At 59.8% G+C, this 51991-nt stretch carries 73 protein-coding genes, 1 other RNA gene and 1 pseudogene (1 of these 75 cut by a window edge); 54 read left to right on the forward strand and 21 right to left on the reverse strand.

Translation table 11 applies throughout. The features are described from left to right. From tuf to MWU54_RS17510, 5 genes and pseudogenes are all read left to right on the forward strand, one after another. A pseudogene (gene tuf / locus MWU54_RS17490) lies at positions 1-273 on the forward strand (elongation factor Tu); the annotation flags it as partial. A 119-nt stretch (positions 274-392) separates the two neighbouring features. Then, on the forward strand, positions 393-701 hold the full coding sequence (gene rpsJ, locus MWU54_RS17495) for a 30S ribosomal protein S10 (protein ID WP_085628845.1): 309 nt from the start codon (positions 393-395) through the stop codon (positions 699-701). Positions 702-713: 12 nt separating this feature from the next. After that, complete coding sequence (gene rplC, locus MWU54_RS17500) at positions 714-1556, forward strand: 50S ribosomal protein L3 (RefSeq protein ID WP_247086340.1); 843 nt, start codon at positions 714-716, stop codon at positions 1554-1556. After that, positions 1553-2170, forward strand: a complete 618-nt coding sequence (gene rplD / locus MWU54_RS17505; protein WP_247086342.1) for a 50S ribosomal protein L4 — start codon at positions 1553-1555, stop codon at positions 2168-2170. Before rplC ends, rplD begins: the two co-directional genes overlap by 4 nt. Continuing rightward, positions 2167-2463: a 50S ribosomal protein L23 gene (locus tag MWU54_RS17510; RefSeq protein WP_085628848.1), complete on the forward strand. Its 297-nt coding sequence runs from the start codon at positions 2167-2169 to the stop codon at positions 2461-2463. Before rplD ends, MWU54_RS17510 begins: the two co-directional genes overlap by 4 nt. Positions 2464-2728: 265 nt before the next feature. Here MWU54_RS17510 and MWU54_RS17515 read toward each other — a convergent pair whose 3' ends face one another. Both MWU54_RS17515 and MWU54_RS17520 read right to left on the reverse strand, forming a co-directional pair. Then, positions 2729-2938, reverse strand: coding sequence for a hypothetical protein (locus tag MWU54_RS17515; protein WP_247086344.1), 210 nt, complete (start codon positions 2936-2938; stop codon positions 2729-2731). Positions 2939-2951: 13 nt separating this feature from the next. Continuing rightward, the gene (locus MWU54_RS17520; protein ID WP_247086346.1) at positions 2952-3245 is read right to left on the reverse strand and encodes a BrnT family toxin; all 294 of its coding nucleotides are present in this window, start codon (positions 3243-3245) and stop codon (positions 2952-2954) included. Positions 3246-3553: 308 nt separating this feature from the next. Between MWU54_RS17520 and rplB the strand changes: the two genes are divergently transcribed. The 5 genes from rplB to rplP are packed head-to-tail and all read left to right on the forward strand — an operon-like array spanning position 3554 to position 6191. Beyond that, entirely contained in the window at positions 3554-4396 is an 843-nt protein-coding gene (gene rplB, locus MWU54_RS17525; protein ID WP_247086348.1) for a 50S ribosomal protein L2, read from the forward strand. Between the two features lie 3 nt (positions 4397-4399). Beyond that, positions 4400-4678 carry a 30S ribosomal protein S19 gene (gene rpsS / locus MWU54_RS17530; protein ID WP_085641663.1) on the forward strand — a complete coding sequence of 93 codons (279 nt, stop codon included), beginning with the start codon at positions 4400-4402 and terminating at the stop codon, positions 4676-4678. Positions 4679-4681: 3 nt separating this feature from the next. Then, complete coding sequence (rplV, locus tag MWU54_RS17535; RefSeq protein ID WP_247086350.1) at positions 4682-5062, forward strand: 50S ribosomal protein L22; 381 nt, start codon at positions 4682-4684, stop codon at positions 5060-5062. Beyond that, complete coding sequence (gene rpsC / locus MWU54_RS17540) at positions 5062-5775, forward strand: 30S ribosomal protein S3 (RefSeq protein WP_247086352.1); 714 nt, start codon at positions 5062-5064, stop codon at positions 5773-5775. Before rplV ends, rpsC begins: the two co-directional genes overlap by 1 nt. 2 nt (positions 5776-5777) lie before the next feature. Continuing rightward, a complete protein-coding gene (gene rplP, locus MWU54_RS17545) occupies positions 5778-6191 on the forward strand; it encodes a 50S ribosomal protein L16 (protein WP_247086354.1) in 414 nt (137 codons plus the stop codon). 72 nt (positions 6192-6263) lie between these two features. Here rplP and MWU54_RS17550 read toward each other — a convergent pair whose 3' ends face one another. Then, on the reverse strand, positions 6264-6443 hold the full coding sequence (locus tag MWU54_RS17550) for a hypothetical protein (RefSeq protein ID WP_247086356.1): 180 nt from the start codon (positions 6441-6443) through the stop codon (positions 6264-6266). Positions 6444-6447: 4 nt separating this feature from the next. Continuing rightward, positions 6448-7068, reverse strand: a complete 621-nt coding sequence (locus MWU54_RS17555) for a 2OG-Fe(II) oxygenase family protein (RefSeq protein ID WP_247086358.1) — start codon at positions 7066-7068, stop codon at positions 6448-6450. Positions 7069-7411: 343 nt separating this feature from the next. On the opposite strand from MWU54_RS17555, the gene rpmC reads away from it, so the two are divergent. The 18 genes from rpmC to rplQ all read left to right on the forward strand — a co-directional run bounded on the left by rpmC (position 7412) and on the right by rplQ (position 17239). Continuing rightward, a complete protein-coding gene (gene rpmC, locus MWU54_RS17560; RefSeq protein WP_247086360.1) occupies positions 7412-7618 on the forward strand; it encodes a 50S ribosomal protein L29 in 207 nt (68 codons plus the stop codon). 14 nt (positions 7619-7632) lie between these two features. Next, on the forward strand, positions 7633-7863 hold the full coding sequence (gene rpsQ / locus MWU54_RS17565; protein ID WP_247086362.1) for a 30S ribosomal protein S17: 231 nt from the start codon (positions 7633-7635) through the stop codon (positions 7861-7863). A 77-nt stretch (positions 7864-7940) separates the two neighbouring features. Continuing rightward, positions 7941-8309, forward strand: coding sequence for a 50S ribosomal protein L14 (gene rplN, locus MWU54_RS17570; protein WP_007427594.1), 369 nt, complete (start codon positions 7941-7943; stop codon positions 8307-8309). Next, positions 8309-8620, forward strand: a complete 312-nt coding sequence (rplX, locus tag MWU54_RS17575) for a 50S ribosomal protein L24 (protein ID WP_247086364.1) — start codon at positions 8309-8311, stop codon at positions 8618-8620. Before rplN ends, rplX begins: the two co-directional genes overlap by 1 nt. Then, the gene (gene rplE / locus MWU54_RS17580; RefSeq protein ID WP_247086366.1) at positions 8613-9173 is read left to right on the forward strand and encodes a 50S ribosomal protein L5; all 561 of its coding nucleotides are present in this window, start codon (positions 8613-8615) and stop codon (positions 9171-9173) included. The genes rplX and rplE overlap by 8 nt, the downstream gene beginning before the upstream one ends. A gap of 14 nt (positions 9174-9187) precedes the next feature. Further along, the gene (gene rpsN / locus MWU54_RS17585) at positions 9188-9493 is read left to right on the forward strand and encodes a 30S ribosomal protein S14 (RefSeq protein ID WP_072780033.1); all 306 of its coding nucleotides are present in this window, start codon (positions 9188-9190) and stop codon (positions 9491-9493) included. 12 nt (positions 9494-9505) lie between these two features. After that, complete coding sequence (gene rpsH / locus MWU54_RS17590; protein WP_247086368.1) at positions 9506-9898, forward strand: 30S ribosomal protein S8; 393 nt, start codon at positions 9506-9508, stop codon at positions 9896-9898. Between the two features lie 10 nt (positions 9899-9908). After that, positions 9909-10442, forward strand: coding sequence for a 50S ribosomal protein L6 (gene rplF, locus MWU54_RS17595; RefSeq protein WP_247086370.1), 534 nt, complete (start codon positions 9909-9911; stop codon positions 10440-10442). Positions 10443-10454: 12 nt separating this feature from the next. Beyond that, positions 10455-10808, forward strand: coding sequence for a 50S ribosomal protein L18 (gene rplR, locus MWU54_RS17600; protein WP_247086372.1), 354 nt, complete (start codon positions 10455-10457; stop codon positions 10806-10808). A gap of 175 nt (positions 10809-10983) precedes the next feature. Further along, complete coding sequence (gene rpsE / locus MWU54_RS17605) at positions 10984-11568, forward strand: 30S ribosomal protein S5 (RefSeq protein WP_247086374.1); 585 nt, start codon at positions 10984-10986, stop codon at positions 11566-11568. 5 nt (positions 11569-11573) lie between these two features. Next, positions 11574-11762 (forward strand): 50S ribosomal protein L30, encoded by a 189-nt coding sequence (gene rpmD, locus MWU54_RS17610; protein WP_247086376.1) that lies wholly within the window; start codon positions 11574-11576, stop codon positions 11760-11762. Positions 11763-11875: 113 nt separating this feature from the next. Continuing rightward, entirely contained in the window at positions 11876-12349 is a 474-nt protein-coding gene (rplO, locus tag MWU54_RS17615) for a 50S ribosomal protein L15 (protein ID WP_247086378.1), read from the forward strand. A 103-nt stretch (positions 12350-12452) separates the two neighbouring features. Further along, positions 12453-13817: a preprotein translocase subunit SecY gene (secY, locus tag MWU54_RS17620; RefSeq protein ID WP_247086380.1), complete on the forward strand. Its 1365-nt coding sequence runs from the start codon at positions 12453-12455 to the stop codon at positions 13815-13817. Then, entirely contained in the window at positions 13814-14455 is a 642-nt protein-coding gene (locus MWU54_RS17625) for an adenylate kinase (RefSeq protein ID WP_247086382.1), read from the forward strand. The genes secY and MWU54_RS17625 overlap by 4 nt, the downstream gene beginning before the upstream one ends. Before the next feature lie 290 nt (positions 14456-14745). Next, complete coding sequence (rpsM, locus tag MWU54_RS17630; RefSeq protein ID WP_247086384.1) at positions 14746-15114, forward strand: 30S ribosomal protein S13; 369 nt, start codon at positions 14746-14748, stop codon at positions 15112-15114. Between the two features lie 15 nt (positions 15115-15129). After that, positions 15130-15522: a 30S ribosomal protein S11 gene (rpsK, locus tag MWU54_RS17635; protein WP_076696689.1), complete on the forward strand. Its 393-nt coding sequence runs from the start codon at positions 15130-15132 to the stop codon at positions 15520-15522. Positions 15523-15637: 115 nt separating this feature from the next. After that, on the forward strand, positions 15638-16654 hold the full coding sequence (locus MWU54_RS17640; RefSeq protein ID WP_247086386.1) for a DNA-directed RNA polymerase subunit alpha: 1017 nt from the start codon (positions 15638-15640) through the stop codon (positions 16652-16654). A gap of 162 nt (positions 16655-16816) precedes the next feature. Then, a complete protein-coding gene (gene rplQ, locus MWU54_RS17645; protein WP_247086388.1) occupies positions 16817-17239 on the forward strand; it encodes a 50S ribosomal protein L17 in 423 nt (140 codons plus the stop codon). A 658-nt stretch (positions 17240-17897) separates the two neighbouring features. Here the strand turns inward: rplQ and MWU54_RS17650 are convergent. From MWU54_RS17650 to MWU54_RS17670, 5 genes are all read right to left on the reverse strand, one after another. Next, the gene (locus MWU54_RS17650) at positions 17898-18530 is read right to left on the reverse strand and encodes a hypothetical protein (RefSeq protein WP_247086390.1); all 633 of its coding nucleotides are present in this window, start codon (positions 18528-18530) and stop codon (positions 17898-17900) included. Continuing rightward, positions 18527-18937, reverse strand: coding sequence for a RusA family crossover junction endodeoxyribonuclease (locus MWU54_RS17655; protein WP_247086392.1), 411 nt, complete (start codon positions 18935-18937; stop codon positions 18527-18529). The genes MWU54_RS17650 and MWU54_RS17655 overlap by 4 nt, the downstream gene beginning before the upstream one ends. Continuing rightward, positions 18934-20892 (reverse strand): DNA topoisomerase IV subunit B, encoded by a 1959-nt coding sequence (parE, locus tag MWU54_RS17660; RefSeq protein ID WP_247086394.1) that lies wholly within the window; start codon positions 20890-20892, stop codon positions 18934-18936. The genes MWU54_RS17655 and parE overlap by 4 nt, the downstream gene beginning before the upstream one ends. A 64-nt stretch (positions 20893-20956) precedes the next feature. Then, the gene (locus tag MWU54_RS17665; RefSeq protein WP_247086396.1) at positions 20957-21367 is read right to left on the reverse strand and encodes a hypothetical protein; all 411 of its coding nucleotides are present in this window, start codon (positions 21365-21367) and stop codon (positions 20957-20959) included. A gap of 3 nt (positions 21368-21370) precedes the next feature. Further along, positions 21371-22573 carry a pyridoxal phosphate-dependent aminotransferase gene (locus MWU54_RS17670; protein ID WP_247086398.1) on the reverse strand — a complete coding sequence of 401 codons (1203 nt, stop codon included), beginning with the start codon at positions 22571-22573 and terminating at the stop codon, positions 21371-21373. Positions 22574-22657: 84 nt separating this feature from the next. Between MWU54_RS17670 and MWU54_RS17675 the strand changes: the two genes are divergently transcribed. The 3 genes from MWU54_RS17675 to MWU54_RS17685 all read left to right on the forward strand — a co-directional run bounded on the left by MWU54_RS17675 (position 22658) and on the right by MWU54_RS17685 (position 23886). Beyond that, positions 22658-23050, forward strand: coding sequence for a helix-turn-helix transcriptional regulator (locus MWU54_RS17675; protein WP_247086400.1), 393 nt, complete (start codon positions 22658-22660; stop codon positions 23048-23050). Beyond that, positions 23047-23313: a succinate dehydrogenase assembly factor 2 gene (locus MWU54_RS17680; RefSeq protein WP_247086402.1), complete on the forward strand. Its 267-nt coding sequence runs from the start codon at positions 23047-23049 to the stop codon at positions 23311-23313. Before MWU54_RS17675 ends, MWU54_RS17680 begins: the two co-directional genes overlap by 4 nt. 75 nt (positions 23314-23388) lie before the next feature. Beyond that, a complete protein-coding gene (locus MWU54_RS17685) occupies positions 23389-23886 on the forward strand; it encodes a winged helix DNA-binding protein (protein WP_247086404.1) in 498 nt (165 codons plus the stop codon). Positions 23887-23889: 3 nt separating this feature from the next. Here the strand turns inward: MWU54_RS17685 and MWU54_RS17690 are convergent, their stop codons facing one another. The 4 genes from MWU54_RS17690 to MWU54_RS17705 all read right to left on the reverse strand — a co-directional run bounded on the left by MWU54_RS17690 (position 23890) and on the right by MWU54_RS17705 (position 27633). After that, complete coding sequence (locus MWU54_RS17690; protein WP_247086406.1) at positions 23890-24600, reverse strand: DUF1194 domain-containing protein; 711 nt, start codon at positions 24598-24600, stop codon at positions 23890-23892. 4 nt (positions 24601-24604) lie between these two features. Then, a complete protein-coding gene (locus tag MWU54_RS17695) occupies positions 24605-25033 on the reverse strand; it encodes a VOC family protein (protein ID WP_247086408.1) in 429 nt (142 codons plus the stop codon). A 69-nt stretch (positions 25034-25102) separates the two neighbouring features. Further along, positions 25103-26467, reverse strand: coding sequence for a hypothetical protein (locus MWU54_RS17700; protein ID WP_247086410.1), 1365 nt, complete (start codon positions 26465-26467; stop codon positions 25103-25105). Further along, positions 26467-27633: a hypothetical protein gene (locus MWU54_RS17705; RefSeq protein ID WP_247086412.1), complete on the reverse strand. Its 1167-nt coding sequence runs from the start codon at positions 27631-27633 to the stop codon at positions 26467-26469. The genes MWU54_RS17700 and MWU54_RS17705 overlap by 1 nt, the downstream gene beginning before the upstream one ends. Positions 27634-27851: 218 nt before the next feature. On the opposite strand from MWU54_RS17705, the gene thyX reads away from it, so the two are divergent. Further along, positions 27852-28757, forward strand: a complete 906-nt coding sequence (gene thyX / locus MWU54_RS17710; protein ID WP_247086414.1) for an FAD-dependent thymidylate synthase — start codon at positions 27852-27854, stop codon at positions 28755-28757. A 57-nt stretch (positions 28758-28814) separates the two neighbouring features. On the opposite strand, the gene MWU54_RS17715 is transcribed toward thyX, so the two are convergent. Then, complete coding sequence (locus tag MWU54_RS17715; RefSeq protein WP_247086416.1) at positions 28815-29264, reverse strand: YHS domain-containing (seleno)protein; 450 nt, start codon at positions 29262-29264, stop codon at positions 28815-28817. A gap of 178 nt (positions 29265-29442) precedes the next feature. Between MWU54_RS17715 and MWU54_RS17720 the strand changes: the two genes are divergently transcribed. The 3 genes from MWU54_RS17720 to MWU54_RS17730 all read left to right on the forward strand — a co-directional run bounded on the left by MWU54_RS17720 (position 29443) and on the right by MWU54_RS17730 (position 31654). Then, complete coding sequence (locus tag MWU54_RS17720; RefSeq protein ID WP_247086475.1) at positions 29443-30234, forward strand: inositol monophosphatase family protein; 792 nt, start codon at positions 29443-29445, stop codon at positions 30232-30234. Positions 30235-30300: 66 nt separating this feature from the next. Beyond that, a complete protein-coding gene (locus MWU54_RS17725) occupies positions 30301-31134 on the forward strand; it encodes a neutral zinc metallopeptidase (protein ID WP_247086418.1) in 834 nt (277 codons plus the stop codon). Next, positions 31118-31654, forward strand: a complete 537-nt coding sequence (locus MWU54_RS17730; protein WP_348647677.1) for a protein-tyrosine phosphatase family protein — start codon at positions 31118-31120, stop codon at positions 31652-31654. The genes MWU54_RS17725 and MWU54_RS17730 overlap by 17 nt, the downstream gene beginning before the upstream one ends. Before the next feature lie 122 nt (positions 31655-31776). Here the strand turns inward: MWU54_RS17730 and ffs are convergent. After that, positions 31777-31875: signal recognition particle sRNA small type (gene ffs / locus MWU54_RS17735), an RNA gene on the reverse strand. Positions 31876-31996: 121 nt separating this feature from the next. Here ffs and nudC point away from each other — a divergent pair. From nudC to MWU54_RS17750, 3 genes are read left to right on the forward strand one after another with little or no spacing between them, the layout of a single operon-like run. Further along, positions 31997-32965 (forward strand): NAD(+) diphosphatase, encoded by a 969-nt coding sequence (gene nudC, locus MWU54_RS17740; protein ID WP_247086420.1) that lies wholly within the window; start codon positions 31997-31999, stop codon positions 32963-32965. 38 nt (positions 32966-33003) lie between these two features. Next, positions 33004-33471, forward strand: coding sequence for an SRPBCC family protein (locus tag MWU54_RS17745; protein ID WP_247086422.1), 468 nt, complete (start codon positions 33004-33006; stop codon positions 33469-33471). Continuing rightward, positions 33468-34274, forward strand: a complete 807-nt coding sequence (locus tag MWU54_RS17750) for a DUF4198 domain-containing protein (RefSeq protein ID WP_247086424.1) — start codon at positions 33468-33470, stop codon at positions 34272-34274. Before MWU54_RS17745 ends, MWU54_RS17750 begins: the two co-directional genes overlap by 4 nt. A 64-nt stretch (positions 34275-34338) precedes the next feature. On the opposite strand, the gene hemC is transcribed toward MWU54_RS17750, so the two are convergent. Beyond that, positions 34339-35301 carry a hydroxymethylbilane synthase gene (gene hemC, locus MWU54_RS17755; protein ID WP_247086426.1) on the reverse strand — a complete coding sequence of 321 codons (963 nt, stop codon included), beginning with the start codon at positions 35299-35301 and terminating at the stop codon, positions 34339-34341. A gap of 101 nt (positions 35302-35402) precedes the next feature. On the opposite strand from hemC, the gene hemE reads away from it, so the two are divergent. Further along, entirely contained in the window at positions 35403-36437 is a 1035-nt protein-coding gene (gene hemE / locus MWU54_RS17760) for a uroporphyrinogen decarboxylase (RefSeq protein ID WP_247086428.1), read from the forward strand. 18 nt (positions 36438-36455) lie between these two features. Here hemE and MWU54_RS17765 read toward each other — a convergent pair whose 3' ends face one another. Then, a complete protein-coding gene (locus MWU54_RS17765; RefSeq protein ID WP_247086430.1) occupies positions 36456-37433 on the reverse strand; it encodes a DMT family transporter in 978 nt (325 codons plus the stop codon). Between the two features lie 143 nt (positions 37434-37576). On the opposite strand from MWU54_RS17765, the gene MWU54_RS17770 reads away from it, so the two are divergent. Then, complete coding sequence (locus tag MWU54_RS17770) at positions 37577-38512, forward strand: ABC transporter ATP-binding protein (RefSeq protein ID WP_247086432.1); 936 nt, start codon at positions 37577-37579, stop codon at positions 38510-38512. Next, positions 38509-39270: an ABC transporter permease gene (locus MWU54_RS17775; RefSeq protein ID WP_247086434.1), complete on the forward strand. Its 762-nt coding sequence runs from the start codon at positions 38509-38511 to the stop codon at positions 39268-39270. Before MWU54_RS17770 ends, MWU54_RS17775 begins: the two co-directional genes overlap by 4 nt. A 52-nt stretch (positions 39271-39322) precedes the next feature. Here MWU54_RS17775 and MWU54_RS17780 read toward each other — a convergent pair whose 3' ends face one another. Together MWU54_RS17780 and MWU54_RS17785 are read right to left on the reverse strand one after the other, a co-directional pair. Continuing rightward, entirely contained in the window at positions 39323-39652 is a 330-nt protein-coding gene (locus MWU54_RS17780; RefSeq protein WP_247086436.1) for a 5-aminolevulinate synthase, read from the reverse strand. A 133-nt stretch (positions 39653-39785) separates the two neighbouring features. Continuing rightward, the gene (locus tag MWU54_RS17785) at positions 39786-40847 is read right to left on the reverse strand and encodes a YeeE/YedE family protein (protein WP_247086437.1); all 1062 of its coding nucleotides are present in this window, start codon (positions 40845-40847) and stop codon (positions 39786-39788) included. Positions 40848-41047: 200 nt separating this feature from the next. Here MWU54_RS17785 and MWU54_RS17790 point away from each other — a divergent pair, with 200 nt between their 5' ends. Further along, positions 41048-42280 carry an MFS transporter gene (locus MWU54_RS17790; RefSeq protein ID WP_247086439.1) on the forward strand — a complete coding sequence of 411 codons (1233 nt, stop codon included), beginning with the start codon at positions 41048-41050 and terminating at the stop codon, positions 42278-42280. 3 nt (positions 42281-42283) lie between these two features. Here MWU54_RS17790 and MWU54_RS17795 read toward each other — a convergent pair whose 3' ends face one another. Then, positions 42284-42661, reverse strand: coding sequence for a hypothetical protein (locus tag MWU54_RS17795; RefSeq protein ID WP_247086441.1), 378 nt, complete (start codon positions 42659-42661; stop codon positions 42284-42286). A gap of 135 nt (positions 42662-42796) precedes the next feature. Between MWU54_RS17795 and MWU54_RS17800 the strand changes: the two genes are divergently transcribed. Next, positions 42797-43681 carry a 50S ribosomal protein L11 methyltransferase gene (locus tag MWU54_RS17800; protein WP_247086443.1) on the forward strand — a complete coding sequence of 295 codons (885 nt, stop codon included), beginning with the start codon at positions 42797-42799 and terminating at the stop codon, positions 43679-43681. A 123-nt stretch (positions 43682-43804) separates the two neighbouring features. Then, positions 43805-44152 (forward strand): hypothetical protein, encoded by a 348-nt coding sequence (locus MWU54_RS17805; protein WP_247086445.1) that lies wholly within the window; start codon positions 43805-43807, stop codon positions 44150-44152. 83 nt (positions 44153-44235) lie between these two features. Here MWU54_RS17805 and MWU54_RS17810 read toward each other — a convergent pair whose 3' ends face one another. Continuing rightward, on the reverse strand, positions 44236-44427 hold the full coding sequence (locus MWU54_RS17810; RefSeq protein ID WP_247086447.1) for a DUF1127 domain-containing protein: 192 nt from the start codon (positions 44425-44427) through the stop codon (positions 44236-44238). Positions 44428-44743: 316 nt separating this feature from the next. On the opposite strand from MWU54_RS17810, the gene ruvC reads away from it, so the two are divergent. The 10 genes from ruvC to pal form a co-directional block, all read left to right on the forward strand. Continuing rightward, the gene (ruvC, locus tag MWU54_RS17815; RefSeq protein WP_247086479.1) at positions 44744-45232 is read left to right on the forward strand and encodes a crossover junction endodeoxyribonuclease RuvC; all 489 of its coding nucleotides are present in this window, start codon (positions 44744-44746) and stop codon (positions 45230-45232) included. Next, on the forward strand, positions 45229-45897 hold the full coding sequence (gene ruvA, locus MWU54_RS17820) for a Holliday junction branch migration protein RuvA (RefSeq protein WP_247086449.1): 669 nt from the start codon (positions 45229-45231) through the stop codon (positions 45895-45897). Before ruvC ends, ruvA begins: the two co-directional genes overlap by 4 nt. A gap of 7 nt (positions 45898-45904) precedes the next feature. Next, complete coding sequence (ruvB, locus tag MWU54_RS17825) at positions 45905-46930, forward strand: Holliday junction branch migration DNA helicase RuvB (protein WP_247086451.1); 1026 nt, start codon at positions 45905-45907, stop codon at positions 46928-46930. A gap of 71 nt (positions 46931-47001) precedes the next feature. Continuing rightward, positions 47002-47637, forward strand: a complete 636-nt coding sequence (locus MWU54_RS17830; protein WP_247086453.1) for a hypothetical protein — start codon at positions 47002-47004, stop codon at positions 47635-47637. Between the two features lie 2 nt (positions 47638-47639). After that, complete coding sequence (gene ybgC / locus MWU54_RS17835) at positions 47640-48029, forward strand: tol-pal system-associated acyl-CoA thioesterase (RefSeq protein WP_247086455.1); 390 nt, start codon at positions 47640-47642, stop codon at positions 48027-48029. Between the two features lie 116 nt (positions 48030-48145). After that, positions 48146-48841, forward strand: coding sequence for a protein TolQ (tolQ, locus tag MWU54_RS17840; protein ID WP_247086457.1), 696 nt, complete (start codon positions 48146-48148; stop codon positions 48839-48841). 3 nt (positions 48842-48844) lie between these two features. After that, positions 48845-49321: a protein TolR gene (tolR, locus tag MWU54_RS17845; RefSeq protein ID WP_247086459.1), complete on the forward strand. Its 477-nt coding sequence runs from the start codon at positions 48845-48847 to the stop codon at positions 49319-49321. Positions 49322-49329: 8 nt separating this feature from the next. After that, positions 49330-50442, forward strand: coding sequence for a cell envelope biogenesis protein TolA (locus MWU54_RS17850; protein WP_247086461.1), 1113 nt, complete (start codon positions 49330-49332; stop codon positions 50440-50442). Further along, complete coding sequence (gene tolB / locus MWU54_RS17855) at positions 50439-51764, forward strand: Tol-Pal system beta propeller repeat protein TolB (protein ID WP_247086463.1); 1326 nt, start codon at positions 50439-50441, stop codon at positions 51762-51764. The genes MWU54_RS17850 and tolB overlap by 4 nt, the downstream gene beginning before the upstream one ends. A 136-nt stretch (positions 51765-51900) precedes the next feature. Beyond that, a protein-coding gene (gene pal / locus MWU54_RS17860) for a peptidoglycan-associated lipoprotein Pal (protein WP_247086465.1) crosses the window boundary here: on the forward strand, positions 51901-51991 show its 5' end (the start). It continues 428 nt past the right edge of the window; 91 of the gene's 519 nt are visible here — the first part of the coding sequence; the start codon lies at positions 51901-51903; the stop codon falls past the right edge of the window.

The raw sequence follows: 51991 nt of genomic DNA on the forward strand, positions 1-51991 counted from the left end.
TTCGAAGCCGAGGTCTACATCCTGACCAAGGAAGAAGGTGGCCGTCACACGCCGTTCTTCGCGAACTACCGTCCGCAGTTCTACTTCCGGACCACAGACGTGACCGGCACCGTGACCCTGCCCGAGGGCACCGAAATGGTGATGCCAGGCGACAACCTGAAGTTCGACGTTGAACTGATCGCACCCATCGCCATGGAAGACGGCCTCCGCTTCGCGATCCGCGAAGGCGGCCGCACCGTCGGCTCCGGCGTCGTGTCCAAGATCGTCGCGTAAGCACGGTTGAAATGAAATTGCGCGGGGCGGCGTTAGGCCGTCCCGTATTCGGTTCGATGAAGGGGCAGGGTGGTCCTGCCTCCTCCTCTCAACCGCAACGCCAATAAAGGCTAAGACCAATGCAAAGCCAGACTATTCGCATTCGGCTCAAGGCGTTTGACTATCGTGTGCTCGACGCGTCGACACAGGAAATCGTCAACACCGCCAAGCGGACCGGCGCGCAAGTGCGCGGCCCGATCCCGCTGCCGAACAAGATTGAGAAATTCACCGTTCTGCGCGGCCCGCACGTCAACAAGAAATCCCGCGACCAGTGGGAAATCCGCACACACAAGCGGATGCTCGACATTGTTGACCCGACCCCACAGACCGTTGACGCTCTGATGAAACTCGACCTCGCCGCCGGCGTGGATGTCGAGATCAAGGTATAAGGGAGTATCGACATGATGCGCTCTGGTATCATCGCTAAGAAAGTCGGCATGACCCGGCTTTTCATGGAAGACGGAAAGCAGATTCCTGTGACCGTTCTCCAACTCGACAAGCTGCAGGTTGTTGCACAGCGCACAGCTGACCAACATGGCTATTCGGCTGTTCAGCTGGGCACCGGTTCAATCAAGGCAAAGCGCGTCTCAAAGGCGATGCGCGGTCACTTTGCTGCGGCGAATGTGGAACCCAAGCGGAAGGTCGCGGAATTCCGCGTGGCCCCTGAAAACCTGATCAATGTGGGTGAAGAGATCACCGCTGACCATTACTTCGAAGGTCAGTATGTGGATGTCTCCGGCACCTCGATTGGTAAAGGGTTCGCCGGTGCCATGAAGCGTCACAACTTTGGTGGTTTGCGCGCGTCGCATGGTGTTTCGATTTCGCACCGTTCGCACGGCTCCACCGGTCAGTGTCAGGATCCGGGCAAGGTCTTCAAAGGCAAGAAGATGGCCGGTCACATGGGCGCTGTGAAGGTGACAACGCAGAACCTTCAGGTTGTGAAGACAGACGCGGAACGCGGCATCATCATGATCAAAGGCGCTGTTCCTGGCTCCAAAGGTGGCTGGGTGACTGTCAAGGACGCCATGAAGAAGCCGACGCCGGAAAACGTCATTCTGCCAGCCGCCCTGCGGTCGGCTGCTGACGAAGCCAAGCGTCTGGCCGAAGAAGCCGCTGCACAAGCCGCAGCTGAAGAAGCCGCCGCAGCAGAAGCTGCAGCCGCAGAAGCAGCAGCAGCCGAAGAGGCGGCCCTGAAAGAAGCGGAAGCTGAAATTCAGGCTGAGAAGAAGGAAGGCGACGAATGAAACTCGACGTGATCAAACTGGACGGCGGCAAAGCCGGGTCGGTCGAGCTGACGGACGAGATCTTCGATCTCGACCCGCGCGCCGACATCCTGCACCGTGTGGTGCGCTGGCAGCGCAACAAAGCGCAGCAGGGCACGCACAAGGTGAAAACCCGCTCCGAGGTCAGCTACTCCAAGAAGAAGATCTATCGCCAGAAGGGCACCGGCGGCGCACGCCACGGCTCCCGCAACGCGCCGATCTTCCGCAAGGGTGGTATCTACAAGGGCCCAACCCCCCGCAGCCACGCGCATGATCTTCCCAAGAAGGTCCGTGCTCTTGGTCTCAAGCACGCTCTGTCGGCCAAGGCCAAAGAGGGTTCGCTGGTGATCATCGACGCATTGTCGACAGATGGGAAAACGGGCGCTCTGGCCAAGCAGGTCAAGGACCTGGGCTGGAAGCGCGCGCTGATCATCGACGGTGCGGACGTGAACGAAGGGTTCGCTCAGGCAGCAGCCAATATCGAAGGTCTCGATATTCTGCCGTCCATGGGTGCAAACGTTTATGACATCCTCAAGCGCGACACCCTGGTGTTGACGAAGGCGGGTGTCGAAGCACTGGAGGCTCGGTTGAAATGAGCGCGAAAGCAGAACATTACGACGTGATCCGCAAGCCGATCATCACCGAGAAAACCACCATGGCGTCCGAGAACGGCGCGGTTGTTTTCGAAGTGGCGATCGACGCCAACAAACCACAGATCAAGGCCGCTGTTGAGGCGCTCTTTGGTGTGTCGGTCAAGGCGGTCAACACGACAATCACGAAGGGCAAAACCAAGCGCTTCCGCGGCACCATGGGCCGCCGGAAAGACGTGAAGAAAGCCTACGTGACACTGGCCGAAGGCAACACAATCGACGTGACCACCGGTCTTTGAGTGTGTTGCCGGGCTGAAGCCCGGCCTACGGAAAATGAGAAAGCCCCTCGCCAGTTTTGGCGGGGGGTTTTTTCTATGTGGACTCGGGCCCGAATAGCGCCGAAGGCGCTGGGCCATCGCCAGACCGCCCCCCGGGCTGGCGATTTGGTGGGGCTAGCGCTTCGCTCAGATCATCTTCGGACTTGGCTGGAATTAAGTGCTACTGAACATCGGATGGAACGCCATCCCGCGGTCTGGCGACGGCCCAGCATCGGCACGAAGATTCCTACTTGTGGGCGTCGGCATAGGCTTTCAGAACGGCGGCCATGCGCTTGGTGTAGCCCTTTGGGTCCTCACCTTGAAAAAAGGCAATCACATCATCCGGCAGGCGCAAGCTCACAACGGGTTTCGCGCGCGGGGGCGTGACCTTGGCGTTTTCCCAGAAATCCTGCCCCAATTCTGCGATGTCTGAATAATCAATCTCGCTATCCGGCATGTTTGCCAGTTCTTCAGGCGTCAGGGCTCTCTTGTATCGCTTGCTCATAGCGCGCGCGTTCCTGTTTGTTGGCCTTGCGTGCCGAGATGATCCAGCATGTGCCATACCGGTCGGTATGAACAACCACCAGAACCGCAACGTTATCAATACAGCCGATGCTTATCAGACGGGTTTCACCGTATGCGAAGCGGGTGTCTTCAACATCGACGGTCGGGCTTTCGAAGATGCGGCAGGCCGTTTCAAAGTCGATACCGTGTTTTTCGATGTTTGCCCGATTCTTCTGGTCGTTCCATTCGTAAGTTTTCATGTTGTGTATCACACATTGTATTACGTTTCCATGCTTGCCTGTACGTGGCCAATCCTCTGCTATTTTTGTTTACGACGCCTTAAGCTCGTTTTCGGACGCCGCGCGATGACCTGAAAACCTTTGCGAAACGCCTTGACCCGGCAGCCCCACTTTCATAGACACCCTCAACCGCGCAGCCCCGGATTCGTCCGGGGCTTCGTTGTTGCGCTAATCGGGCACCTACGGGGGCCTATACCAATGGCGGGCCAAGCCCCGTCCAAACATAGCGGGTCGTCAAAGACCTGCACTGCTAACGGAAGACAGAAAGCATGGCACTCAAGTCGTATAAGCCGACGACGCCGGGCCAGCGCGGGCTGGTGCTGATCGACCGTTCGGAGCTGTGGAAAGGCCGTCCGGTCAAAGCCCTTACTGAGGGTTTGACCAAATCGGGTGGCCGGAACAACACCGGACGTATCACATCACGTCGTCGCGGTGGTGGGGCGAAACGCCTTTACCGGATCGTAGATTTCAAACGCAACAAGATGGATGTGGGCGCAACCGTCGCGCGCATCGAGTATGACCCCAACCGGACCGCGTTCATCGCGCTGGTGCAGTATGATGACGGCGAACAGGCCTACATCCTCGCACCGCAGCGTCTCGCGATTGGTGACCGGGTCGTGGCAAGCGCCAAGGCCGACGTGAAGCCGGGCAACGCGATGCCGTTCTCGGGCATGCCCATCGGGACAATCGTTCACAACATCGAACTGAAGCCCGGCAAAGGTGGTCAGATCGCACGTGCCGCCGGCACCTACGCCCAGTTCGTGGGTCGTGATGGTGGCTACGCGCAGATCCGTCTGTCTTCGGGCGAACTGCGCATGGTGCGTCAGGAATGCATGGCCACCGTTGGTGCCGTGTCGAACCCTGACAATTCCAACCAGAACTTCGGTAAAGCGGGCCGCATGCGCCACAAGGGTATCCGCCCAAGCGTTCGTGGTGTCGTCATGAACCCGATCGACCACCCGCACGGTGGTGGTGAAGGCCGGACATCGGGTGGTCGCCACCCTGTGACCCCATGGGGCAAGCCGACCAAAGGCAAGCGCACCCGCAACAAGAACAAAGCGTCGCAGAAGCTGATCATCCGCTCGCGTCACGCCAAGAAGAAGGGGCGTTAATCAATGTCTCGTTCCGTATGGAAAGGCCCCTTTGTGGACGCATATGTCCTCAAGAAGGCCGAAGCGACCCGCGAAAGTGGTCGCAACGAAGTTATCAAGATCTGGTCGCGCCGCTCGACGATCCTGCCCCAGTTCGTGGGTCTGACGTTTGGCGTTTACAACGGTCAGAAGCATGTTCCTGTTAACGTCACCGAAGACATGATCGGTCAGAAGTTCGGCGAGTACTCGCCCACTCGGACCTACTATGGTCACGCGGCTGACAAAAAAGCGAAGCGGAAGTAAGTCATGGGCAAGGATAAGAACCCCCGCCGCGTGGCAGACAACGAAGCAATGGCAAAACTGCGCATGCTTCGCACAAGCCCGCAAAAGCTGAACCTTGTTGCCGGTCTCATCCGTGGCAAGAAGGTGGACAAGGCGCTGAACGATCTGACCTTCTCAAAGAAGCGGATCGCGGTTGACGTGAAGAAGTGCCTTCAGTCCGCCATCGCCAACGCCGAGAACAACCACGGTCTGGACGTCGACGAGCTGATCGTTGCTGAAGCCTATGTGGGCAAGAACCTCGTGATGAAGCGCGGGCGTCCTCGGGCACGTGGCCGGTTTGGCAAGATCATGAAGCCGTTCTCGGAAATCACCATCAAGGTGCGTCAAGTTGAGGAGCAAGCCTAATGGGTAACAAAACAAACCCGATCGGTATGCGCCTGCAGGTGAACCGCACCTGGGACAGCCGCTGGTACGCCGACACCAAGGATTACGGTGATCTTCTGCTCGAAGACATCGCGATCCGTGACTTCATCGAAAAAGAGTGCAAGCAGGCCGGTGTGGCGCGCGTGATCATTGAACGCCCCCACAAGAAGTGCCGCGTGACCATTCACACAGCCCGCCCCGGCGTCATCATCGGCAAGAAAGGCGCGGACATCGAAACGCTCCGCAAGAAGCTGGCCGCGATGACCGACTCCGAGCTGCACCTCAACATCGTTGAAGTGCGCAAGCCGGAGCTGGACGCGCAACTGGTTGGTGAGAGCATTTCTCAGCAGCTGGAACGTCGCGTGTCTTTCCGTCGTGCCATGAAGCGCGCCGTGCAGAACGCGATGCGTATGGGTGCCCTGGGCATCCGTGTGAATGTTGCGGGTCGTCTTGGCGGTGCCGAGATTGCGCGGACCGAATGGTATCGTGAAGGGCGCGTGCCGCTTCACACGCTGCGGGCCGACATCGACTATGCCAATGTTGAAGCGGAAACCGCTTACGGCATCATCGGCATCAAGGTCTGGATCTTCAAAGGCGAGATCATGGAACATGATCCGTCCGCACGGGATCGCAAGGCGCAAGAACTTCAGGACGGTCCCGCACCCCGTGGTGCTGGCGGCGGTCGGAGGAACTAATCATGCTTCAACCAAAGCGTACAAAATTCCGTAAAATGCACAAGGGCCGGATCAAGGGCCTTGCAAAGGGCGGATCCGACCTGAACTTCGGGACATACGGCCTCAAGGCTCTGGAACCTGAGCGTGTCACCGCGCGTCAGATCGAAGCCGCCCGTCGTGCCATGACGCGTCACATGAAGCGTCAGGGCCGCGTCTGGATCCGCATCTTCCCGGACACGCCGGTCACTGCCAAGCCTATCGAAGTGCGTATGGGTAAAGGTAAAGGCTCTGTTGACCGCTGGGTCTGCAAGGTTAAGCCGGGCCGCGTGATGTTCGAGATCGACGGCGTCAACGAAGACATCGCCCGCGAGGCCCTGCGTCTTGCCGCGATGAAGCTGCCGGTCAAGACACGGGTTATGGTCCGCGAGGACTGGTAAACGGTTCGGTGCGTGAGATCACGCACCCTACGAGATTTGAGGCCCCCGGTGCGAAAGCGCCGGGGGTTCTCGTTATTCGCGCCAAGTCTCGGCCGCTGGACTGACCATGATGTCTACGAGCGGATGACCGTGCGTCCTATGCCATTCGGACTGCGCTTTGAATGCCGCGGCGTTTTCTTCCAACCACTTCTGGTATTCCGCAGAGGTGGTCGATCTGTTCTTGTCGTTGTCCGCAGGTGTATTCTCGGGCATATCGTTATTCCCACTTGTAGTTAAAACTCACCGACACCCGTTCATCCTCGGCTTGGTTCATCACCACTTCATGACGTAGCCAGCTTTCCCAGAGCAGGACGTCGCTGACTGCAGGTGAGACGTAGATGAAGTTCCGCATCTCTTCACGAGCATCTTTGATGCGGGGTGGGGCGGCCATCATCATGGCGTGGCGAGGGTCTTCGAGTTTCAGGGCCGACGCGCCTTCGGGCATGGACACGTAAGTGGTGCCGGAAATCACGGAATGCGGGTGGATGTGGGCCGAATGAAAGCCGCCTTCGGGCAGAATGTTGATCCACAGATCTTCGAGCACCAAAGCGCGACCGTCGAGGTCAAACTCCAGATCCTTGGCAAACGCCGCGACATGGGCATCGAGTGATTTGACCAGATCGGCAAAGATCGGGAAGCGCCAGGGCAGGTCGGTCAGGGAGGCGTAAGAGGTGTAGCCGGGATAGCCTTGGTCTTCGCACCAGTCCTGGCCGGCTTCATCGTCCTGGGCGATGGAGAAACAGGAGGCTTCCATCTCGTCCGGGTCAATTTTTGGGCCGTGTTCCGACAATGGGGCTTGGTAGAGGCGGGTGACAAAAAGAGATTTTATAGTGCTCATCGTGCGTCCAATGCGAGGCAGTGTTACTCCCTTTGGTGGACCAGCGACCCGGCGCGGAGTCAAGGCGAAGCCGCCGCGCCATGGCCAGACCGCCCGCACGGGCTGGCCATTGGTTGATGTAAGCGAGACGTTCAGGCAGAGCGATGATGCGGCCACCATAAATTGCGTCGTTCCGCGGTTATTTGGCCATCCCGCGGTCTGTCCACAGCGCTCGGACACAAAGGGGTTGCGCGACCCTGATATCCCGCCTATACGCGCCACTTCATCCACCTCCACCGGGAATCAGGGTGACCTGCGCCAATGACGGGGCTCTCCGGTGATGTTGACAGAAAGGAATGGCGACATGAACGCCAAGGAACTCGGTGATAAGACACCGGATCAGCTTCGTGATGAGCTGGTTACTCTGAAAAAAGAGGCTTTCAACCTGCGTTTCCAGCAGGCCACAGGCCAGCTTGAGAACACCGCGCGCATTCGTGAAGTGCGCCGCAACGTGGCACGGATCAACACCGTGCTGAACCAAAAGGCTGCTGCTGCAGCCGCTGACGCGTAAGGGAGGCCAGAGAGATGCCCAAACGTATCCTGTCCGGCACCGTTACATCGACAGCCAACGCACAAACCGTGACTGTCTCTGTCGAGCGTCGCTTCAAGCACCCGGTTCTTCAAAAGACGATCCGGAAGTCCAAGAAATATCGCGCCCATGATGAGGCCGAGAAATTCGCCGTCGGTGACATTGTCCGCATTCAGGAATGTGCGCCGAAGTCGAAGACCAAACGTTGGGAGGTTATCGCTGAGTAAGCGATAGCCTTTCGGCTTTTACGAAACCCCCGGGCCAATGTCCTTGCAAGGCGGTCCGGGACGTCGGGAGAAACACTATGATCCAGATGCAGACCAATCTGGATGTTGCTGACAACAGCGGCGCACGCCGTGTTCAGTGCATCAAGGTTCTGGGTGGGTCCAAGCGGAAATACGCATCGGTGGGTGACATCATCGTTGTGTCCGTGAAGGAAGCCATCCCACGCGGTCGCGTGAAAAAAGGGGACGTCCGCAAGGCCGTCGTCGTACGCACCGCCAAAGAAGTCCGTCGCGAAGACGGCACAGCTATCCGTTTTGACCGCAACGCGGCCGTGATCCTGAACAACGCAGGTGAACCGGTTGGCACGCGTATCTTCGGACCGGTTGTGCGTGAACTGCGCGCCAAGAACTTCATGAAGATTATCTCGCTTGCGCCGGAGGTGCTGTAATGGCTGCGAAACTCCGTAAAGGTGACAAGGTTGTCGTGCTTGCCGGTAAAGACAAAGGCAAGTCGGGCACCATCGCCTCTGTTGACCCCAAGGCCGGCAAGGCCGTGGTTGACGGCGTGAACATGGCGATCCGCCACACACGTCAGACACAGACATCCCAGGGCGGTCGTTTGCCCAAGGCGATGCCGATCGATCTGTCGAACCTGGCGATTGTTGATGCAAACGGCAAACCGACCCGCGTTGGCTTCAAGATCGAAGGCGACAAGAAGGTGCGTTTTGCCAAGACAACAGGGGATGTGATCGATGCTTGATGCTGCAAACTACACCCCGCGTCTGAAGGTTGCCTTTCAGGACAACATCAAGGCGGCTCTGAAAGAAGAGTTCGGCTACAAGAACGAGATGATGATCCCTCGTCTGGACAAGATCGTTCTGAACATCGGCTGCGGCGCGGAAGCTGTCAAAGACAGCAAGAAAGCCAAGGCTGCTGTGGAAGATCTGACAGCGATTGCTGGTCAGAAAGCGGTTCAGACCAAGGCCAAGAAATCCATCGCGGGTTTCCGGGTGCGTGAAGAGATGCCGCTGGGCGCGAAAGTGACCCTGCGCGGTGATCGCATGTACGACTTCCTTGATCGTCTGATCACCATCGCGATGCCACGTATTCGTGACTTCCGCGGCGTGAAGCCGTCCTTTGATGGTCGTGGCAACTTTGCCATGGGCATGAAAGAGCACATCGTCTTCCCCGAAATCGACTTTGATAAAGTCGACGAGGTCTGGGGCATGGACATCATCATCACCACGACCGCTCAGACCGACGCGGAAGCAAAGGCGCTGTTGAAGCATTTCAACATGCCCTTCAACGCCTAAGGAGAGTGTGACCCATGGCGAAGAAAGCAATGATTGAACGCGAAAAGAAGCGTCAGAAGCTGGTGGAAAAATACGCCGCCAAGCGTGCTGAGCTGAAAGAAATCGCGAACGACGAAAGCAAGCCGATGGAAGAGCGTTTCAAAGCGCGCCTGAAGCTGGCGAAACTGCCGCGGAACTCTGCACCCACCCGGTTGCACAACCGCTGCCAACTCACCGGGCGTCCGCACGCCTATTACCGCAAACTCAAGGTCAGCCGTATCGCGCTTCGCGAACTTGCCAGCAATGGCAAGGCCCCCGGCATGGTCAAGTCGAGCTGGTAAGGAGGGCATAGTATGAACGATCCTATCGGCGATATGCTCACCCGTATCCGCAACGCTCAGATGCGCGGTAAGTCCACAACGATGACACCTGCGTCCAAGGCGCGGATGCGTGTTCTCGAAGTGATGGCGGACGAAGGCTACATCCGTGGTTTCGAAGAAACCAAGGATGAGCGCGGCCACCCCGCTTTTGAAATCAGCCTCAAGTACTATGATGGCACCCCAGTGATCCGCGAACTCAAGCGCGTGTCCAAGCCGGGCCGTCGTGTGTATCTGGGTGTGGACGATATCCCACAGGTCCGTCAGGGTCTGGGTGTATCGATCGTTTCCACATCCAAAGGCGTCATGACCGATGCAAGTGCCCGCAGCCAGAACGTTGGCGGCGAAGTGCTTTGCACCGTGTTCTAAGGAGGTCTGAATGTCTCGTATTGGTAAACAACCGGTCGAGCTGCCCTCGGGAGTGACAGCTTCCCTGTCCGGCCAGACCATCGAAGTGAAAGGTCCGAAAGGCACCAAGAGCTTCACCGCAACCGACGACGTCACGATTTCGGTCGAAGACAACGTCATCAAGGTCGATCCGCGCGGCAAGTCCAAGCGCGCCCGTCAGCAGTGGGGCATGTCCCGCACGATGGTCGCCAACCTGGTGCATGGCGTAACAAACACCTTCAAGAAAGAACTTGAAATCCAGGGTGTTGGTTACCGTGCTCAGCTTCAGGGCAATACCCTGAAACTGAACCTTGGTTTGTCGCATGACGTCGATTTTCAAATTCCGGACGGTGTAACTGTGACCGTGCCCAAGCAGACTGAAATCATCGTGGAAGGTCACGATGCCCAGCTGGTTGGACAGGTGGCAGCGAACATTCGCGACTGGCGTCGGCCCGAGCCCTATAAGGGCAAAGGCATTCGCTACAAGGGCGAATACATCTTCCAGAAAGAAGGCAAGAAGAAGTAAGGACCGAAGGCAATGGCAAACAGTAATCGACAGCTGTTCCAGAAACGCCGCCTGCGCGTTCGGAACAAACTTCGCAAGGTCAATGCAGGGCGCGTGCGCCTGAGCGTGCACCGTTCGAACAAGAATATCAGCGTTCAGCTGATTGACGATGTTCAGGGCGTGACACTCGCATCGGCCTCGACCATGGAAAAAGATCTCGCCGGGAACAACACCGTCGAGACAGCCCAAAAGGTAGGCGCGGCAATTGCCGAGCGTGCCAAGAAGGCTGGCGTCGAAGAAGCGTATTTCGACCGCGGTGGTTTCCTGTTCCACGGCCGCGTCAAGGCATTGGCCGACGCAGCCCGCGAAGGTGGTCTGAAGATTTGATGGGGACGGTGCGTGCAAGCACGCACCCTACATCAAAGCGAATACCGTAGGGTGCGTGATGTCACGCGCCTTACATTTGCGGAAGGCACACCCTTCCCGATGATCCGGGAGCGCCAAAAGCTCACCTGGATTGGACAACGGGCCAAGCGCCCACCAAGACAAAGGATGCCGTTACATGGCAGAACGTGACAACAATCGTCGGGGCAACCGCCGCGACCGTGAAGAGCAGGCGCCCGAGTTCGCGGATCGTCTGGTCGCAATCAACCGGGTTTCCAAGACCGTCAAAGGTGGTAAGCGCTTTGGTTTCGCCGCCCTTGTCGTCGTTGGCGACCAGAAAGGCCGCGTCGGCTTTGGCAAAGGTAAGGCCAAGGAGGTCCCCGAGGCCATCCGCAAGGCAACCGAACAAGCCAAGCGCAAGATGATCCGCGTGCCGCTGCGCGAAGGCCGCACGCTGCACCACGACATCGAAGGCCGTCATGGCGCGGGTAAAGTCGTGATGCGCACAGCGCCGACCGGGACCGGGATCATCGCCGGTGGTCCGATGCGTGCCGTGTTCGAAATGCTGGGTGTTCAGGACGTTGTTGCGAAGTCAATCGGCTCGCAGAACCCCTACAACATGATCCGCGCCACGCTGGACGGTCTGGGCAAAGAAGCCAGCCCGCGCTCTGTTGCGCAGCGTCGTGGTAAGAAAGTGGCTGACATCCTGCCCAAGCGTGAAGACGCGACACAGGAAAACAACCCTGTTGCTGAGGAGGCCTGATCACCATGGCTAAAACTATCGTTGTAAAGCAGATCGGGTCCCCGATCCGCCGCCCCGCCAAGCAGCGCCAGACGCTGATCGGCCTGGGCCTGAACAAGATGCACAAGACCCGTGAACTCGAAGACACCCCCGCCGTGCGCGGCATGGTGGCGAAAGTTTCGCACATGGTCGAAATCATCGAAGAGCGCGGCTAAGCTGCGACTTGCGATTGTGTCGCTCCCGTGTTGGGGGCGACCAACCAATCAAATAAGAAACGCCGTGTTCACCCATTCCGCTTCGGGGGTGCTTCCGGCAAAGGAGAAGCGATATGAAACTGCATGAACTGCGCGACAATCCCGGCGCAACCAAGCGCAAGAAGCGCATCGGCCGTGGCCCAGGCTCCGGCATGGGTAAAATGGGTGGCCGTGGTATCAAGGGTCAGAAGTCCCGTTCTGGTGTGGCCATTGCCGGCTACGAAGGCGGCCAGATGCCGCTCTACCAGCGTCTGCCGAAGCGTGGCTTCAACAAGCCGAACCGCAAGGCATTTGCCGTTGTGAACCTTGGCCTGATCCAGAAATTCGTCGACGCGGGCAAGCTTGATGCGAAATCCGCCATTGACGAAGACGCGCTGGTCGCATCCGGCCTTGTGCGCCGCAAGAAAGACGGGATCCGTGTTCTTGCCAAAGGCGACGTGTCCGCGAAGCTGAACCTTACCGTGACCGGCGCTTCCAAATCTGCCATCGAGGCGGTTGAGAAGGCTGGCGGGTCACTGACGGTCACAACCGCGCAGGCCGCTGAATAAGAGGTTGTGAGCGGCACCTTCGCCGCTTACATACTTCCAGAGCTTTCCAAACGCCGCCTGAGCCGGACCGCTCATGGCGGCGTTCATCATAAAAGAGACCCGCATGGTATCAGCAGCAGAACAAATGGCCGCGAACACAAGCTGGTCTGCGCTCGGTAAAGCCACCGATCTGCGCAACCGCATCCTGTTCACGCTTGGCCTTCTGATCGTTTACCGCATCGGCACCTTCATCCCCGTTCCGGGGATCGACGGCATTGCCCTGCGCGACTTCATGGAGCAGGCCCAACAAGGCATCGGCGGCATTCTGACGATGTTCACCGGTGGTGCTTTGGGGCGGATGGGCATCTTTGCCCTTGGGATTATGCCCTATATTTCGGCCTCGATCATCGTTCAGCTTCTGACCTCGATGGTGCCCTCGCTTGAGCAGCTCAAGAAAGAAGGCGAGGCGGGTCGCAAGAAAATCAGCCAATACACGCGCTACGGCACGGTCTTGCTGGCCACTTTCCAGGCCTATGGGCTTGCCGTGAGCCTTGAAGCGGGGGATCTTGTCACCGATCCGGGCTGGTTCTTCCGCGCTTCCTGCGTGATCACCCTTGTGGGCGGCACCATGTTCCTGATGTGGCTGGGTGAGCAGATCACTGCACGCGGCGTTGGCAACGGGATCTCGCTCATCATCTTCGTCGGCATCATCGCCGAAGTGCCTGCCGCTCTGGCCCAGTTCTTTGCGTCCGGCCGCTCGGGTGCGATCAGCCCTGCCGTGATCGTGGGGGTGATCCTCATGGTGATTGCGGTGATCATGTTCGTAGTGTTCATGGAGCGATCTCTGCGAAAGATCACGATCCAGTATCCCCGTCGCCAGATGGGCATGAAGATCGCCGAAGCGCAGAACAGCCACCTTCCGGTCAAGGTCAACCCATCGGGCGTGATCCCGGCGATCTTTGCGTCATCTCTGTTGTTGTTGCCGACCACGATCAGCACGTTCAGTGGCCAGCAAACCGGCCCGATCATGTCGACGATCCTGGCCTATTTCGGCCCGGGTCAGCCGCTCTACCTGTTGTTCTTCGGGGCAATGATCATCTTCTTCGCGTATTTCTATACGTTCAACGTGTCGTTCAAAGTGGACGACGTGGCCGACAACCTGAAGAACCAGAACGGCTTTGTTCCCGGCATTCGTCCAGGCAAGAAAACGGCCGAGTATCTGGAATACGTGGTCAATCGCGTGCTTGTTCTGGGGTCCGCCTACCTCACGGCGGTGTGTCTGCTGCCCGAGATCCTGCGCGGCCAGTTCGCCATCCCGTTCTATTTCGGCGGGACATCGGTTCTGATTGTCGTGTCGGTGACGATGGACACGATCCAACAGGTGCAAAGCCATTTGCTGGCGCATCAATACGAAGGTCTCATTCAAAAGTCGCAACTGCGCGGTAAAGGGAAGGGACGCAAGAAACGGGGAGCACCGGCGCGCCGATGAATATTATCCTACTGGGCCCGCCGGGTGCGGGCAAAGGAACGCAGGCGCGTTTCCTCTGTGACGAGCGCGATATGATCCAGTTGTCGACCGGCGATATGCTGCGCGAGGCCAAGGACAGCGGCACAGAGATGGGCAAGGTTGTTGCCGATGTCATGGCGCGCGGGGAATTGGTGACGGACGAGATCGTCATCGGCCTGATCCGCGAAAAACTGCAGGGCGACAAAAAGGGCGGTTTCATCTTTGATGGCTTCCCGCGCACGCTGCCACAGGCCGATGCGCTGGCGGCGTTGCTGGACGATACCGGTGAAACGCTCGACGCCGTTGTCGAAATGCAGGTGGATGACAATGCTCTGGTGGCGCGCATCACGGCCCGTTCGACCTGCGGCGATTGCGGGGAGGTCTATAACGACCACACCAAACCGATCCCGGCAGACGGCAAATGCACCAACTGCGGTGGCACCGAGTTCAAGCGCCGCGCAGACGACAATGAGGAAAGCCTCAAGCAGCGTCTGATGGAGTACTACAAGAAAACATCTCCGTTGATCGGCTACTACTACGCCAAGGGCCAGCTGTCCTCTGTGGATGGATTGGGCGAAATGGCGGATGTGAAAGCGGCGATCGCCAAGGTTCTGGGCTAGGGGCCAAGGGCTTTCGAAAGCCCTTGTGGACGCGGTTTCGAAACCGCGTGCGTGCCGCTCTTGAACCGATCATGGCGTTGCCGCCGATGTGGGGCTGTCAAAGGGTTGACGCCCCTGTCAAACACTCCTAAACACCGCCATCTCTAACCAGAGAATCACCGTCGCAGATCGGGTCGCCCCCGCCTGCGGATCACCTGATCAGCTGAAGGCCCCAAGGGTAAAACCGACGGGCCTTATGTTGTGAAAAAAGGGTCTGGCGTTACGGACCCGCAACGAAAAGGAAGTCCTACGTGGCACGTATTGCTGGCGTGAACATTCCCACAGGGAAGCGTGTTCCAATCGCCCTCACCTACATCACCGGTATTGGCCATACCTCCGCAAAAGAGATTTGCGAAGCGGTCAAGATCGACCCGACCCGTCGTGTGAACGAACTGTCTGACGCCGAAGTGCTCGCCGTGCGCGAACACATTGACGCCAACTACACTGTCGAAGGCGACCTGCGCCGCGAAGTGCAGATGAACGTCAAGCGCCTGATGGACCTCGGCTGCTACCGTGGCCTGCGTCACCGTCGCAACCTGCCTGTCCGCGGTCAGCGGACCCACACCAACGCACGTACCCGCAAAGGCCCCGCAAAGGCCATTGCCGGTAAGAAGAAGTAAGGGAGGGTCTGACAGATGGCACGTGATACCCGTCGCGGAGGCAAGAAAAAGGTCTCCAAGAACATCGCTGCTGGCGTTGCACATGTGAACTCCAGCTTCAACAACACCAAGATCCTGATCTCTGACGTGCAGGGCAACGCCATTTCGTGGTCGTCCGCCGGCACCATGGGCTTCAAAGGCTCGCGGAAATCCACACCTTACGCGGCTCAGCTGGCTGCAGAAGATGCGGGTAAGAAAGCGCAGGAACACGGTGTGAAGACACTGGAAGTCGAAGTGCAGGGCCCCGGTTCGGGTCGTGAATCCGCACTCCGCGCGCTTGCGGCTGTTGGCTTCAACATCACGTCGATCCGCGACGTGACCCCGATCGCCCACAACGGCTGCCGCCCACCAAAGCGCCGCCGCGTCTAAGCGACACTGTTTTATCGGCATGGCCTCGCCCTCGGGTGGGGCCGTGCTTTCGTCATTTTAACCTCGGGCGTCTTTGCCTTTTGGACATGGGGCAGGGACTAGTATGGAGGGACGCATGATCCACAAAAACTGGGCAGAATTGATCAAGCCGACGCAGCTTGAAGTCAAGCCGGGCGCAGACCCGTCGCGCGTGGCAACCGTTGTCGCCGAACCGCTGGAACGCGGCTTTGGTCTGACCCTCGGCAATGCGCTGCGCCGCGTGCTGCTGTCGTCGCTTCAGGGCGCCGCCATCACATCGGTACAGATCGACAACGTTCTGCATGAATTTTCCAGCGTTGCTGGTGTGCGTGAAGACGTCACCGACATCGTGCTGAACCTCAAGGGCGTGTCACTGCGCATGGAAGTCGAAGGCCCCAAGCGGGTGTCGATCAATGCCAAGGGGCCGGGCGTCGTCAAAGCTGGCGATATCTCGGAAACCAACGGCATCGAAGTGCTGAACCGCGACCACGTGATCTGCCACCTCGACGAAGGCGCGGACCTCTACATGGAACTGACGGTCAACACCGGCAAAGGCTACGTGTCCGCCGACAAGAACAAGCCGGAAGACGCGCCCATCGGCCTGATGCCGATCGACGCGATCTACTCGCCGGTCAAGAAAGTGTCCTACGACGTGCAGCCGACCCGCGAAGGTCAGGTGCTCGACTATGACAAGCTGACCATGAAGGTCGAAACAGACGGCTCCGTCACCCCCGAAGACGCCGTGGCCTTCGCCGCGCGCATCCTTCAGGACCAGCTGTCCGTCTTCGTGAACTTCGATGAACCCGAAAGCGCGCGTCCGCAGGACGATGATGACGGTCTGGAATTCAACCCTCTGCTGCTCAAGAAAGTGGACGAGTTGGAACTGTCGGTCCGCTCCGCGAACTGCCTCAAGAACGACAACATCGTCTATATCGGCGATCTCATCCAGAAAACCGAAGCCGAGATGCTCCGCACCCCGAACTTCGGCCGCAAGTCGCTGAACGAGATCAAGGAAGTGCTGTCCGGCATGGGCCTGCACCTTGGTATGGACGTCGAAGACTGGCCGCCAGACAACATCGAAGACCTGGCGAAAAAGCTGGAAGACAATTTCTGATCGGATGCCGGGCGGACGCTCGGCCGACGGTCAACCGGGGTAGGCCGGGCAATCGCCCGGCACATCCCAAACCCGGGCACCCGCCCCAAGGAGAGCCGCTGACACGCATCGGTGGCCGGACAAAGCAAAATCGCCCGTAGAGGGCACATTAGGAGAAGACACATGCGTCACGCACGAGGCTACCGCCGCCTGAACCGCACACACGAGCACCGCAAGGCGCTCTTTGCCAACATGGCTGGCTCGCTCATCGAACATGAGCAAATCAAGACAACCCTGCCCAAGGCCAAGGAACTGCGCCCGATCGTTGAAAAACTGATCACGCTGGGCAAGCGCGGCGACCTGCACGCGCGCCGTCAGGCTGCGGCACAGCTCAAGGAAGACAAGGACGTCGCCAAGCTGTTCGAGGTCCTCGGCCCTCGCTATGCAGAGCGCTCCGGCGGCTACATCCGCATCCTCAAGGCGGGTTTCCGCTATGGTGACATGGCGCCGATGGCGATCATCGAATTCGTCGACCGCGATGTTGACGCCAAAGGTGCTGCCGACAAAGCGCGCCTGGAAGAGCTGGAAGCAGCAGACGAAGAATAAGACCGATTCCGTTAAGGAACGGTGAAGCCCCGTCAGGTCTCTGGCGGGGCTTTTTCGTTTTTCGGCAAACGCGTGGCATCGGACCGTAGGCCGGGCTTCAGCCCGGCACGCGCATCCACCGAACGGCACGTTCCGACATGCTTAACCTTTCCCCACGATACCCCTCGCCATTGGATCCGATACCCGCTCCGTCTTTTGACAGAGCACCCAAAGCGACCACCCTCTCTCTACGGACGCACTGCGTTCAGACCATGAGAGACGCGTCTCACAAGGCCCTCCGGGGCACAGGTTCGGAGCCTTCCGGGGCTCTGCAAGGGGGAGAGGACGTCCACCCAACTCAGGTGAAGTCACCTCTTTTACAAGATGTAGGGTGCGTGATCTCACGCACCATTGATGACCCAAACGGTGCGTGAAAGCACACAACCTACGACCACCGCACCCGGTGCGGAACAGCACCGAAGGCGCCCGCACCATCGGTCACGCCGGAGGCGCGCTTTCAGCACGACCCGCCCCCCGGGCTGGCGATTTGTTGCCGTATGCGTGCCGCTCTTATGTCGCCCAGACATTGTTACCATAAGCGCGTAGCTCGGCACGAGGATGAACCCCGCGGTCTAGCTATGTCGCTACCTGAGTTATGTGCGAGGCAAACATGCTACGCTTACGTTGCAACGAGATAGTCAACAGTCTTCACCACGGTATTTACATCGCTGCGCGAAACTGGAAGCGCTAAGTCTCCATGGATGAGACCATTTCTTTTTGATACCAATGGCCTCAGTTGGTTAGCGGTGTCATAATCAATCATGCCGCGCTCCGCCAAAACAGTTACAATTCGTCCTGGGCTCTGTGTCCGCTCAAAAATCTTTGGATGAATGAACCTCACTGTGGATTCCAGTGTGCCCCATGCCAGCAAGAAAGCTGCTTTTTGGTTCCCTTTTTCAGAAACGCTTCGAACTTCTTCCAATGCGCTTCTTATGAGACTCAAACTACTTACCGCTGGACGATTGGTTTTTCGTATTTCGTCGGCATAAATGATTTCGAACTTCCAGTTCGGATTCATCTCGATCTTCGCTTTGAGCTCTTCGAGTTTCTTGTGAATAGATGGATTTCGCTTAGCTTTTACTTCATAGGCAATGTACGAATCACCCTTAGTAGCAAGAAAATCAGGCCGATAGCCTTGGAGGTTGAAAGGTACCTCTCCGCGTCCTGGCTGCTCAACAATAGAGTAGCCCTGCTTTTCCAGATCGGGGCGCAAGTGCTCCAAAACTTCACGTTCAGCTTCTGACGCGATCATAGCGCTTCACTCCAGGGTTCTGTCGACACTCTAATATATACAAAAGGCGGGTCATTAACTAGAGCCTCCGCCACAAGGTCTGGTAGAACCTCCTGATATTCATAGTCAGAGGGGAGAAAGCGTTGAGCCACTACCCGCGATACTTGTTTGTCATCAATGTACACCACTTCGTTCAAAGCATCTTGAATTCGCTTGATGATGTTGTCGACATCCCCCTGCGGTGGATCTGCCGGAAAATCGTAGATCGTTAGCGAGAGCTCTTTTTCACTTGGTTGCCAGTTTTTTGGAAGCGCTAGACTTGCTTCTCTCGCCACAGCATCCATCCATGGTTTTTTGCTTTTCGTTGCCTTCAGGCCTACGGGAGTACCTTTGACAGCGAACTTGAGTGGAAAAACCGAGCCATTCAAACATCCAACTCCTCAACAAACCGGGCGTTCTCCTGAATATACTGGAATCGCAATTCCGGCTTTTTCCCCATCAGCCGCTCTACCAGATCGCCGGTCTCACCCGGTTCGTCCTCGTCAATCGTCACGCGGATGAGTTTCCGCGAGCTAGGGTCCATCGTGGTCTCTTTCAAATCCTTCGCGTCCATCTCGCCCAGACCTTTAAAGCGCTGGACGTCGATTTTGCCTTTGCCGCCAAGGCCCTTTTCCATCATCTCGTCTTTCTCGGCATCGTCCGCCACGTAAAGCCGCTTGGCCCCCTGCGTGAGTCGGTAGAGCGGTGGACAGGCCAGATACAAGTGCCCCGCGTCGATCATCGGGCGCATTTGAGTAAAGAAAAATGTCATCAAAAGCGACGCGATATGCGCGCCGTCCACGTCGGCATCCGTCATGATGATAATCTTATCGTAACGAAGATCGTCCACGTTGAATTTCGTGCCCAGCCCGACACCCAGCGCCTGAGTGAGGTCATTGATCTCGTTGTTCGACCCCAGTTTAGAGGAGGCAGCGCCCAACACGTTCAGGATCTTCCCCCGCAGTGGCAACAGCGCCTGCGTCTTGCGATCCCGCGCCATCTTGGCCGATCCGCCCGCGCTGTCGCCCTCGACGATGAACAACTCCGTCCCGTCGCGCGTGTTCGACGAACAATCGACAAGCTTGCCGGGCAGCCGCAGCTTTTTCGTCGCTGTCTTGCGCGCGGTCTCTTTCTCCTGTCGCCTGCGCAACCGCTCCTCGGCCCGCAGCACAAGGAAGTCCAGGATGGCTCCAGCCGATTTCGTATCCGCCGCCAGCCAGTTGTCAAAATGGTCCCGCACGGAGCCTTCCACCAGACGCTGCGCCTCGGTTGTTGCGAGGCGATCTTTGGTCTGGCCCACAAATTCCGGTTCGCGGATAAAGCAGGACACCAGCGCGCACCCGCCGGTGATCAGGTCATCCCGCGTGATCTGCGTGGCTTTCTTGTTGTTCGACAATTCCCCATAGGCGCGGATGCCCTTGAGAATCGCCGCCCAGAACCCGGCCTCATGCGTGCCGCCTTCGGGCGTTGGCACGGTGTTACAGTAGGACTGGATGAACCCGTCGCGCGACGGCGTCCAGTTGATCGCCCATTCCACCTTGCCCGCAGCGCCGAACTTTTCCCTGAAATCAACCACCCCGGCAAAGGGCTTATCGGCATAAGTCGACGCAGATCCAAGCGTCTCGGTCAGGTAATCCGCCAGCCCGCCGGGGAAGTGAAAGGTTGCTTCCGTCGGCGTCTCGCCATCGTCGATCGCAGACTTCCAGCGGATCTCCACCCCCGAGAAAAGATACGCCTTGGAGCGCACCATCTTGAGCAACCGTGCCGGTTTGAACCGGTGTTTGCCGAAGATCTGTTCATCCGCATGAAACGTCACCCGCGTGCCGCGCCAGTTCGACGCCGCGCCGGTTTTTTCAACCTTGGTCAAGGGGATGCCGCGTGAAAAGCGCTGTTCATAAACCGCCTTGTTGCGCGCCACCTGAACCACCATCGAGTCGCTCAAAGCGTTCACAACCGACGCGCCAACCCCATGCAAACCGCCCGAGGTCTCATAAGCCTTGCCCGAAAATTTGCCGCCCGCGTGAAGCGTGCAGAGGATCACCTCAAGCGCGGATTTGTCCGGAAACTTTGGATGCGGATCAATCGGAATGCCGCGCCCGTTGTCGCGGATCGTGACGGCGAAATCCTCGTGCAGTTCCACCTCGATCCGGTTCGCGTGACCCGCGACCGCCTCGTCCATGGAGTTATCTAGGACCTCGGCCACCAGATGGTGCAAGGCGCGTTCATCCGTGCCGCCGATATACATGCCGGGACGTTTGCGGACGGGTTCCAATCCCTCCAGCACCTCGATCGAGGACGCATCATAGTCGGTCGGTTCGTGTCCCGAGAGGAGATCTTCGGCCATGGCAGCTGCTCTGTCTTTTGTTGGTTTTCGCCACTATGCCAGAGCGCGCGGGACGGGGGAAGCGTTAGCGTTTGTCGTCCTTCATCAACCTGTCGGCTTTGCGCCGCACCAGTACGCTGCGCAGGTCGTGCATGGCCAGCAAAAGCGCATCCGTCACGGTGTCCAGCTGGTCGTCCGTTGCCCGTGACTGCGCCCATTGGGTGGTCAGGTTCAGGTGATCCACGGCGCGCAGGATGTCATCCACATCCCGCTCCGCAAGCACCTCATGCCGGTCGGTCATCCAGTCGCGGATGACGGCGATGTCATCCTCGCTCAAGGTCCGGTCGCCATGGGGTTTAATCTCGCCATTGCGGATGTTCAAGACCGCGATCTGGTCCATCTCGATCCGCCGCTGGCGGTTCTCGGTATCGACGCGAAACACCAGGGCGCCGTTCTCCCTGACCCGGAAGTAATAGTCTGGCAGGTCGGCCCCCATCGCTTAACGCAATCCCGCGCAGAAGGTCTGGATGCGGCGGCAGGCCTCTTCAAGCACCGCATCCGCGGTGGCATAGCTGACGCGGAAATAAGGGCTAAGTCCGAAGGCAGCGCCAAAGACAACCGCGACCCCCTGTTCCTCCAGAAGCGCGTTTGCGAAATCTTCATCCGAATCGATTTTGGTACCTTCAGCGCTGGTTTTGCCGATACAGCCAGCGATGGACGGATAGACATAAAACGCGCCTTCCGGCACGGCGCAGGTGATGCCCTCTGCCGCGTTCAGTCCGGCCACCACCAGATCACGCCGTGTGCGGAAGGCGTCACAACGGGTTTGCAGGTAATCCTGCGGTCCGGTCAGGGCTTCCACCGTGGCCCATTGGCTGATCGAGCAGGGGTTCGACGTTGATTGCGACTGCAGTTTCCGCATCGCCTTGATCAGTGGCTCGGGGCCAGCGGCATAGCCGATGCGCCAGCCGGTCATGGCATATGCCTTGGACACACCGTTGACCGTCAGGGTGCGGTCATACAGCCCGGGCTCGACCTGCGCGGGCGTGCAGAACTGGAACCCGTCAAAGGCGAGGTGTTCGTACATATCATCGGTCATCACCCAGACATGGGGGTGCCGCAACAGAACATCGGTGAGCGCCTTCAACTGGTTGTGCCCGTATCCGGCCCCGGTCGGGTTCGATGGCGAGTTGAAGATGAACCACTTGGTGTTCGGGGTGATCGCCGCGTCCAGCGCTTCGGGTGTCAGGCGGAACCCGTTTTCGATCGTCGTTTCCACGATGACCGGTGTGCCGCCCGCAAGCTTGACCATATCGGGATAGCTGACCCAATAGGGGGCGGGAATGATCACCTCGTCGCCCGGGTTCAGCGTCGCCATCAGCGCATTGAACAACACCTGTTTGCCGCCCGTCGATACCGAAACCTGCGACGGGCTGTAGTCCAGCCCGTTGTCACGTTTGAACTTGTCACAGATCGCTTGCTTGACCTCCGGAATGCCATCCACGGCGGTGTATTTCGTTTTTCCCGCCTCAATCGCCGCAATTGCAGCGGCCTTGATGTTGTCGGGTGTGTCAAAGTCCGGTTCACCCGCACCAAGACCAATCACGTCTTTGCCGGCAGCCTTCAGATCCATCGCCTTTTGGGTCACGGCAATGGTGGGCGAGGGGCTTACACGGTCAAGCGCGTCGGACAGAAAGGGCATGGTGGCCTCTGTTTGTGATTGCGGTGTGACTGTCTTAGGGTGCGCCCGAATGGCGATCAAGCGGCGATCGCGAAAGGAGATTTGATGACCGAAAGCGACCAGGACTGGTACGCCCCTGAAATTGCCACCTTTGGTGACCGCCTGACGGCCGCCCGCGAGGCCACAGGCATGAGCCAGGAGGCGTTGGCAAAACGGTTGGGCGTCAAGAAATCAACGATGCGCAACTGGGAGGACGATTTGTCTGAACCGCGTGCGAATCGGCTGTCGATTCTGGCGGGTTTGCTGAACGTTTCGATCATGTGGTTGATCAATGGCGAAGGCGAAGGCGTTGAAAACCCGGATGCCGAAACCTTGCCCGGCGACATCACCGACATTATTCTTGAAATCCGGGAGATGAAAGCCGATCTGCATGCCAAGGCCGAACAGCTCGCGCGGCTGGAAAAGCGCCTGCGCCGGATGCTGAGTGTCGAGCCATGACCGAACAGCCCGAACATCGCCTCAAGCGGCTTCAGATGCGGTCCATGCGCCGTGGGATCAAGGAGATGGACATCATCCTGTCACGCTACGCCGACCTGCGGTTGGCAGGGTTCGATGCGGCGCAGCTGGATCACTACGAAGCATTGTTGTCGGAAAATGACCAGGATCTGTACCAATGGGTCAGCGGTCAGACATCGCCGCCGGACCGGTTCCGCGACATGATCGCCGATATCTCGACCGTCGCGTTTCAGCGGGGCGGATAGAGAAATTTGACGACTTAACCGATTCTTCGGGATTTTGCTGAATGCTCCGTCTCAACAGATAAGGCGGAGACAATAATGAGCATTCATGCATCTGTTGAGCAGAGCCGATCCAACGGGGTGTTGGACGGGTATTTGGAAGCACTGGCCTTGGTGGAACGGCTTCACCGATTGCTTCTGGATGTGATCAAGGACGAATTTGAACGGGTCGGCGTGATCGAAATCAACGCCGTGCAGGCGTTGCTGTTGTTCAACATCGGCGACAACGAGGTGACCGCGGGTGAACTGAAGACGCGCGGCTATTACCAGGGCAGCAATGTCAGCTACAACCTGAAAAAACTGGTTGATATGGGCTACATGCACCACCAGCGCTGTGAAATTGACCGACGCTCTGTGCGGGTTAAACTGACGGTGCGGGGGCGTGAAATCCGTGATCTGATCTCGGCGCTTTTCGCCCGGCATGCAGATGGCTTGATCGAGAAAAGGGTGATCGACAACACCACCCTGATCGAGATGGGCGAAACGCTGCGCCGGATGGAGCGGTACTGGACCGATCAGATCCGCTATATCTATTGATCGTTACCCGGGGCGCGGCACCTCGACCGGCCGCGCGCTCAGGATTCTGTCATTGATCTCCCGAAACAGTTTTCGGGTCATGGCTTGTCGGTAGCCTTCATATCCTTCGGAGGTTTCGACAAAAGCGCCAAAGCCAAAGCGCACTTCGCGCTGGAAATAGGCCAGCACATCCGGTGCGCTGCCCAGCACGGCCAACCCGTTCACCGTGACATTGGCAAAGGGAAAATTCTTGTAAGCCAGATGCGGCGGAAACCCGTCATTGTTTTGCCCGTCGCCCGAAAGATCGATCACCCGTCGATCGCATTGTGGGCCCCGCGATAACACTGTGGCCCCGAATCCCAAAGCGTACCCCATCGCCGTGGGAAACCGGGTTTGGCTTCGAGGGGCGGATTTCAAGGCGCGGATCAATTCATCGATGGCCGCATTGTCGGTGAGCATGATCCAGTCGCTGACCATCGCGCTTTGACGCCGACCGCTCCATTCGAAGATTGCCATCGACACATGGCCGGACCCTTGCAAAAGGGCTGCCCGAATGTCCGGATTGTCCAGCGCGGCAGCCAGACCGTCGCGTTGCAATATGTATTCCTCGGCATCCACCGACGACGACACATCCAGCGCCAGCAGCAGGGCAAGGCGACAGTGATCCTGCGCAAAGGCTGGACCAGAGGCTCCGGCCCAAAGCGCAATGATCCACCCTGCCAACCAACCCCGCATCACATTACCAGTGCCCGGTGTTTTCCATGCTGGACCACGGTTCTTGCGGTGGAAGGTTGTCGCCCGCCTGAAGCAATTCGATCGAGATATTGTCCGGCGAGCGCACAAACGCCATATGCCCGTCGTGTGGTGGGCGATTGATCGTCACACCGTTGTCCATGAGATGCTGGCACAACGCGTAAATATCATCGACGCGGTAGGCCAGATGCCCGAAATGGCGGCTGTCGGATGGCAAACCATCGTCCCCGTCCCAGTTGTACGTCAGCTCAATCGGGCACTCCTCCTGACCTTCAGGTGCCAGGAAAATAAGCGTAAATCGACCTTTTTCATTCTCGATCCGGCGGGTCTCTTTCAAACCCAGCAGGTTGTAGAACCGAAGGGATGCATCAAGATCTTTAACACGGACCATGGTGTGGAGATAGCGAAGGGGCATACTCACCTCGTTGTTAGCGCTTTGGGCAGGTTAGGCCGGAATGACGCAATGTCGAGGGCGATTTCACCGTCAAAAGGCGGAACGGATGCCCATTTGAATGCCGAAATTCTCGGTCTCGTAGATGTCGATATTCGCCTCGGTCCGCTCGGCCCGCAAGGTGATCGTTGGCATAAAGCCATAGTAATCAAGGTCCGGCAGTGCGGCGGTGACCGACGCTTCCACCGATCGTTCTTTGCGCCCGTCAGACGAAAATCCGGATTTTTCATGGGTTTTGTCGCCCAATGTCACCCCGAATTGCAGCAACATCGGCCCGACTGGTTTTGCCAGGCTGTACTGCATCGCGATCTTGCGTTCGGTGTAGTCAAGGTAGTCGGCGTCGCTTTGCGATGCGCTATAGAATGCAGACAGTGACAGGCGATTGCCATTCTCAAAGGAATGGCCGTAGCCAACCCGCCCCGACCAGATCGCGGAATCGTCGCGCCCGTTCTGGCCGTTTTGAATTTCGCGGCTCAGAGACAGGCTGGCCAAACCGCGATCCCCGACAACATGCTGGTAGGTTGTGCCGATGCGCGCGTATTGCAGAAGGTCTTCGCCCGCATACCAGCTTGCACCAAGACGCATGTTCCAGCCCCAACGTGCCTTGATGTTCGGCAGACGGTACGATTCGTTCAGGCCGACATAGGCGGATGTCGTGGCGAAATCTGCACCATCGGCATCCGGGGCGATCTCTTTCGCATCGTCTGATAGGACATAAGTGCGATGACGTGCGCCGAATCGCAGATCGGTGCGCTTTCGCTGGGTTTCAACAAGCCTGTAACGCGTGTCGATCTGCGCCGAAATTTCCACACCAGACAGCGCGCGAGCTTGGCCTTCTAGCTGAAATTCAAACGGCAAATCAAAGAGTTCGGATGTTTCATTGCGGCTGCCATTGTTGATGTTGGAGCTGGGGGCAATGGAAAAGCTGAGCGAGGTCGACCAGGGATTCTGTCGACGCACATAGCGAAAATCCTGGGCCGCGCGCGCCTTCAGCCTGTCATTTGGCGCAAGCTGCACCGCGCGCCGCAACCAAAGCTGGGCGGCAGTCCGGCGTCCGGCGGATGACAGCGCCTGTGCATTGGCCAGGGCTGCCGCGTATTTTGCCTCGGGCGCATCTGCCAGAGCCCATGCCGCGCGCGCATGCGTCAGCGCATCTTCATTGCGCCCCAGATCCCGCGCCGCGCGGGATTTGATAAGATGCGCGTTAAGATCGACGGCATCCCGGCCAATCAGCGCGTGGGCCAGATCATACGCCAGGCGCGGTTGTCCTTGTGAGACGGCCTGACCGGCAAGTTCGCGCATCTGCGACGGGCTGAGCGTGACGTCTGCGCTTGCGCTGTCCACATACCCGAAGGTTGCGAGCGCAAGTGCCCCAATTGTTCGCCGCAGATGACCCATCACTGACGGTATACGACGAATCCGCCTGTTTCCTGCACCTTGGTGCCGCTGACACGCGGGTCGTCACTTTCCATCACCAGCACGCCCACGACTTCGCCAGCATCCTCACCGGACACGATGGCAAAGTAGGTGCCTTCGCCGGTGGCTTGCGTGCTGCCGTCACTGAAGTCCGCCAGCGCGCGCAATTCGCCCGAAATCTCGCCATTGGCATCGGCATCGTCCGGAGAAATCACGGGACGGATCCGCGGCAAAACAGGGTTTCCATCATCATCCGTCTGGACAACCACTGTCGCACCGGACCCACCATCCTCGCCATCCAGATCGCCGAGATCGCCGAACAGACCGCCCCCGCCAGCGCCTGCCGTGCTCAGCGCGTCCAGGTATTGCTGAGTGATGTCGTTGCCTTCGCTGTCGAACAGGCGACGGTTGTCGACAAACAGGGCGACACCGCGCTGACCATTGTTGAAGTCTTTGAAATCGATGCGCAATTCAGCTTCGCCCTGGGTGAACTCAATACCGCTCCGGCCGCTGAACACGCGAATACCGGCATAGTCGCCACGGTAGCTTGCATCGCCTTCATTCGGCAAAACAAGGCGCACCGGGTTGCCGTCATTGTCGACGCCGTTCCGCTGGTAAACAAAGCCGCCGAAGCCGTAGTCGACATAGGATCCGGACCGCACGATAGCGAATTCCGTTTCACCTGTCACACTACGGCCGTAAATTGCGCGGTAGGTGAATGTGTTCAGACTGGCCCCGGTGACCGGGTCGTTGGTTTCTTCCTTGCCCTCGTAGACCGCGTACGTCCCCAACTGGGCGATGCCGGTTACAGGATCGCCGCGCGTGTAGATGTTATCGCCGTCGAATGCGATGTTATCGACCACGAATTCGTCCTGGCCCTGATCATTGCGGTATTCGATGTTTCGGGCGAATCCCCCGCCTGTTTCGTTGTCGAGCGCTTCGCGCCGCACGATTGAGGTGTCGGGGCTTGGGTTGGACGTGCCGGGTGGCAGTTCCGGAGTGCGGCCATCACTGTCGATCGGTGTTTCCCCATCGCCGCCGCCCGTGTCAGGATCGGTTTCTTCCGGCGTGACCAGAACGTCGCCGCCGCCGCTTTCGCAAGCGGCCACGAAACCAAGACACAGGAGCAAGAGTAAAATGCGCGTCATTTAAAGAACTGCCTCAGGTTGGGTGGTCCGGTGGTCGTCTGTGTGACCTCGCGACGAAAATCTGGCAGGGTTCATGGAAAGTCAACGCCAAGCAGGCAAAAGTCACCGAAAAAGCAGGGCAGTGCGGCGCAGATACATGGCGCTACTCTTGGTGGTTCCTGCGGGGTGAACCACGATATATAGTCAGTCACGACTCATTCTTGTGGAAAGGAATCGCGATGCCCCTGTCGTCGGAACACCAGGCCGAAATCGAAGCGCAACGCGCGGCACCGCAGCAGACATTGCGCGCGGTCAGCACCGGTATGGAAGGGCATCTTTATACCGCCTATCCGGTTCTGGATCATGGGTTTATTCGTGTGGTCGACTATATGGGCGACGATTCCGCAATTTGTCAGGCGGCGCGCGTATCGTACGGCAAGGGCACGAAATCCGTACAGAATGACGAAGGGCTGATCCGGTATCTGATGCGTCATTGGCATTCGACGCCGTTCGAGATGTGCGAGATTAAACTTCACGTCAAGCTGCCGGTTTTTGTTGCGCGGCAATGGATTCGGCACCGCACCGCGAACGTCAACGAGTACTCGGCCCGGTATTCGATCCTTGATCGCGAATTTTATATTCCCGCGCCCGAACATCTTGCGGCGCAGTCCGTCATCAACAACCAGGGCCGGGGTGCGGCGCTTGAGGGTGAAGAGGCGGATCGCGTGTTGCGGTATCTGCGCGATGACGCGATGCGCTGTTATGATCATTATGAAGAGATGATCAGCGATGAGGGTCAGCAAGGCCTGGCCCGGGAACTGGCCCGCATGAACCTGCCCGCGAATATCTACACGCAATGGTATTGGAAGGTCGATCTGCACAACCTGCTCCATTTCCTCCGACTCAGGGCAGATTCGCATGCGCAGTATGAAATAAGGGTTTACGCCGACGAAATTTGCAAAGTCGTCGCCGACTGGGTCCCCTTCGCTTACCGGGCCTTCGAAGATTACCGCATGGGCGGCGCGACCTTGTCATCCACCGCGCTGGAGTGCGTGCGGCGGATGCTGAAAGGCGAAACCGTCACGCAAGAAAACTCCGGAATGTCTAAGGGAGAATGGCGCGAGTTTGAAGCGACTTTGACATAAAATTCGATGGGGCTCCTTGAATTTGCGCCAAGTTGCAGTGGGGATGTGCCGACGGGTTTATCCAAGGATTCCCGGCCAGTTCGCCTCACCCTTGGCGATGTTGCCGGGGATGTCCTCGAGCCACAACTCGCGGGCGCGGAGGTTGGCGTTGAGGTAGAGTTTGTCCTCGTAGATTGTCCAGGCCTCGGGGGTTGTCGGCGCGAGGTAGCCGCGGGAGGCGGCGAAGGCGCAGTAGCCTCCGAAGGCGGGCGCGAAGGCGGTTGGGTTGGCCTGAAATGCGTCGGCAGAACTTTGATCGGCAAAACGCCACGTCGCGCCTTTATACTGAACGCTTCGGTCAGGGCTGCCGGCAACCGGGCCGTTTTGGGTGAAATATCCCACGGGGTCTGACCCGTCGATCGCGATGCCGGCCTCTTGGTAGATCTCGGGTTCGGCGGCGAATGCCGGTCGCGCGAGCAAAAGGGCCGGGGTGGCGAGGGTGAGTTTGACAAAGCTGCGGCGGTGCATCGGCGTTGGTCCTTTTTTAACACTTGTAAGCGATAGATGGGGAAGCCGGAGCCCAAAAGAAGGAAACTGATACAATCATCCCGCAGCTGTGAAACGCTGTCATCGTCATCGCCCCCTTGGCATTGCGCTATGTCCCGCTTATAGGCACGGTCTGATCCCGAACAGCCGGAGGCCCATGATGCAGGGCAGTGCCAATCTCAACATCATGATCAAAGCTGCGCGAAAGGCGGGCAGGTCATTGAACAAGGATTTTCGCGAAGTCGAAAACCTGCAGACCTCGGCTGCCAATGCAGAGAAATTTGTGGACCGCGCGCAGGCTGCGGCGTCTGACATCCTTCGTGAGGAGCTCACCTCTGCGCGTGGCACATATGGGTATCTTGAGCCGCGTGGTGAAACCGAAGGCGAGGATCCGACGCGCCGCTGGATCGTGAATGCGCTGGAGGGAGCGGGCAACTTTCTTCATGGTCAGCCTCATTTCGCGGTGACCATTGCGCTGGAACACAAGGGGCAGATCGTTTCTGCGGTGGTGTTCGATTCGGCCAAGGACGAAATGTTCTATGCCGAAAAAGGCCAGGGGGCCTGGCTGAATGACAACAAACGTGTGCGCGTTTCAAGCCGGGATCGTCTGGTTGACGCGATTGTCGCGCACGCGGTGCCACATGGTGTGAAGCGGACCTTGCCTGCGACGCTCAAGGATCTGGCGCGGGTGATGCCGGAATGCTCCGGACTGCGCGCCTCGGGATCGACGGCGCTGGATCTTGCCTATGTCGCGGCGGGTCGGTTTGACGGGTTCTGGCGGCGCGAGGCCTCGCGTCTGGAGCTTGCGGCGGGCCTGCTTATTGCCTCCGAAGCGGGTGCGCTGACGGAAGGGGTGCGTGCCGGGCAGAAGCCTTTGGAAGACGGCGCTGTGCTCTGCACCAACAACCAGCTGTTTTCCGCGCTTGCCAAGGTGATCCGGGCCACCGACTGAACCAAGGCTGTTCCCCTTTTGCCGTGATGTGTATCATCGACGGACAATATCAGGGGGAGTGTGCAGATGCGTCTCAGAGGTGTGCGGGGCAGCCGGAACATTGAAGATCGTCGGCGCAGCGGTCGCGGTGGCAAAGCCGGGATCGGTGGCGTGGGTCTTTTGGTGGTCTTGGCCATCGGGTATTTCGCCGGGATCGACGTCACGCCTTTGCTTCAGCAGACGTCGCAACAATCGCAGGCGCCGCGCGAACTGAGCGCGGAAGAAGAGCGTGCCGCTGAATTCACGTCTCGGGTATTGGCGACAACAGAAGAGGTCTGGGGCGAGATTTTCCCGGCGCAGGTGGGCCGGGCCTACAACGCCCCGGTGCTTGTTCTGTTTTCCGGCGCAACCGCGTCGCCCTGCGGGAATGCCAGCGGCGCAACCGGACCGTTTTATTGCCCTGCGGACCGCAAAGCGTATCTGGATACCGAGTTTTTTGCGACCTTGTCGCGCCAGTTGGGGGCCCGGGGGGATTTTGCCGCCGCCTATGTGATCGCGCATGAAGTGGCGCACCATGTGCAAAACGAACTGGGGATCCTTGGGCAGGTCAATGAGCGCCGACAGGTTGTTGGCGAAACCCAGGCAAACGCGCTGACCGTTCGGCTGGAGCTGCAAGCCGATTGCCTGTCCGGTGTCTGGGCGCGGTCGGTTGATGGGTTGCTGGAGCCCGGCGACCTTGAAGAGGCGTTGAACGCGGCGCGCATGATCGGGGACGATCATTTGCAGAGACGCGCCGGTCGCGTGCCGCAGCCACACACGTTCACGCATGGCACCTCGGAACAGCGGTCGCGCTGGTTTGCCACCGGGTATCAGACCGGTGATCTGCGCAGTTGCGACACGTTTGGTGCCCAAAGGCTCTGACATGGTGATCTACGCGGTTCCGGTCGGGCAGGGCATTCTTGGGATTTCGCCAATCCCGGGGGGCACGGGCGACTATGCCGGAGACGTGCGGCATCTGACCGAATGGAAACCTGCAATCGTGATGTCCCTGGTGACCGAGGTCGAACTGGTGGCGGCCGGGGCGGCAGGGTTGTGGCGCGATCTTGTCGATGGGGGCACGCGCTGGGAACATCTTCCGATCACCGATTTCGGGGTGCCGGATGACGCGTTTGTGGAGGCTTGGCCGGATGTCAGCGCGCATGCGCGGCGCGCGCTGAGGGGGGGCGGGCGGATCCTGATCCATTGTCGGGGCGGGTGCGGACGGTCCGGCATGGTGGCGCTGCGATTGATGATCGAGACAGGTGACGCGCCGGACGATGCGTTGCGGCGGTTGCGGGCGGTGCGGTCCTGCGCTGTTGAAACCGACGCGCAACTGAACTGGGCGCTTGAGGCGCGACGGGAACCGGCTGTGTTCCTGCGCCATGCGGACGATTTGGACTGACCTTCGCCCAGACGCCATGATTGCGTGGATGTGGGCGGTTACGCACATGCGCTGGAGTTGCGCGGGCGGATACGGTTGCCCGGCCATCGCTGTACAATGCAGAGCTCTCGTGCAGTGGGGAAAAGTGAGAGGCTGGACAACGACCCAAGCGGGGCTCGTTACGGCTGCTTCCTTCCGGATCTGACCGGGTTGGCGAGGCGCTCGCCCGCGCCAACCTCTCGGGGGTGAGATAAGCCTCCGGTCCGCGAATTGCAAGAGCCCCTTTGGTGTGCCCTCCGGGCGTGTGCATTGCCCTTTTCAGTCTGCCGTGGCATCGCGGAGACCCACAGAGTCGGAGCAGATATGCGCAATGCGGAACAGGTGACATTCGGAGGGTCGGCGCTCGACCGGGCGGCAGAGCTGCGGGGAAATATTCCGGCGCTGGCCGCGGCGCTGCAGGATGCCGCAACCCGGACAATCCTTTTGTGGCGCGGCAAACCGCTTGTCACCGGCACGGCTGGAACGCGAACGCTGGTTCGGCTTCCGTTGGATCATCCGGTGCTGCGCCATGCCGAGGTGCCGCCGATCCTGCTGGGACGCGAAGAGGGCGCGGTGCGATTCGCGCATGACATTTCGTCCTGGGTGCCCGAGCAGGATATCAGCGAGGTTGGCGCGTTCATTGACACAAGTGAACAGCGCCATCCGCTTTTGCCCGACGATCACGGCTTTGCAGAGCTGCGCAGCGTGATGACGGCGCTGACGCCGCGGGATGCGGAGTTGGCGGCGACGGCCAAGGCGATTCTGGGATGGCATGAGACGCACGGGTTTTGCGCGCGTTGCGGTGCGCCCAGTGATGTCACACAGGCCGGATGGCAGCGGGTGTGCCAGGCCTGTGGCGGCAGTCATTTCCCGCGCACCGATCCGGTGGTGATCATGCTGATTACCCGTGGCAACCGGGTGCTGCTGGGGCGTTCGCCGGGCTGGCCCGAGGGCATGTATTCCTGCCTTGCGGGGTTCGTGGAACCCGGTGAGACGATCGAGGCCGCGGTGCGGCGCGAAGTCTGGGAGGAGGCAGGGGTGCGCGTGGGCGCGGTGCGCTACCTGTCCAGCCAGCCCTGGCCCTTTCCGGCGTCGCTGATGTTTGGCTGTCATGGCGACGCGCTGACCGAGGAGATCACGATTGATCCGGTCGAGATTGAAGACGCGATTTGGGTCAGCCGCGAAGAGATCATGGATGCCTTTGCCGGGCGGCGTGACGGGCTGTTGCCCGCCCGAAAAGGGGCCATCGCACATTTTTTACTGCGCAATTGGGTTGCCGACACGTTGGATTGACGCAACTCTGGTAGGAGCGAACGAAAAGGGACGGCCCCATGCAAGTGACGGCAACGGAAGATGTTGCAGCCCCGATTGAGCACGTGTTTGCAGAGTTGACGGCGTTTGATGCGCTGGAGCGGCAGGCGTTGCGGCGCGGGATCGATGTGCGCCGCACGTTTCGTGGCGCGCTGCCGAATATCGACGAGGGCTGGGAGGCGAAGTTTCGGTTTCGCGGCAAAGACCGGACCGCGCAGGTGACCCTTCAAAGCCATGAGGCCCCGCAATTCCTGCGCTTTGGCGGCGTGTCCGGTGGGCTTGAGACCGACACGCAAATCGAGCTGGTGCCGATGTCGCCGAACCGCACGCGGGTGACTGTCGTGCTCAAGATGAAGCCAAACACGCTGTCGGCGCGTCTGTTGGTTCAGTCCTTCAAACTGGCACGGTCCAGTATCAACAAAAGGTTCAAGAAACGTATGTCGCATTACGCAAAAGAGATCGAAGCCAAGCTGGCGAAAACGGCATGAGCCTGCGTCGCGGCCTGTTCGCCGCCTGTCTCGCAATGCTGCCCGCCATGGTTGGGGCGCATGAGTTCTGGATCGAACCGGACGCCTACCAGGTGGCTCCGGGCGACACGATGACTGCGCAGTTGCGGGTTGGTGAGACATTTGGCGGATCGGTTCAGTCCTACCTGCCGCGCAATTTTCAACGCTTCGATCTGCGCTGCAACGGTGCGACCTCCAAGGTGACGGGGCGCGCGGGGGACCGTCCGGCCTTGTCGGTCACGGCGCCCGGCGACGGGTTGTGCGTGGTGATCCACCAGACACGGTATTTCGCGTTGACCTACGAGACGTGGCAGAAATTTGTGAATTTCGTCGAGCACAAGGATTTCCGGTCGGCGATTGCCGATCACCGGGCACGGGGCTTGCCGGAAAAAGACTTCACCGAACAATACAGCCGCTATGCCAAGAGCCTGATTGCCGTGGGCAGCGGACGCGGCGCGGACGGGCCGGTTGGGCTTACGACCGAGATCGTGGCCGAGGCAAACCCGTATACGGACAATCTGTCCGGGGGCATGCCGGTACAGGTGTTGTTCAAGGGGCGTCCCCGGGCCGATGCGCAGGTGGAGTTGTTTGCCAAATCGCCAGGTGGCCGCGTCACGGTGAGTTTGCATCGGACTGATGGTCAGGGACGGGCGCGATTGCCGGTCAAACCCGGCCATTCCTACCTTGTCGATGCCGTGGTGCTGCGCCCGGTCACACCGCGTCAGGACGGTGATCCGGTCTGGGAAACGCTTTGGGCGTCGCTGACGTTTTCGGTGCCCGGCTAGGGGGGCGGATGCGAGGACGCATCCGCGTGTTTGCGTGGACGCAAACACCGTCCCGAGACGGTGTTTAGCTGTCGTGCCAATCAAAAAAGCCAGGGCCCGCGCGTTCCAGCAAGGTCTGGGCCAAGGCTTGGCCAAGGCTGACCCCGTCTGAGATGGGGCCACGCACCTCGTCGGTGTGCGACACCGATCCGTCCGGCCGCAGCACTTCGCCCCGCAGGTGCAATGTGTCGCCGTGCAATTCTGCGAGCCCGGCAATCGGGGTTTCACAGGACCCGTCGAGCGCCGCAAGAAAGGCGCGTTCTGCGGCCAATCGCTGACCGGTTTCGGTGTTGTGAATCGCCGCAAGCATGTCCTTGGCCCTGTCGTCATCCGCTCGGCGTTCGATACCGATGGCCCCTTGCGCGATAGCGGGCAGCATGTCGGTTGTCTCGATCGGGGTTTTTGGCACGTCGTCCATCTTCAGGCGGTTGAGACCTGCCATCGCCAGAAAGGTGCAGGACGCCACTCCTTCGTCGAGCTTCTTCAGCCGTGTCTGCAGGTTTCCGCGAAACTCTACCACGTTCAGATCGGGACGGCGGTTCATCAGTTGTGCGCGGCGGCGCAGCGAAGACGTGCCGACGATGGCGCCCTCGGGCAGGTCGGCGATGCGGGTCTGGTTTGGCGAAACAAACGCATCCCGCACGTCTTCGCGGGGCAGGTAGGTGTCGAGCAGCAACCCGTCCGGCTGGACCACGGGCATGTCCTTCATCGAGTGCACGGCAATGTCGATGCGGCCATCGATCATCGCCTCTTCGATTTCCTTGGTGAAAAGCCCCTTGTTCCCGATTTCCTTCAGCGGGCGGTCGGCATCAATCAGGGCGCGGTTGTCGCCGGTCGTTTTGATCGGGACGATGTTAAACGCCTCAAAAGGCAAGTTAAATGCCGCCGCAAGGCGCGCGCGCGTTTCATAGGCCTGGGCCAGAGCCAAAGGCGATCCACGGGTGCCGATGTTCAGCGGTTGGTCGGGGGAGGGCAGGTTTATCGTCATAAAACGATCTTTAGATGTGTAAACTTGTCCTGACAACCATGCTTATCTTGACATATCGTTTCCAAGGGGTGATCCGAGGTGGACGAAGACAAGGAATGATCATGGCCGAGACGAAAACCATCCTGCGCGCGCTTGCAGGAGAGACCCTCCCGACACCTCCGATCTGGATGATGCGTCAGGCCGGGCGATACCTTCCCGAATACCGCGCCACGCGGGCACAGGCGGGGGATTTCCTGTCGCTGTGTTACAATTCTGAGCTGGCTGCCGAAGTGACATTGCAGCCGATCCGTCGCTACGGATTTGATGCGGCGATCCTGTTTGCCGATATTTTGCTGCTGCCGCAGGCGCTGGGCGCGGATCTGTGGTTTGTCACCGGCGAAGGCCCGCGTCTGTCGACGATCACGACCCAGGCAGAGTTCGACAAGCTGGGATCGGGCGAAATGATCCACGACACGCTGAACCCGATTTACGAGACCGTGCGTATCCTGCGCCGCGAATTGCCGGAAGAGACGACCTTGATCGGCTTTGCCGGGGCGCCGTGGACCGTGGCGACCTACATGATCGCCGGGCGCGGCACACCGGATCAGGGGCCCGCGCACGCGCTCAAAGAAGAAAACCGTGCCTTGTTCGAGGCGATTCTTGAGCGGCTGACCGAAAGCACCATTGACTACCTGTCCAAGCAGATCGAGGCGGGTGCGGAAGTCGTGAAAATTTTCGACAGCTGGGCTGGGTCGCTCAAGGGCGAGGATTTCCAGCGCTATGCGCTTTACCCGGCCAAGGTGATCACCGAGGAAATCAAGAAACGCCATCCCGGCATCCCGGTCATCGCGTTCCCGCGTCAGGCGGGGGACAATTACATCGGCTTCCACGCCGCAACCGGTGCGGATTGTGTGGCGGTTGATGACAGCGTCAGCCCGGACTGGGTGGCCGAGCATGTGCAGCCGGGCGGCTGTGTGCAGGGCAATCTGGCGTCCAAGCATATGGTGACCGGGGGCCAGGCACTTGTCGATGAAACCCGCGCTGTTGTTGCGGCGCTCAAGAACGGGCCGCACATCTTTAACCTTGGGCACGGCATCACACCGGATGCGGATCCCGAAAACGTGCAGTTGATGATCGACACTGTCCGCAACGGCTAAGACCCGTGCGGCCTGTGATCAGCGTTTGTTGGACAGGTAGCGTTTGCCGGGGTTGGGTTTGTTTTTCTGCCGTTCGCGCAGGAACACGAACAAACCCGCCCCGAGGATCATCGCACAGCCGGTCCAGACCGCCGGGGTTGGCCATTCGGCAAAGACCAGCCATCCCCAGAAGATCGCCAGCGGCAGGCCGATGTATTCGAACGGTGCAACCGTTGCGGACGGGGCCATCTTGTACGCGGCGTTGATGCAATAGGCGGTGACGCCATTGGCGATCCCCATGATCCCCAGCACGGTCCAGTCTTCCGGGTCCGGCCAGACCCAGGCGCGCAGCAGGAAATGCAGGCTGGGGGTGTCGGCCCCCGGATCGTACTGGCCTTGCCCGGCCAGAATGAAGAACAGGGCCGAGACCCCCAGAAATGTCGCCTGGTTGTAGATGGTCATCGCGGCGGCGGAACTGGTGACCCCCAAGGCGCGGGTCATGACCACCATGGAGGCATAGAGCGCGGCTGCGGTCATCGGCAGGATGAACAGCCATCCAATGCCGTTTCCATCGCTGTTCCACGGCTCTTGCATGACCGCGACCCCCAGAAATCCGGCCACGATGGCCCCGATCCGCAGCGGGCCGACCTTTTCCCCCAGAAACACCACCGACAGGAGGGTGATGAAAAGCGGAGCCACGAAGAACAGCGCCGTGGTCACGCCCAAGGGCAAAACGGCCAGCGAGGCAAAGAACGTCATGTTTGCCCCGACCAGCATCAGGCCGCGCGTCAGGTGCATCCACGGTCTGTTGGTCTTGAGCAGCCGCGCGCCCCCTTCGATTTGCAGGATCACGATGGACAACACCAGTGCAATGCTGGTGCGGGTGAACACCAGTTGATGCAGCGGATAGTTGTCCGACAGCGACTTGATCAGAAGATCGTTCACCGAAATGGCGAAAATGCCGATGCAAATCAGGGCGATGCCCAGCCCGGCGCGGTTTTCTCGAAGTGTGGTCATGCTGACTGGCTATACCTCTTTGCGCGACACGTCAGTGCGGAAAACGACATGCACAGCGGGGCGTGCAGCGCTGCACAGCAATGGGCGTTGCAAATGGGTCGTTACGGCGTAGGTTGGCGGACCTTGCAGTGGAGTGGCCTGTTATGCCTGTCATGGTTCAGATCGAGAATGTCACCAAAACCTACGGGGATGGGTTTCAGGCCCTGAAAGGCGCATCCCTCGACATCCATGAAGGCGAAATCCTTGCGCTTCTCGGGCCGAATGGCGCGGGCAAGACCACGCTGATTTCGACGATCTGTGGGATTACGCAAGCCAGTTCCGGGCAGATCCGCGTCGGTGGGTATGACGTTGTGACCGAGTATCGCAAGACGCGGTCGCTGATCGGGTTGGTGCCGCAGGAGATCAATCTAGAACCGTTCGAGCGGGTGTTGAACACGGTGAAGTTTTCCCGTGGCTTGTTCGGCAAACCGCGCAATGACGCGTTGCTGGAGCAGGTGTTGCGGCAATTGTCGCTTTGGGACAAGCGCAACAGCCGCATCATGGAATTGTCCGGCGGCATGAAACGCCGGGTGCTGATTGCCAAGGCGCTGGCGCATGAACCGCGCGTTCTGTTTCTGGACGAACCCAGCGCGGGTGTGGATGTCGAATTGCGCCGTGACATGTGGGATATCGTGGCCGGGCTGAAACAGGCCGGTGTGACGATCATCCTGACCACCCATTACATCGAGGAAGCCGAGGCGATTGCCGACCGCGTCGGCGTGATCAACAAGGGCGAAATCCTGTTGGTCGAGGAAAAAGCGGCGCTGATGACCCGGCTTGGCCAAAAGGAGTTGCGGATTGAGCTGCAAACACCGGTTGAGGCTCTCCCTGCCGCATTGGCGGGACGGGGATTGGCGCTGGAACAGGGGGGGCGCGTGCTGGTCTATACCTATGATATCAAGCAAGAGCGCACCGGCATTGCGACCCTGATCCGCGACGTGACCGATGCGGGGCTGGTGCTGCGCGATCTGCAGACCAAGCAGAATTCGCTGGAAGACATTTTTGTCGGTCTGGTCACCGAGCAGGAGGACGCGGCATGAACTGGCAAGCTGTCCGGTCAATCTACGTGTTCGAGATGGCGCGTTTTTTCCGCACGTTGCTTCAGAGCTTCGTGTCGCCGGTGATTTCCACATCGCTCTATTTTGTCGTGTTCGGCGCGGCGATTGGCAGCCGGATCAACGAGGTCGAGGGTGTGTCGTATGGCGCGTTCATCGTGCCGGGGTTGATCATGTTGTCGGTGATGACACAGGCCATTTCGAACGCGTCGTTCGGCATCTACTTCCCCAAGTTTATCGGCACGATCTACGAATTGCTGTCCGCCCCGGTCAACTTTCTGGAAATCGTTCTGGGCTATGTCGGGGCTGCGGCGACCAAGGCGTTTTTCATTGGGATCGTGATCCTTGGCACCTCGGCGCTGTTTGTGGACGTCTCCATCCAGCATCCGTTGGCGATGCTGGCGTTTCTGGTGCTGACCTGCCTCAGCTTTGCGCTTTTCGGGTTTATCATCGGCATCTGGGCGGGGAATTTTGAACAGCTTCAGCTGATCCCGCTGCTGATCGTGACGCCTTTGGTCTTTCTTGGCGGATCGTTCTATTCGATCTCGATGTTGCCGCCGGTCTGGCAGACGATCTCGTTCTTCAATCCGGTGGTGTATCTGGTGTCCGGGTTCCGCTGGTCGTTTTTCGGGTTGGCCGATGTGCCGATTGGATTGTCGCTGCTGGCGATCACCGGGTTCACGGCGATCTGCCTCGGGATCATCTGGTGGATTTTCAAAACCGGATGGCGCATCCGGACCTGAGGGGATCTGGTGCTGCGCCATTTTTTCGATCACCCGCAATGGGCGTCGCCGTCTAAAACGCGACCAGTGCGGCACCAGTGATGACCAGCGCTCCGCCGAACAACTCTCGGGAGGTGAGCGGTTCGCCGACAAGAAAAGTTGCCGCGAGGACCAGCAGCGTTTCTGTGGCGATGATGGCGATATAGGCCATTCCCAAATCAATCTGGCGCAGCAGCAACACTTCTGCCGTTACCACTGCAATCAAGACGACGCAGATTGCGCAGATGACAACAAGCGTGACCTTGTCCGAGGCAAGCTTCATCAAAAGCGTTGCCACCGCATAGCCGATACCTGCAGTCAACGCCAAAGCCGTCTTGCTGGCGACAAGATCAAGAGCAATCATTTTCACACCAAAGAATTCTAAATATCCTTAACGATACCATCTTTTTGGTGATCAGCGACATTTGTTGCTGTGAAGAAAGCGTGAGATATTTGGCCTAAACGCTCGGCCTCAACCGTGATCGGCTGTGCAAGGGTCACACTGCGGCAGGTTCGCCGCGTCCGCCCATCGCCATGTCCATGCTCATGCCGCCAATCCACATGGAGAAGAGCGCGAGCCACGCGGTCCCTGCAAAGATCGACCCGCCGGTGACGCCCGCGCCGATGGCGCAGCCACCGGCCAGCATGCCGCCAAACCCCATCAAAGCCGCTCCGATCATCGCGTTGCGCATGGGGGTGGGGCCTTCGAACCCCTGGAATTTCAATTCGCCCGCAACGAACGCGGCGAGGAACGACCCGACCACCACCCCCGGCACGAGGCCGATGTCGAACTCAAGGATCGATGAGCGGTCGAGGAAGAACATCAAGGTGTTGGCCGACGGCCCGGTGAACGTAGCGCTTTCGATCTGAACCGGATCAAAGGCCACCTGGCTGAGCGCGTAGGTCAACGCCCATCCCAGCGCGACGGCAAATCCGACACCCGAGGCAAAGACCAGCCGGGAAAACCCGATCTGGTTGCGGCGCGACAGTTCAAGCGCCAGAAGCGCCGTGGCCAGGCCAAAGACAAGGCCGGTCCCATCCGGCAGATGCAGCGTTGTGAGCAGGTCCATGTTGCGCCCGCCCTCGGTGATCCAAAGTGCGGCAATCCGGTCGCGGATGGGGGCCAGCCAGCCGGTCAGCGTCATCTGTGCGACAACGGCAAAGATCAGGCCGGACACCACCGACCGCAGGTTTCCGGTGGCGGCCAGCACCAGAAGGCGCCCGGAACATCCACGCGCCAGCACCATGCCCGCGCCAAACATCAGGCCGCCGATGACCGCGCCAGACCAGCTTCCGGGGACGGCCATCATCCGGGCATCGGTGGTGTCGATCAAACCCAGCAGTTGCGCACCCTGCACCCAGACCACCGCGGTGGAGAAGGTCAGCAGCCAGACCGCGACCTTGTCCTTCATGTGACCGCGGGCGAATTCAACTGTCGCCGCGCGCAGGCAAAACCGCGACCGTTGTGCCGCGATGCCGAAGACCACGCCGGTCAGAAGTCCGAATAATGCGGCGGTCGGGGCCTCTCCGATGCGGTCCACAAGGGCAACCAGGTCCATGATCATGATCCTTTCGAACGGCGCGGTGGCCGGAACTGGAGGTCAAATGCGCCAGATTGAATATGTGCGCCTTGATTTAAATCAGGTGCGCCGGGCCGGAGGCGGGAAACCGGGCATCTGCGGATTTCCGAACGCTCTGTGTGCTGAAGGTGAGGGGGATGCCTCTCGCCAATTCGTTTCCAGAGGCGTAAGGACATCATATGCGCGACATTGTTCCTCTTGAAAGCGCCCGGCACTTGCCGATCTGGCAAAGACCCGTGACGCTGCTGTTCCTGATGGCGATTGCCATGCCGCTGTCCTTTGCGACGTGGTCGGCGCTGTTGAACAATTTCGTCATCGAAGTTGCGCAATTTGACGGGTCCGACATCGGCTGGCTGCACACGGTCCGCGAAATCCCCGGTTTTCTGGCCATCGGGGTGATCTTTGTGATCATGTTCATCCGCGAACAGACGCTGGCGATGATTTCGCTGACAATGCTGGGAATCGCGACCGCGATCACGGCCTATTTCCCGACGATGGGGGGATTGCTGTTCGTGACGCTGATCAGTTCGATTGGCTTTCACTATTACGAGACGGTCAACCAGTCCCTGCAGCTGCAGTGGCTGCCCAAGGACCGCGCGCCACAGGTGTTGGGTCTGCTGGTCTCTGCGGCCTCAGCGGCGACGCTGATCGCCTACGGGGTGATCGTGGTCACTTGGCGCGCCTTTGATCTGAGCTACAATTTTGTCTTCATCGTCTCGGGGGCGCTGACGCTGATCATCGTGATCTATTGCGTGATCGCCATGCCGCAGTTTGAATCGCCCAATCCACAGACCAAGAAGTTCATCCTGCGTCGCCGCTACTGGCTGTATTACGCGCTGCAATTCATGTCCGGCGCGCGGCGTCAAATTTTCGTGGTGTTTGCCGCCTTCATGATGGTCGAGCGGTTCGGGCTTGATGTGGACGAGGTCACCAAGCTGATGCTGATCACGCTCGTTGCCAACATGGTGCTGGCCCCGTTTCTGGGCAGGTTCGTGCACCGCTACGGCGAACGCAATGCGATGGTGATCGAATATGTGGGCCTGTTGATCGTGTTTGTCGCCTATGGCGGGATTTACTGGTTCGGCTGGGGCGTGATGCTGGCGGCAGGGCTGTATGTTGCCAACAACATCTTCTATGCGCTGGCGCTGGCGCTGAAGACCTATTTCCAGAAGATCGCCGATCCGGGTGATATTGCCCCTACGGCGGCGGTGGCCTTTACCATCAATCACATCGCAGCGGTGTTCCTGCCTGCGGGGCTGGGCTATCTGTGGCTGGTTTCGCCCGCCGTGGTGTTTGGCCTTGCGGCGGGTATGGCGGCGGTGTCGCTATTGCTTGCGCTGCTGATCCCGCGCCACCCCGAGCCGGGCAACGAAACCGTCTTTTCGCGGTTCGTGCCCGCACCGGCGGAATAGGGTCTAGCGACACACCGGAGATACGTTGAACGAGATGATCTGGCCTTTGAGGATTTCGAAGGCAACTGTCGAGCTGCACTCGTTCGCGGTCGTGGCCACGCCCTGCAACTCTGTAACGCCGCCACCGGTCGACACGCTGCTGAATGACACATCCGTATAAGTATCGTCGCCTGCAAAGGCGTCAGTGAGCTGCGGAATGGTGAACTGTTTCTGAAGCTCGGGATGCAAGAGCGCATGTGCGGCTGCGTGATCGCCCGTGCCGTTCAGCAGCACAAACTGCTTGGCAATATCGCGCGATCCTGACGTAAAAAACATAAGCGCGGCATAAACGAGGCCGGCAATGACCAAGATACCCAGCAGGATTTTCAAAAACTTCTTCATAGATGCATCCTTAAAATGAAGGAAAAATAGCAAATGTGCGTTGATGCGTCTACGCGCGGTTAATTGCGTGTTTGTCGCTGGTCAGGGTCGGAAAAGGTCTGTAACCGCGTCTTTGTTGAATTTGGAGGGCACGCAATGCCGACATGGACCGCCTTTACCACTCTTTCCCCCAAGGACTCTGCCGAAGCGCTTGGCGACGCGTTAGAGATGCTGGACCCCGCGCCCTATGGCGTTGGCGTGTTCGAGATCGAAGACGGGTCCGGGCTTTGGGAAGTGGGCGGCTATTTCATGGAGGCCCCGGACGACGTGGGGCTGGCGCTGCTGTCGGCGGCGCATGGGGCCAAGTCCTTTGTTGTGTCGGAACTGCCGGACACCGATTGGGTCGCCAAGGTGCGGCGCGAACTGGTGCCTGTGCGGGCGGGGCGGTTTTACGTCTATGGCAGCCATGATGCAGACACGATCCCGGACGGGGTCGAGCCGCTTTTAATCGAAGCCGCGATGGCCTTTGGGACCGGGCATCACGGCACCACGCAGGGCTGCCTGCGGGCGCTGGACCGTCTGATCGAGGCGGGGATTGTCTGTCACAACGTGGCCGATATCGGATGCGGCACCGCCGTTCTGGCGATGGCGGCGGCGCGGACCTGGCCGGAAACCGTGTTGGCCAGCGACATGGATCAGATTGCGGTGGATGTGGCCGAGGCAAATGTGGCGGCAAATGGGCTGACCGGGCGGGTCAACTGCCTGGAGGCGATGGGGTTTGGCGCGGAGGCGTTACATGATTCTGCCCCATTTGATCTGGTCTTCGCAAATATCCTCAAACAGCCCCTGATCGACCTTGCGCCAGATATGAAAGGGCATATCGCGCCGGAGGGCTTTGTCATCTTGTCGGGCATTTTAAACGAACAGGCCGACGAGGTGGTCGCGGTTTATGCACAAAACGGCATCAATCTTTGGCATAGGGAAGAGATTGGTGAATGGACGACGCTCACGCTGAGGGCCGACGCCACAGTATCGCCATAATTGCGCGGAAATTCGGGTTTTCGCCGTATTTGCAGCAAATTTGCCCTGTTTGCCCCATTCCTGCCACATTTTTCCCCTACCACTGTCACATCCGGTGGGGGCCGGAATTGAAGGCTGCTGAAAATGAGTGACAAGCAGGAAATGTTTGACGAACGGTACCGCAAGGTTTTGAAGCGTCACCGTCAATTGTCCCGCGGATACGTAACGCGTCTTGGAAACAACGGCGTTATCGCCCATCACCCGATTGGCCAGTTTCGCAATGCGATCTCGCTAAAGGCACTGTTGTTGCCATTCGGGATTTTGTTTTTCCTCAAGGCCTGCATCATCACCGTTCTGGGTGAAGAGGCCTATGCCACGCAGGTGACCCTGCTGAATGGCGGTGGGCTGACCGAACAGATTGGTGCGTTCTTTATGCAGATGGATCCGATTTCGTGGACGATTGCCCAGTTGCTGGGCTTTGTGATCGGCTGATCTCTCCGTCAGGTCGCTCACGCATGAAAAAAGCCGTGTCAGTCGTCACTGACACGGCTTTTTCCGTTTAAAGGATCGTTTGATCAGAGCGAATTGATATCGCCGCGGACAAGACCGATGTCTGCCAGTTCGTGATCGCTGAGACGGTTCAGCGCGTTACGGGTGCGGCGTGTGTCGTTCCACGTTGCGAACGCGGCAATCAACGAAGCGAAATATGCGCCGAAGCCTTTGGAGCCGGCGACGTAGGTGGGGCGGGATGTGTCAAAAGCGGCCATTGCCTTGTTCCTTGTGTTCGTGTGTCTGTTTGATCGTCTGAGCGGCATTTAGGAGCCGGCTGCCCATGCCACAACGATCCTTTTTGCATAGGCTATATGCGCTTTTTGCATGGCTCGTGATCCCGCCCAAACCGATGTTTTCACGTGTAAAATTGCGACATCGAAAGCGTCGTTTTTGACCTCTTTGGATCGAAGGCGACATGCCCGTGGTCCGTTTTCGACCATTTGGTAAAATTGTCTTATCTTGATTGATGTCTTGGCGTTTGTTCGCGCTTCGTGCTACCCGTGTTGAAAAAGCAACAGGGGCATGAGCAGCATGCGTGTATTGGGGATCGATCCGGGTCTGCGCTTTCTTGGATGGGGCGTGATCGAGGCCGAGGGGAGCCGGTTGCGGCATGTCGCCAATGGCGTGTGCCTGTCGGGGACCGGCGAATTGGCGACGCGGCTGTTGGCGTTGCATCGCGGTTTGACCGAGATTTTCGAATGCTTTGAGCCGGATACCGTCGCAATCGAAAAGACGTTTGTGAATAAGGATGCGGTTGGCACGTTGAAACTGGGTCAGGCCCGCGGTGTCGCGCTTTTGGTGCCGGCGCAGTTCGGGCTGGAGATCGGGGAATATTCCCCCAACTCGGTCAAGAAGACGGTTGTGGGCGTGGGGCATGCCGACAAGAAACAGGTCGAGCACATGGTCAAGATGCAATTGCCGGGCGCGCAGGTGAACGGCGCGGACGCGGCGGATGCGCTGGCCATCGCGATCTGTCATGCGCATCATATGACCGGGCCGGGGATGAGGATGCGCGCATGATTGGCCGGATTGCAGGGCGGGTTGAATACAAAGGCGACGATCACGTTCTGATCGACGTGCGCGGCGTGGGCTATGTGGTCTATTGCTCTGACCGGGTGCTGGCGTCGGTGCCGGGGCCGGGAGAGGCGGTGGCCTTGTTTACGGACCTGCTGGTGCGCGAGGATCTTTTGCAGTTGTTCGGGTTTCCGACGCTGGTGGAAAAGGAATGGCACCGCTTGCTGATGTCGGTGCAGGGCGTCGGGGCAAAGGCATCCTTGGCGATCCTTGGCACGCTTGGCCCGGACGGCGTCAGCCGCGCGATTGCGCTGGGCGACTGGAATTCGGTGAAGGCGGCCAAGGGGATCGGCCCAAAGACGGCACAGCGCGTTGTGAATGAACTCAAGGACAAGGCCCCGACCGTCATGGCCATGGGGGGTGCCGCTTCGGTGGCCGCCGCACCGTCTGACGACGATGCGGTCATCGAACCTGTTGCAGCGGCCCCGGTTAAGGCCGCGCCCGTGCCCTCTGCGTCAGCACAGGCTGAAGCCCTGTCGGCGCTGGGCAACCTCGGCTATGCGCCCGGCGAAGCGGCGGGGGCCGTGGCACAGGCGGCCGGGGATGCGCCCGAGGCGGGCACGTCTGATCTGATCCGGGCGGCGCTGAAACTGCTGGCACCGAAGGGATGAGCGGGACATGATCGAGCCTGATCCGAACCTGCGCCCCGACCCGCTGCCCGAGGACCGCGACCGTGCGTTGCGGCCGCAGATGCTGGACGATTTCATCGGCCAGGCCGAGGCGCGGGCCAATCTGCGGGTGTTTATCCAGTCTGCGCGGCAACGGGGCGAGTCGATGGATCACACGCTGTTCCACGGGCCGCCGGGATTGGGCAAGACGACCCTCGCGCAGATCATGGCGCGGGAGCTTGGCGTCGGGTTTCGCATGACCTCGGGTCCGGTGCTGGCCAAGGCCGGGGACCTGGCGGCGATCCTGACCAATCTGGAAGCGCGCGACGTGTTGTTCATCGACGAAATCCACCGTCTCAATCCGGCGGTGGAAGAGGTGCTCTATCCTGCGATGGAGGATTACGAGCTGGATCTTGTGATCGGCGAAGGCCCTGCCGCGCGCACGGTCCGGATCGAGTTGCAGCCCTTCACGCTGGTCGGGGCGACGACGCGGCTTGGCCTGTTGACGACGCCGCTGCGGGACCGGTTCGGCATTCCGACGCGGCTCAATTTTTACTCTGAAGACGAGTTGAACACGATTGTGTCGCGCAATGCGGTCAAGCTGGGTGTGTCCACCGCACCCGAAGGCGCGCGCGAGATCGCGCGGCGGTCGCGCGGGACACCCCGGATTGCCGGGCGGCTTTTGCGCCGGGTGGTGGATTTCGCCGTTGTCGAAGGCGACGGGGTTGTCACCAAGGAACTGGCGGACGGGGCGCTGACCCGGCTGGGCGTGGATGGTCTGGGTCTGGATGGCGCGGACCGGCGCTACCTGCGCCTGATTGCCGAGAATTACGCCGGTGGGCCGGTGGGAATCGAGACGCTCTCGGCGGCGCTGTCGGAAAGCCGCGATGCGTTGGAAGAGGTGATCGAGCCCTACCTGTTGCAGCAGGGGTTGATCCAGCGCACGCCGCGCGGGCGGATGCTGGCGCAGAAGGGGTGGACCCATCTGGGGCTGGCGGCCCCCAGACCCCAGGGACAATCGGATTTGTTCGGGTGAATTTGAGGGGCGCTGCCCCTCGGCCTTGCGGCCTCACCCCGAGGTATTTTTGAAACAGAGAAGAACGGACGATGATCGAAGCTTCAGCAATTGAGCGGTATTTCACCCGGTCGGATGGCAGCTACCTGTTTGCGCGCTGGGGGCGACCGATCGCGCCGATTGTGTTCGGGGTGGAAGACGCCACGCTCTCGGTGGTCAAAGGCGCGTTTGAGGCGGTGTGCCAGATGGCCGGGCACCATATGGCGGAAACCGACCCGGAGCTGGGCTCCAATGTTATGGTGTTCTTCTTTCGGGAGTGGGACGAATTGCTGGCAGTCCCCGATCTCGACCGGCTGATTGACGGGCTGGCCCCGATGGTGGCCAAACTGGCCGAGGCGGAGGCCAACCAGTACCGGGTGTTCCGCTTTGACGAGACCGGCGCGATCAAGGCGTGCTTTATCTTTCTGCGCATGGACGCGGTGTTGTCGGCGCTTCCGGCAGAGACGATTGCGTTAAGCCAGGTGGTGCAATCGATGGTGCTGTGGTCTGATCTGGCCTTCACCGACCAGTCGCCCTTGGGACAGCTGGAGGATGGGCGCGTCGTTCTGCGGCCTGATCTGGGCGCGCTGATCCGCGCAGCCTACGATCCGGTGATGCCCGCGATGTCCGAGGATGCAAGCCATGCGTTGCGCCTTGCGGCGCGGATGCAGGTGGCGCAGGGGAATTGAGCATGGTCCATGAGTTTGCCGTTCGGGTTTATTACGAAGACACCGATATGGGCGGGATCGTCTATTACGCCAATTACCTGCGGTTTATCGAACGGGCCCGGTCCGATTGGGTGCGGTCGCTGGGCATTGACCAGAATGCCATGCGCGAGGACGAGGGCGTGGTGTTTGTCGTGCGGCGGGTGGAGGCGGATTACCTGCTTCCGGCCAAGTTTGACGACGAATTGCGGGTCAGAACGACGGTCAAGGCGGTCACCGGTGTGCGTTTGATCATGTCGCAGGACGTGATGCGCGGGGATGCGCTGTTGTTTCAGGCCGAGGTGACGGTGGTTTGCATCGGGGAGGGCGGCGCACCGGCGCGGCTTCCGGCGAATATCCGCCGTCAGATCCACTAGAGCACCCCGTCAGCGCCGTTCTGACGCCAATGTGTTGGCGTTTCCCCTGAAATTAGGCTAGGAAGCGTGGTAATCAGAGCCCAATCAATGGGGCCAACCGGCTAAAGAGCAGGCAGATGGAAGCAGAGACACTCGCGCTGGCGCAAGAGATTGATTTCTCTATGTGGGGCTTGTTTGCGCGCGCCACGATGACCGTAAAGATTGTGATGGTGATGTTGCTGATCGCCTCTTTCTGGGCATGGGCGATTATCATCGAAAAGGTGCTTTCGTATCGCAAAGCGCGGTCTGAAGCGGCGGAATTTGATCGGGCGTTCTGGTCCGGGGAGCCGTTGGACGAGTTGTTTGACCAGATCGGCCCGGACCCTGACGGGCGCGCAAAGAAGGTGTTTGCCGCAGGCATGACCGAATGGCGCAGGTCGCATCGTGAAGATGGCGGGCTAATCGCCGGGGCGCATGCGCGGATTGACCGGTCCATGGACGTGGCGATCCAGAAGGAAGCGGACGACCTGCAAAAGAACCTCGGCGTGCTGGCGACCGTGGGATCGGTTGCGCCGTTTGTCGGGCTGTTCGGCACGGTCTGGGGCATCATGCATGCGTTCATCGAGATCGCGCAGCAGGGCAACACGTCGCTGGTGGTGGTTGCGCCGGGTATTGCCGAGGCGCTTCTGGCCACCGGTCTGGGCCTCTTGGCGGCAATCCCGGCGGTTGTGGCGTTCAACAAGCTGCAGGCCGACAGCGACCGGATCGTGGCGGGCTACGAATCCTTCGCCGACGAGTTTTCCACCATCCTCAGCCGTCAGTTGGACAGCTGAGCCATGGGGGCCGGGGTCACACAATCCAACGGAAGTGGCGGCGGCGGGCGTCGGCGGCGCAAGCGGCGCACCCAGCCGATGTCCGAGATCAACGTCACGCCCTTTGTGGACGTGATGATGGTGCTTTTGATCATCTTCATGGTGGCGGCCCCCTTGCTGACCGTGGGTGTTCCCGTGGAACTGCCCAAAACCGCGGCGTCGGCGCTGCCGTCGGAAACCGAAGAGCCGTTGACCGTCACGATTGGCGCGGATGGCGGAATTTCGATCCAGAATACGGAAATCAGCCGCGACGAGCTTGTCCCGCGACTGCGCGCCATTGCGGCGGAACGGGCGGATGACCGGGTGTTCCTGCGTGCCGATGGGGCGGTGACCTACGATATCGTGGCGCAGGTCATGGGGGCGCTCAATGCGGGCGGGTTCAGTTCCATTGGTCTGGTGACGGATGTGGGTGGTCCGGCGCTTGACGGGTCGGATGGCTGAGGGCGGCTGTGCATACGGGCCATTATATCTCGGGTGGCGCACATGGATTCCTGATCCTCTGGGCGCTGTTCGGCGGCATGTTCCGCGGCGATCCACCGGAGGTCGAAGTGGCTGAGGTGTCGGTGATCTCCGAGGCGCAGTTTGCCGCAATGATGCAACCACAACAGGCACCGCCCGCGGTTGAGACACCCGCTGCCTTGCCGCAGCCCGAGGTGGACACCACCGCGCCGGAGCCGCCGGAGCAAGAGACCGCACCTGCCGTGCAGCCGGACCCGGTTGAGCCGGAACCGTCGACCCCGGATCCCGTGCCGCAACCTGTCCTCCCGACGCCAGAGCCCGAGGTGGCCGAAGACCTGCCGCAACCGCCGGCGCCGGAGCCCGTGCCGGATGTCGAGGCCCCCGAGGTGGCCCTGCGCCCCGTGCCGCGCCCTGCGCCGCGCGTGGCCCCCGAAGCGGTGCCCGCGCCGGAGCCCGAGGCCGAGCTGGCACCGGAAGTGCAGGACACGGTGCAGCAGTCTGAGACCGCGCCACCGTCAGAGGCGGAAGAACAGCAGGCCACGGCGCCCGAGGCGGCGGCGACCGAGATCGTCACCGAAGCCGAAGAGCCGGCGCGTGCGCCGACAGCGTCCGTGCGGCCCCAGGTGCGCCCGAATAGGCCCGCCCCGGCCGTGGCGGCGGCGACGCCTGACGCGGATGCGCCGTCAACAGAAGATACGGCGGCCGCAGATGCAACCGCGTCTGCGATCGCGGGCGCGTTGGAGGAGGCCCTGTCCGGGGCGGCCTCGGGCACAGCAGACGGGCCACCGCTGACACAGGGTGAAACCGATGGGTTCCGGATCGCGGTGCAGGAATGCTGGGTGGTCGATGTCGGATCGCAGGCCTCGAACGTGACCGTTACGGTTGGCTTTGACATGGATCGGTCCGGTCGTGTGGTCACGTCAAGCCTGCGCATGCTGGCAGCGGAAGGCGGCAGCGGGTCGGCGGCGGAGACCGCGTTCCAGGCTGCACGCCGCGCTATTCTGAGATGCCAGGGGGATGGTTACAGCCTTCCCGTGGAGAAGTTTGATCAATGGAAAAGCGTTGAAATGACGTTTAACCCGGAGAGTATGAGGATCCGATGAAACAGTTTGTGGCATCGCTTTTGAGTGTCTGTGTTCTGGCGTTCTGCGTCCCTGTTCTGGCGCTGGCCCAAAGCGGGCCGTTGCGGATCGAAATCACCGAAGGGGTGGTTGAGCCATTGCCCTATGCGGTGCCGGATTTCGTGGCCGAAAGCGCCAGCGCCCAGCAATTGGCGCAGCAGATCGCGCGGGTTGTGGCCGATGACCTGACCGGGACGGGCCTGTTCCGCGAAGTCCCGCGCGAGGCGCATATCAGCCAGATCACCAGTTTCGGCAGCCCTGTGCAGTTTGCCGACTGGAAGGCCATCAACGCGCAGGCGCTTGTCACCGGCGCGGTCAGCGAACAGGGCGGGCGCGTGGTTGTGAAATTCCGCGTCTGGGATGTGTTTGCCGGGGCCGAACTGGGCCAGGGGATGCAGTTTGCCGGGACACCGGATGGCTGGCGGCGCATGGCGCATAAAGTGGCCGACCAAGTGTATTCGCGGATCACCGGCGAAAGCGGGTATTTCGACAGCCGGGTGGTGTTCGTGTCGGAAAGCGGACCGAAGGACCAGCGCGCCAAGCGGTTGGCGGTGATGGATTACGACGGGGCCAACGTGCAGTACCTCACCGGCAGCAGCGCGCTTGTGCTGGCACCGCGTTTTTCCGAGGACGGACAGCGGGTGCTGTATACCAGTTATGAGACCGGCATGCCGCGTGTGCATGTGCTTGAGGTCGGGACGGTGCAAAGCCGTATCCTGCAGGGGCAGGACGGCGTGATGAGTTTTGCGCCGCGATTTGCGCCAGATGGGCGGACGGTGGTGTATTCGCTGACGCAGGGGTCCAACACGGATATTTGGGCGATGGACATTGCCAGCGGAGGCACGCGCCAGTTGACCAGCGCACCGTCGATCGAAACTGCGCCAAGCTATTCGCCCGATGGCAGCCAGATCGTGTTCGAAAGCGACCGCTCGGGGACGCAGCAGTTGTACGTGATGTCGGCCGGGGGCGGGGAGGCCAAGCGGATCAGCTTTGGACAGGGGCGGTATTCGACGCCGGTCTGGTCACCGCGGGGCGATATGATTGCGTTTACCAAGCAGAATGCGGGGCGGTTTCATATCGGTGTGATGCGCACGGACGGGTCGGAAGAGCGTTTGTTGACCGCGTCCTTCCTCGATGAAGGCCCGACCTGGGCACCAAATGGGCGGGTGATCATGTTTGCGCGCGAAACCCAGGGCGCGCAGGGATCGTCCTCGCTCTATACCGTGGACATCTCCGGGCGGAATCTGAAACGGGTGCGGACGCCCGAAGGTGCGTCTGACCCAAGCTGGGGGCCACTGCAGTGACCCCCGCGTCTTCACCAGAATTTAATTTTGAGCGCCCAGAATTTTCGTACGAAAATTCTGGCACCGCCGCGGCAACTTTGCGTGGCACCCCGGCTGTGATAGGCTTTCCCCAATCAAAAAAAGAGCAGGACATCTCATGCGACTGACCGCGAAACTCACTCTGCTGATGGCCGTTCTGGCCGTCTCGGCATGCACCAACGCAAATCGCTTCGACAATGACGCTGTCG

This window comes from Marivita sp. S6314, from assembly GCF_023015985.1.
In the GTDB taxonomy this organism is placed as follows: domain Bacteria; phylum Pseudomonadota; class Alphaproteobacteria; order Rhodobacterales; family Rhodobacteraceae; genus Marivita.

Coding starts and splice junctions, on each gene's coding strand:
- rpsJ (WP_085628845.1), top strand. CDS start 393: ATGCAAAGCCAGACTATTCGCATTCGGCTCAAGGCGTTTGACTATCGT.
- rplC (WP_247086340.1), top strand. CDS start 714: ATGATGCGCTCTGGTATCATCGCTAAGAAAGTCGGCATGACCCGGCTT.
- rplD (WP_247086342.1), top strand. CDS start 1,553: ATGAAACTCGACGTGATCAAACTGGACGGCGGCAAAGCCGGGTCGGTC.
- MWU54_RS17510 (WP_085628848.1), top strand. CDS start 2,167: ATGAGCGCGAAAGCAGAACATTACGACGTGATCCGCAAGCCGATCATC.
- MWU54_RS17515 (WP_247086344.1), bottom strand. CDS start 2,938: ATGCCGGATAGCGAGATTGATTATTCAGACATCGCAGAATTGGGGCAG.
- MWU54_RS17520 (WP_247086346.1), bottom strand. CDS start 3,245: ATGAAAACTTACGAATGGAACGACCAGAAGAATCGGGCAAACATCGAA.
- rplB (WP_247086348.1), top strand. CDS start 3,554: ATGGCACTCAAGTCGTATAAGCCGACGACGCCGGGCCAGCGCGGGCTG.
- rpsS (WP_085641663.1), top strand. CDS start 4,400: ATGTCTCGTTCCGTATGGAAAGGCCCCTTTGTGGACGCATATGTCCTC.
- rplV (WP_247086350.1), top strand. CDS start 4,682: ATGGGCAAGGATAAGAACCCCCGCCGCGTGGCAGACAACGAAGCAATG.
- rpsC (WP_247086352.1), top strand. CDS start 5,062: ATGGGTAACAAAACAAACCCGATCGGTATGCGCCTGCAGGTGAACCGC.
- rplP (WP_247086354.1), top strand. CDS start 5,778: ATGCTTCAACCAAAGCGTACAAAATTCCGTAAAATGCACAAGGGCCGG.
- MWU54_RS17550 (WP_247086356.1), bottom strand. CDS start 6,443: ATGCCCGAGAATACACCTGCGGACAACGACAAGAACAGATCGACCACC.
- MWU54_RS17555 (WP_247086358.1), bottom strand. CDS start 7,068: ATGAGCACTATAAAATCTCTTTTTGTCACCCGCCTCTACCAAGCCCCA.
- rpmC (WP_247086360.1), top strand. CDS start 7,412: ATGAACGCCAAGGAACTCGGTGATAAGACACCGGATCAGCTTCGTGAT.
- rpsQ (WP_247086362.1), top strand. CDS start 7,633: ATGCCCAAACGTATCCTGTCCGGCACCGTTACATCGACAGCCAACGCA.
- rplN (WP_007427594.1), top strand. CDS start 7,941: ATGATCCAGATGCAGACCAATCTGGATGTTGCTGACAACAGCGGCGCA.
- rplX (WP_247086364.1), top strand. CDS start 8,309: ATGGCTGCGAAACTCCGTAAAGGTGACAAGGTTGTCGTGCTTGCCGGT.
- rplE (WP_247086366.1), top strand. CDS start 8,613: ATGCTTGATGCTGCAAACTACACCCCGCGTCTGAAGGTTGCCTTTCAG.
- rpsN (WP_072780033.1), top strand. CDS start 9,188: ATGGCGAAGAAAGCAATGATTGAACGCGAAAAGAAGCGTCAGAAGCTG.
- rpsH (WP_247086368.1), top strand. CDS start 9,506: ATGAACGATCCTATCGGCGATATGCTCACCCGTATCCGCAACGCTCAG.
- rplF (WP_247086370.1), top strand. CDS start 9,909: ATGTCTCGTATTGGTAAACAACCGGTCGAGCTGCCCTCGGGAGTGACA.
- rplR (WP_247086372.1), top strand. CDS start 10,455: ATGGCAAACAGTAATCGACAGCTGTTCCAGAAACGCCGCCTGCGCGTT.
- rpsE (WP_247086374.1), top strand. CDS start 10,984: ATGGCAGAACGTGACAACAATCGTCGGGGCAACCGCCGCGACCGTGAA.
- rpmD (WP_247086376.1), top strand. CDS start 11,574: ATGGCTAAAACTATCGTTGTAAAGCAGATCGGGTCCCCGATCCGCCGC.
- rplO (WP_247086378.1), top strand. CDS start 11,876: ATGAAACTGCATGAACTGCGCGACAATCCCGGCGCAACCAAGCGCAAG.
- secY (WP_247086380.1), top strand. CDS start 12,453: ATGGTATCAGCAGCAGAACAAATGGCCGCGAACACAAGCTGGTCTGCG.
- MWU54_RS17625 (WP_247086382.1), top strand. CDS start 13,814: ATGAATATTATCCTACTGGGCCCGCCGGGTGCGGGCAAAGGAACGCAG.
- rpsK (WP_076696689.1), top strand. CDS start 15,130: ATGGCACGTGATACCCGTCGCGGAGGCAAGAAAAAGGTCTCCAAGAAC.
- MWU54_RS17640 (WP_247086386.1), top strand. CDS start 15,638: ATGATCCACAAAAACTGGGCAGAATTGATCAAGCCGACGCAGCTTGAA.
- rplQ (WP_247086388.1), top strand. CDS start 16,817: ATGCGTCACGCACGAGGCTACCGCCGCCTGAACCGCACACACGAGCAC.
- MWU54_RS17650 (WP_247086390.1), bottom strand. CDS start 18,530: ATGATCGCGTCAGAAGCTGAACGTGAAGTTTTGGAGCACTTGCGCCCC.
- parE (WP_247086394.1), bottom strand. CDS start 20,892: ATGGCCGAAGATCTCCTCTCGGGACACGAACCGACCGACTATGATGCG.
- MWU54_RS17665 (WP_247086396.1), bottom strand. CDS start 21,367: ATGGGGGCCGACCTGCCAGACTATTACTTCCGGGTCAGGGAGAACGGC.
- MWU54_RS17670 (WP_247086398.1), bottom strand. CDS start 22,573: ATGCCCTTTCTGTCCGACGCGCTTGACCGTGTAAGCCCCTCGCCCACC.
- MWU54_RS17675 (WP_247086400.1), top strand. CDS start 22,658: ATGACCGAAAGCGACCAGGACTGGTACGCCCCTGAAATTGCCACCTTT.
- MWU54_RS17680 (WP_247086402.1), top strand. CDS start 23,047: ATGACCGAACAGCCCGAACATCGCCTCAAGCGGCTTCAGATGCGGTCC.
- MWU54_RS17685 (WP_247086404.1), top strand. CDS start 23,389: ATGAGCATTCATGCATCTGTTGAGCAGAGCCGATCCAACGGGGTGTTG.
- MWU54_RS17690 (WP_247086406.1), bottom strand. CDS start 24,600: ATGCGGGGTTGGTTGGCAGGGTGGATCATTGCGCTTTGGGCCGGAGCC.
- MWU54_RS17695 (WP_247086408.1), bottom strand. CDS start 25,033: ATGCCCCTTCGCTATCTCCACACCATGGTCCGTGTTAAAGATCTTGAT.
- MWU54_RS17700 (WP_247086410.1), bottom strand. CDS start 26,467: ATGGGTCATCTGCGGCGAACAATTGGGGCACTTGCGCTCGCAACCTTC.
- MWU54_RS17705 (WP_247086412.1), bottom strand. CDS start 27,633: ATGACGCGCATTTTACTCTTGCTCCTGTGTCTTGGTTTCGTGGCCGCT.
- thyX (WP_247086414.1), top strand. CDS start 27,852: ATGCCCCTGTCGTCGGAACACCAGGCCGAAATCGAAGCGCAACGCGCG.
- MWU54_RS17715 (WP_247086416.1), bottom strand. CDS start 29,264: ATGCACCGCCGCAGCTTTGTCAAACTCACCCTCGCCACCCCGGCCCTT.
- MWU54_RS17720 (WP_247086475.1), top strand. CDS start 29,443: ATGCAGGGCAGTGCCAATCTCAACATCATGATCAAAGCTGCGCGAAAG.
- MWU54_RS17725 (WP_247086418.1), top strand. CDS start 30,301: ATGCGTCTCAGAGGTGTGCGGGGCAGCCGGAACATTGAAGATCGTCGG.
- nudC (WP_247086420.1), top strand. CDS start 31,997: ATGCGCAATGCGGAACAGGTGACATTCGGAGGGTCGGCGCTCGACCGG.
- MWU54_RS17745 (WP_247086422.1), top strand. CDS start 33,004: ATGCAAGTGACGGCAACGGAAGATGTTGCAGCCCCGATTGAGCACGTG.
- MWU54_RS17750 (WP_247086424.1), top strand. CDS start 33,468: ATGAGCCTGCGTCGCGGCCTGTTCGCCGCCTGTCTCGCAATGCTGCCC.
- hemC (WP_247086426.1), bottom strand. CDS start 35,301: ATGACGATAAACCTGCCCTCCCCCGACCAACCGCTGAACATCGGCACC.
- hemE (WP_247086428.1), top strand. CDS start 35,403: ATGGCCGAGACGAAAACCATCCTGCGCGCGCTTGCAGGAGAGACCCTC.
- MWU54_RS17765 (WP_247086430.1), bottom strand. CDS start 37,433: ATGACCACACTTCGAGAAAACCGCGCCGGGCTGGGCATCGCCCTGATT.
- MWU54_RS17770 (WP_247086432.1), top strand. CDS start 37,577: ATGCCTGTCATGGTTCAGATCGAGAATGTCACCAAAACCTACGGGGAT.
- MWU54_RS17775 (WP_247086434.1), top strand. CDS start 38,509: ATGAACTGGCAAGCTGTCCGGTCAATCTACGTGTTCGAGATGGCGCGT.
- MWU54_RS17780 (WP_247086436.1), bottom strand. CDS start 39,652: ATGATTGCTCTTGATCTTGTCGCCAGCAAGACGGCTTTGGCGTTGACT.
- MWU54_RS17785 (WP_247086437.1), bottom strand. CDS start 40,847: ATGGACCTGGTTGCCCTTGTGGACCGCATCGGAGAGGCCCCGACCGCC.
- MWU54_RS17790 (WP_247086439.1), top strand. CDS start 41,048: ATGCGCGACATTGTTCCTCTTGAAAGCGCCCGGCACTTGCCGATCTGG.
- MWU54_RS17795 (WP_247086441.1), bottom strand. CDS start 42,661: ATGAAGAAGTTTTTGAAAATCCTGCTGGGTATCTTGGTCATTGCCGGC.
- MWU54_RS17800 (WP_247086443.1), top strand. CDS start 42,797: ATGCCGACATGGACCGCCTTTACCACTCTTTCCCCCAAGGACTCTGCC.
- MWU54_RS17805 (WP_247086445.1), top strand. CDS start 43,805: ATGAGTGACAAGCAGGAAATGTTTGACGAACGGTACCGCAAGGTTTTG.
- MWU54_RS17810 (WP_247086447.1), bottom strand. CDS start 44,427: ATGGCCGCTTTTGACACATCCCGCCCCACCTACGTCGCCGGCTCCAAA.
- ruvC (WP_247086479.1), top strand. CDS start 44,744: ATGCGTGTATTGGGGATCGATCCGGGTCTGCGCTTTCTTGGATGGGGC.
- ruvA (WP_247086449.1), top strand. CDS start 45,229: ATGATTGGCCGGATTGCAGGGCGGGTTGAATACAAAGGCGACGATCAC.
- ruvB (WP_247086451.1), top strand. CDS start 45,905: ATGATCGAGCCTGATCCGAACCTGCGCCCCGACCCGCTGCCCGAGGAC.
- MWU54_RS17830 (WP_247086453.1), top strand. CDS start 47,002: ATGATCGAAGCTTCAGCAATTGAGCGGTATTTCACCCGGTCGGATGGC.
- ybgC (WP_247086455.1), top strand. CDS start 47,640: ATGGTCCATGAGTTTGCCGTTCGGGTTTATTACGAAGACACCGATATG.
- tolQ (WP_247086457.1), top strand. CDS start 48,146: ATGGAAGCAGAGACACTCGCGCTGGCGCAAGAGATTGATTTCTCTATG.
- tolR (WP_247086459.1), top strand. CDS start 48,845: ATGGGGGCCGGGGTCACACAATCCAACGGAAGTGGCGGCGGCGGGCGT.
- tolB (WP_247086463.1), top strand. CDS start 50,439: ATGAAACAGTTTGTGGCATCGCTTTTGAGTGTCTGTGTTCTGGCGTTC.